48 protein-coding genes and 1 tRNA gene (1 of these 49 only partly in view) are annotated in these 57438 nt (G+C 73.9%); 29 read left to right on the top strand and 20 right to left on the bottom strand.

From position 1 onward, the window contains the following. From ACZ7C5_RS29110 to ACZ7C5_RS29100, 3 genes are all read left to right on the top strand, one after another. On the top strand, positions 1–1282 hold the 3' portion of the coding sequence (locus tag ACZ7C5_RS29110) for an MFS transporter (RefSeq protein ID WP_401089798.1). 74 nt of this gene lie to the left of the window's left edge; 1282 of the gene's 1356 nt are visible here — the last part of the coding sequence; its start codon lies beyond the left edge, outside the window; its stop codon occupies positions 1280–1282. Positions 1283–1504: 222 nt separating this feature from the next. Further along, positions 1505–2020, top strand: a complete 516-nt coding sequence (locus ACZ7C5_RS29105; RefSeq protein ID WP_401089796.1) for a hypothetical protein — start codon at positions 1505–1507, stop codon at positions 2018–2020. 204 nt (positions 2021–2224) lie between these two features. After that, on the top strand, positions 2225–3805 hold the full coding sequence (locus tag ACZ7C5_RS29100) for an AMP-binding protein (RefSeq protein WP_470323768.1): 1581 nt from the start codon (positions 2225–2227) through the stop codon (positions 3803–3805). A gap of 115 nt (positions 3806–3920) precedes the next feature. Here ACZ7C5_RS29100 and ACZ7C5_RS29095 read toward each other — a convergent pair whose 3' ends face one another. Continuing rightward, on the bottom strand, positions 3921–4358 hold the full coding sequence (locus ACZ7C5_RS29095) for a hypothetical protein (protein ID WP_401089793.1): 438 nt from the start codon (positions 4356–4358) through the stop codon (positions 3921–3923). 88 nt (positions 4359–4446) lie between these two features. Here ACZ7C5_RS29095 and ACZ7C5_RS29090 point away from each other — a divergent pair, with 88 nt between their 5' ends. Further along, positions 4447–5865 (top strand): alpha/beta hydrolase, encoded by a 1419-nt coding sequence (locus tag ACZ7C5_RS29090; protein WP_470323767.1) that lies wholly within the window; start codon positions 4447–4449, stop codon positions 5863–5865. 49 nt (positions 5866–5914) lie between these two features. Here the strand turns inward: ACZ7C5_RS29090 and ACZ7C5_RS29085 are convergent, their stop codons facing one another. Next, positions 5915–6877 (bottom strand): GlxA family transcriptional regulator, encoded by a 963-nt coding sequence (locus tag ACZ7C5_RS29085; protein WP_401089790.1) that lies wholly within the window; start codon positions 6875–6877, stop codon positions 5915–5917. Between the two features lie 72 nt (positions 6878–6949). On the opposite strand from ACZ7C5_RS29085, the gene ACZ7C5_RS29080 reads away from it, so the two are divergent. Next, complete coding sequence (locus tag ACZ7C5_RS29080; RefSeq protein WP_401089788.1) at positions 6950–7546, top strand: cysteine hydrolase family protein; 597 nt, start codon at positions 6950–6952, stop codon at positions 7544–7546. Here the strand turns inward: ACZ7C5_RS29080 and ACZ7C5_RS29075 are convergent. Further along, positions 7536–8057 carry a hypothetical protein gene (locus ACZ7C5_RS29075; protein ID WP_470323766.1) on the bottom strand — a complete coding sequence of 174 codons (522 nt, stop codon included), beginning with the start codon at positions 8055–8057 and terminating at the stop codon, positions 7536–7538. The genes ACZ7C5_RS29080 and ACZ7C5_RS29075 overlap by 11 nt on opposite strands. An 86-nt stretch (positions 8058–8143) precedes the next feature. Then, positions 8144–8926 (bottom strand): SDR family oxidoreductase, encoded by a 783-nt coding sequence (locus ACZ7C5_RS29070; protein ID WP_401089784.1) that lies wholly within the window; start codon positions 8924–8926, stop codon positions 8144–8146. 120 nt (positions 8927–9046) lie between these two features. Between ACZ7C5_RS29070 and ACZ7C5_RS29065 the strand changes: the two genes are divergently transcribed. Next, positions 9047–9967 (top strand): sigma-70 family RNA polymerase sigma factor, encoded by a 921-nt coding sequence (locus ACZ7C5_RS29065; protein WP_401089782.1) that lies wholly within the window; start codon positions 9047–9049, stop codon positions 9965–9967. A gap of 115 nt (positions 9968–10082) precedes the next feature. Here the strand turns inward: ACZ7C5_RS29065 and ACZ7C5_RS29060 are convergent, their stop codons facing one another. Both ACZ7C5_RS29060 and ACZ7C5_RS29055 read right to left on the bottom strand, forming a co-directional pair. Further along, positions 10083–10604: a DinB family protein gene (locus ACZ7C5_RS29060; RefSeq protein ID WP_470323765.1), complete on the bottom strand. Its 522-nt coding sequence runs from the start codon at positions 10602–10604 to the stop codon at positions 10083–10085. 81 nt (positions 10605–10685) lie between these two features. Further along, positions 10686–11261, bottom strand: coding sequence for a nucleosidase (locus ACZ7C5_RS29055; protein ID WP_401089779.1), 576 nt, complete (start codon positions 11259–11261; stop codon positions 10686–10688). 326 nt (positions 11262–11587) lie between these two features. On the opposite strand from ACZ7C5_RS29055, the gene ACZ7C5_RS29050 reads away from it, so the two are divergent. The 10 genes from ACZ7C5_RS29050 (at position 11588) to ACZ7C5_RS29005 (ending at position 25284) form a co-directional block, all read left to right on the top strand. Next, on the top strand, positions 11588–13057 hold the full coding sequence (locus ACZ7C5_RS29050) for a hypothetical protein (RefSeq protein WP_470323764.1): 1470 nt from the start codon (positions 11588–11590) through the stop codon (positions 13055–13057). 22 nt (positions 13058–13079) lie between these two features. Next, the gene (locus ACZ7C5_RS29045) at positions 13080–14039 is read left to right on the top strand and encodes a glutamate ABC transporter substrate-binding protein (RefSeq protein ID WP_401089776.1); all 960 of its coding nucleotides are present in this window, start codon (positions 13080–13082) and stop codon (positions 14037–14039) included. A gap of 262 nt (positions 14040–14301) precedes the next feature. Continuing rightward, on the top strand, positions 14302–15669 hold the full coding sequence (locus ACZ7C5_RS29040) for a hypothetical protein (protein ID WP_401089774.1): 1368 nt from the start codon (positions 14302–14304) through the stop codon (positions 15667–15669). A 5-nt stretch (positions 15670–15674) separates the two neighbouring features. Then, complete coding sequence (locus tag ACZ7C5_RS29035; RefSeq protein ID WP_470323763.1) at positions 15675–18251, top strand: serine/threonine-protein kinase; 2577 nt, start codon at positions 15675–15677, stop codon at positions 18249–18251. Between the two features lie 3 nt (positions 18252–18254). Beyond that, positions 18255–19598 carry a PP2C family protein-serine/threonine phosphatase gene (locus ACZ7C5_RS29030; RefSeq protein ID WP_470323762.1) on the top strand — a complete coding sequence of 448 codons (1344 nt, stop codon included), beginning with the start codon at positions 18255–18257 and terminating at the stop codon, positions 19596–19598. Between the two features lie 108 nt (positions 19599–19706). Then, complete coding sequence (locus tag ACZ7C5_RS29025; RefSeq protein WP_401089770.1) at positions 19707–21107, top strand: vWA domain-containing protein; 1401 nt, start codon at positions 19707–19709, stop codon at positions 21105–21107. Between the two features lie 328 nt (positions 21108–21435). Beyond that, on the top strand, positions 21436–22527 hold the full coding sequence (locus ACZ7C5_RS29020; RefSeq protein ID WP_470323761.1) for an FHA domain-containing protein: 1092 nt from the start codon (positions 21436–21438) through the stop codon (positions 22525–22527). A 198-nt stretch (positions 22528–22725) separates the two neighbouring features. Continuing rightward, complete coding sequence (locus ACZ7C5_RS29015) at positions 22726–23643, top strand: ABC transporter ATP-binding protein (RefSeq protein WP_401089767.1); 918 nt, start codon at positions 22726–22728, stop codon at positions 23641–23643. Beyond that, positions 23640–24776 carry an ABC transporter permease gene (locus ACZ7C5_RS29010; RefSeq protein ID WP_401089766.1) on the top strand — a complete coding sequence of 379 codons (1137 nt, stop codon included), beginning with the start codon at positions 23640–23642 and terminating at the stop codon, positions 24774–24776. Before ACZ7C5_RS29015 ends, ACZ7C5_RS29010 begins: the two co-directional genes overlap by 4 nt. A gap of 103 nt (positions 24777–24879) precedes the next feature. Further along, positions 24880–25284 carry a globin gene (locus ACZ7C5_RS29005; RefSeq protein WP_401089764.1) on the top strand — a complete coding sequence of 135 codons (405 nt, stop codon included), beginning with the start codon at positions 24880–24882 and terminating at the stop codon, positions 25282–25284. 48 nt (positions 25285–25332) lie between these two features. Here the strand turns inward: ACZ7C5_RS29005 and ACZ7C5_RS29000 are convergent, their stop codons facing one another. The 5 genes from ACZ7C5_RS29000 to ACZ7C5_RS28980 all read right to left on the bottom strand — a co-directional run bounded on the left by ACZ7C5_RS29000 (position 25333) and on the right by ACZ7C5_RS28980 (position 31068). After that, the gene (locus tag ACZ7C5_RS29000) at positions 25333–26028 is read right to left on the bottom strand and encodes a DUF8010 domain-containing protein (protein WP_401089762.1); all 696 of its coding nucleotides are present in this window, start codon (positions 26026–26028) and stop codon (positions 25333–25335) included. A 29-nt stretch (positions 26029–26057) separates the two neighbouring features. After that, positions 26058–26540: an acyl-CoA thioesterase gene (locus tag ACZ7C5_RS28995; protein WP_401089760.1), complete on the bottom strand. Its 483-nt coding sequence runs from the start codon at positions 26538–26540 to the stop codon at positions 26058–26060. 127 nt (positions 26541–26667) lie between these two features. Continuing rightward, positions 26668–28332 (bottom strand): energy-dependent translational throttle protein EttA, encoded by a 1665-nt coding sequence (ettA, locus tag ACZ7C5_RS28990; protein WP_188297656.1) that lies wholly within the window; start codon positions 28330–28332, stop codon positions 26668–26670. Between the two features lie 287 nt (positions 28333–28619). After that, positions 28620–30083: a Cys-Gln thioester bond-forming surface protein gene (locus ACZ7C5_RS28985; protein ID WP_401089758.1), complete on the bottom strand. Its 1464-nt coding sequence runs from the start codon at positions 30081–30083 to the stop codon at positions 28620–28622. Positions 30084–30438: 355 nt separating this feature from the next. Further along, entirely contained in the window at positions 30439–31068 is a 630-nt protein-coding gene (locus ACZ7C5_RS28980; RefSeq protein ID WP_470323760.1) for a single-stranded DNA-binding protein, read from the bottom strand. Positions 31069–31736: 668 nt separating this feature from the next. Between ACZ7C5_RS28980 and ACZ7C5_RS28975 the strand changes: the two genes are divergently transcribed. Then, positions 31737–31812: transfer RNA gene (locus ACZ7C5_RS28975), tRNA-Arg, on the top strand. 344 nt (positions 31813–32156) lie between these two features. Here ACZ7C5_RS28975 and ACZ7C5_RS28970 read toward each other — a convergent pair. Continuing rightward, on the bottom strand, positions 32157–32765 hold the full coding sequence (locus tag ACZ7C5_RS28970) for a TetR/AcrR family transcriptional regulator (protein WP_401089755.1): 609 nt from the start codon (positions 32763–32765) through the stop codon (positions 32157–32159). A gap of 75 nt (positions 32766–32840) precedes the next feature. Here ACZ7C5_RS28970 and ACZ7C5_RS28965 point away from each other — a divergent pair, with 75 nt between their 5' ends. Then, on the top strand, positions 32841–33389 hold the full coding sequence (locus ACZ7C5_RS28965) for a GNAT family N-acetyltransferase (protein ID WP_470323759.1): 549 nt from the start codon (positions 32841–32843) through the stop codon (positions 33387–33389). 100 nt (positions 33390–33489) lie between these two features. Here the strand turns inward: ACZ7C5_RS28965 and ACZ7C5_RS28960 are convergent, their stop codons facing one another. Continuing rightward, complete coding sequence (locus ACZ7C5_RS28960; protein WP_470323810.1) at positions 33490–34950, bottom strand: MFS transporter; 1461 nt, start codon at positions 34948–34950, stop codon at positions 33490–33492. A 208-nt stretch (positions 34951–35158) separates the two neighbouring features. Here ACZ7C5_RS28960 and ACZ7C5_RS28955 point away from each other — a divergent pair, with 208 nt between their 5' ends. Further along, on the top strand, positions 35159–35842 hold the full coding sequence (locus ACZ7C5_RS28955) for a TetR family transcriptional regulator (RefSeq protein ID WP_470323758.1): 684 nt from the start codon (positions 35159–35161) through the stop codon (positions 35840–35842). Positions 35843–35877: 35 nt separating this feature from the next. Next, positions 35878–36687: an enoyl-CoA hydratase/isomerase family protein gene (locus tag ACZ7C5_RS28950; protein WP_470323757.1), complete on the top strand. Its 810-nt coding sequence runs from the start codon at positions 35878–35880 to the stop codon at positions 36685–36687. Positions 36688–36784: 97 nt separating this feature from the next. On the opposite strand, the gene ACZ7C5_RS28945 is transcribed toward ACZ7C5_RS28950, so the two are convergent. Beyond that, entirely contained in the window at positions 36785–38011 is a 1227-nt protein-coding gene (locus ACZ7C5_RS28945) for an acyl-CoA dehydrogenase family protein (RefSeq protein ID WP_470323756.1), read from the bottom strand. A gap of 134 nt (positions 38012–38145) precedes the next feature. Here ACZ7C5_RS28945 and ACZ7C5_RS28940 point away from each other — a divergent pair, with 134 nt between their 5' ends. Both ACZ7C5_RS28940 and ACZ7C5_RS28935 read left to right on the top strand, forming a co-directional pair. Then, complete coding sequence (locus tag ACZ7C5_RS28940; protein WP_401089745.1) at positions 38146–38769, top strand: TetR family transcriptional regulator; 624 nt, start codon at positions 38146–38148, stop codon at positions 38767–38769. A gap of 154 nt (positions 38770–38923) precedes the next feature. Then, entirely contained in the window at positions 38924–40399 is a 1476-nt protein-coding gene (locus ACZ7C5_RS28935; protein WP_401089743.1) for a cellulase family glycosylhydrolase, read from the top strand. Between the two features lie 6 nt (positions 40400–40405). On the opposite strand, the gene ACZ7C5_RS28930 is transcribed toward ACZ7C5_RS28935, so the two are convergent. Further along, positions 40406–42430 (bottom strand): M3 family metallopeptidase, encoded by a 2025-nt coding sequence (locus tag ACZ7C5_RS28930; RefSeq protein WP_470323755.1) that lies wholly within the window; start codon positions 42428–42430, stop codon positions 40406–40408. 208 nt (positions 42431–42638) lie between these two features. Here ACZ7C5_RS28930 and ACZ7C5_RS28925 point away from each other — a divergent pair, with 208 nt between their 5' ends. Beyond that, a complete protein-coding gene (locus ACZ7C5_RS28925) occupies positions 42639–44351 on the top strand; it encodes a bifunctional 3'-5' exonuclease/DNA polymerase (protein ID WP_470323754.1) in 1713 nt (570 codons plus the stop codon). Positions 44352–44422: 71 nt separating this feature from the next. On the opposite strand, the gene dhaM is transcribed toward ACZ7C5_RS28925, so the two are convergent. After that, positions 44423–44815, bottom strand: coding sequence for a dihydroxyacetone kinase phosphoryl donor subunit DhaM (dhaM, locus tag ACZ7C5_RS28920; RefSeq protein WP_401089737.1), 393 nt, complete (start codon positions 44813–44815; stop codon positions 44423–44425). A gap of 137 nt (positions 44816–44952) precedes the next feature. Between dhaM and dhaK the strand changes: the two genes are divergently transcribed. Together dhaK and dhaL are read left to right on the top strand one after the other, a co-directional pair. Continuing rightward, positions 44953–45945 carry a dihydroxyacetone kinase subunit DhaK gene (dhaK, locus tag ACZ7C5_RS28915; RefSeq protein ID WP_470323753.1) on the top strand — a complete coding sequence of 331 codons (993 nt, stop codon included), beginning with the start codon at positions 44953–44955 and terminating at the stop codon, positions 45943–45945. Positions 45946–45960: 15 nt separating this feature from the next. Then, a complete protein-coding gene (gene dhaL / locus ACZ7C5_RS28910; RefSeq protein ID WP_470323752.1) occupies positions 45961–46611 on the top strand; it encodes a dihydroxyacetone kinase subunit DhaL in 651 nt (216 codons plus the stop codon). Positions 46612–46695: 84 nt separating this feature from the next. Here the strand turns inward: dhaL and ACZ7C5_RS28905 are convergent, their stop codons facing one another. Then, a complete protein-coding gene (locus ACZ7C5_RS28905) occupies positions 46696–47868 on the bottom strand; it encodes a PP2C family protein-serine/threonine phosphatase (RefSeq protein WP_470323751.1) in 1173 nt (390 codons plus the stop codon). Between the two features lie 178 nt (positions 47869–48046). Here ACZ7C5_RS28905 and ACZ7C5_RS28900 point away from each other — a divergent pair, with 178 nt between their 5' ends. Both ACZ7C5_RS28900 and ACZ7C5_RS28895 read left to right on the top strand, forming a co-directional pair. Beyond that, positions 48047–48265: a heavy-metal-associated domain-containing protein gene (locus ACZ7C5_RS28900; protein ID WP_188295516.1), complete on the top strand. Its 219-nt coding sequence runs from the start codon at positions 48047–48049 to the stop codon at positions 48263–48265. A 68-nt stretch (positions 48266–48333) separates the two neighbouring features. Next, positions 48334–50661, top strand: coding sequence for a heavy metal translocating P-type ATPase (locus ACZ7C5_RS28895; RefSeq protein WP_470323750.1), 2328 nt, complete (start codon positions 48334–48336; stop codon positions 50659–50661). Between the two features lie 68 nt (positions 50662–50729). On the opposite strand, the gene ACZ7C5_RS28890 is transcribed toward ACZ7C5_RS28895, so the two are convergent. The 3 genes from ACZ7C5_RS28890 to recD2 form a co-directional block, all read right to left on the bottom strand. Beyond that, positions 50730–51449, bottom strand: coding sequence for an SDR family NAD(P)-dependent oxidoreductase (locus ACZ7C5_RS28890; protein WP_188300406.1), 720 nt, complete (start codon positions 51447–51449; stop codon positions 50730–50732). Between the two features lie 558 nt (positions 51450–52007). Then, complete coding sequence (locus ACZ7C5_RS28885) at positions 52008–53297, bottom strand: citrate synthase (protein WP_401089727.1); 1290 nt, start codon at positions 53295–53297, stop codon at positions 52008–52010. Between the two features lie 225 nt (positions 53298–53522). Continuing rightward, on the bottom strand, positions 53523–55760 hold the full coding sequence (recD2, locus tag ACZ7C5_RS28880; protein ID WP_470323749.1) for an SF1B family DNA helicase RecD2: 2238 nt from the start codon (positions 55758–55760) through the stop codon (positions 53523–53525). A gap of 202 nt (positions 55761–55962) precedes the next feature. Here recD2 and ACZ7C5_RS28875 point away from each other — a divergent pair, with 202 nt between their 5' ends. Continuing rightward, on the top strand, positions 55963–56754 hold the full coding sequence (locus tag ACZ7C5_RS28875; protein ID WP_401089723.1) for a VOC family protein: 792 nt from the start codon (positions 55963–55965) through the stop codon (positions 56752–56754). Between the two features lie 101 nt (positions 56755–56855). Next, positions 56856–57317, top strand: coding sequence for a GNAT family N-acetyltransferase (locus tag ACZ7C5_RS28870; RefSeq protein WP_470323748.1), 462 nt, complete (start codon positions 56856–56858; stop codon positions 57315–57317). The last annotated feature ends 121 nt before the right edge of the window (positions 57318–57438 follow it).

The following is a 57438-nucleotide window of genomic DNA, read 5'->3' as shown; positions in this document are numbered from 1 at the left end:
GGTGCTGGCCGTCCTGGTCGTCTCCCAGCTGGTCAGCGGCGCCGGACTGACCGCCGGCATCGTGGTGGGAGCACTGCTGGCCGAGGACATGCTCGGCTCCAGGGGCCTCGCCGGCATCCCCACCGCCCTGTTCACCGGCGGATCGATGCTCGGCGCCCTGGCCATCGGCCGGCTGTGCCAGTCCAGGGGCCGCCGCCCCGGGCTCGGCCTCGGCTACGCCGCCGGCGCCCTGGGCAGCGTCGGGGTGGTCGCCGCGGTGGCCGCCGACCAGGTCGCGCTGCTCCTGCCCTCCCTCCTGGTCTACGGCGCCGGCACCGCCACCAACCTGCTCGCCCGCTACGCCGGCGCCGACCTCGCGTCCCCCCGGCGGCGGGCCCGCGCCCTGAGCCGGGTCCTGCTCGCCGCCACGCTCGGGGCGGTCGCCGGGCCCAACCTGGTGCCCCTCACCGGCCGGCTCGCCCAGGCCTGGGGCATCCCCCCGCTGGCCGGGCCGTTCCTGCTCGCCGCCCTCGGCTACACGGTGGCGGCCGTCGTCCTCACCACCGCCCTGCGTCCCGATCCCCTCCGCCTGGCACGCACCCGGGCTCCCGGGGCCGCGCCGGACGATGTCCCTGGCGACGTCCCTGGCCATGTCCCTGGCGATGTCCCGGACGACGTCCCTGGCGACGTCCCGATCGCGGACGCCCCGGCCGGGCAGCCGGGCCGCGGGCCCGGGGTGGCGACCGGTCTGTGGATCATGCTGCTCGCCCAGCTGCCCAAGGTCGCCATCATGACGATGACGCCCGTGCACCTGGCCGCCAACGGCCACGGCACGGGCACGATCGGCCTCGTCGTCTCCCTCCACATCGCCGCGATGTTCCTCCCGTCCCCGCTCAGCGGCCTGCTGGTCGACCGCTGGGGAGCTCTGCCGGTCGCCGCGGCCTGCGGCGCCCTCCTCTCCGCGGCCGCCCTCCTCGCCGCCCTCGCACCGGCGGACTCGGTCCCGGTCCTGGCCGTGGCCCTGACCCTGGCGGGCGCCGGCTGGAACCTCGGCCTGGTCAGCGGGACGGCCGTCGTCACCGCCGCGGCGCCGTCCGCCCGCGGGGCCTCCACCCAGGGCCTGGCCGACGTCGGCCTCGCCGTCGCCGGCAGCACCGGCGGCCTGCTCTCCGCCCCGCTCGCCGCGGCGGGCGGCTACGGCACCCTGGCCCTCGCCTGCGCCCTGACGGCCGCGCTCGTCACCCCCCTGGCCCTCCACGCCGCCCGCACCCACCGCCGGCCCGGCTGCCCCCGCGCCGGCTGACCCCGCACCGTCCGGCCCCGCGCCGCCGGGCCCCGCACCGGAAGTCGGACCCGCCGACTTCTCACGCGCTCCAGCCGACGAAGAACGCCCTCGGCCACACCATCCGGCCGGCCCCAACGGTCGATCCGCCGCCGATCCGTCCCCGAACCGCCCCCGAACCTCCGGGCGAAACCGCATACTCGTCCCAACGACCGTCTGTCAGCCGACCGTTGGGGGAAGCCCTTGTTCCGCGACACCCGCCCGCGCAGCATCCACATACCGACCCACCGCGAGACGGCCGACGAGTGGGGCGAGCAGATCGCCGTACTCCGCGCCGCCCCGCCCGGGTGGTTCTTCCTGCTGGGGCGGCTCTCCTCGGACGGCTACCTCTGCCACCTCGACCTCAACTACCACCTGGACGGCGAACTCGTCGCCGTCGTCCAGACCTCGCGCCCCGTTCCGCCCGGCCACCGGGTGGGCTCCCTCACCACCCCGCAGTCCCAACTCTCCACCTTCCTCGCCAATTCCAGCCGTCTCGACCCCCGCACCCAGCTCGCCCCGCTCGACGGGCCGCCCACCCCGGGCGAGGTGCTGCTCCACGGCGTCCCCGTCCCCGTCGAGGTCCACCGCAGCCACGGCTGCCTCAGCGCCACGGTCCCCCGGCTCCCCTCCCAGCAGGGCTACGTGATCGTGACCGCCACCGCCGACCACTGGGCCACCGCCACCGACCTCGCCCTCCGGTCTCCGACGGCGTTCTGAGCGGGGCCGCCGGGCCCCGCGACCCACCCGCACGTCGCCCACGTTTCACCCGTGCTTCACCCGCACGGTTCACCCGGACGGGGCTGCGCGGGCAGCAACCGTTTCCTGATGCACCGTCATGATTGCGCCGTCAGCGCAAGGTTCACGCCAATTACCCTCCGGGCGCCCCCGGTACGACACCGGGGTTGGGGTTAGCCTGTGGCCATGGTTGCAAACTACAAGCACGAAGTGGCCACGCGGGACTCCGAGTTCGTCAGCGGCCCCGCGCTGATCCTCCGAGCCCTCGCATCCGACCCCGGCCGTCAGGCCTTCGTCACCGCCGACGGCGCCGAGATCACCGCCGGCGACTTCGCCGCCACCACCTACCGCCTCGCCCACGAGCTGGTCGCCCGGGGAGTGACCGTCGGCAGCACCGTGACCCTGCTGACCGGCAACACCCCCGAGGCCCTGAGCGCCCGCTACGCCGCGGGCCTCGCGGGCGCCCGGGTGGTCAACCTGTACGACGGCATGAGCGCGCCGGTCCTGGCCGAGATCACCGCGAGCGTCGACACCACCCTCCTGCTCGTGGACGCCGAACGGTACGCCACCGCACCCGAGTTGCTCCCGCTGGTCGACGTCCCGGCCGTCCTCACCCTCGGCCCGGGACCGGTGGCCGCCGACGGGGCCGTCGGCGAGGACGTGATCGCCGCCTCCGCCCACCGCCCCGCCGAGCCGCCCGCCGTCCGGGTCGGGCCCGACGACGACCTCGGCATCCGCCACACCGGCGGCACCACCGGCATCCCGAAGGGCATCCTCAGCCTGCACGGGCCCTACCGCCGCGTCTTCGACACCCCGGTCGGCAGCGACCCCACCGCCGGCGCGCCCCGCCTCCTCGCCCCCACCCCGCTCGCCCACCTCTCCGGCATCCTCTCCGACCTGACCCTCCAGCGCGGCGGCACGGTGGTCCTCCAGCGCTCCTTCGAGCCCGGCGCGGTCCTCGCCGCCATCGAGCGCGAACGCATCACCGACCTCTGGCTGCTGCCTCCGCTGCTCCACCAGCTGCTCGACCACCCGACGGTCGGCCGCACCGACCTGTCCAGCCTGCGGACCATCCCGTACGGGGGCAGCGCCGCCTCGCCGACCCGGATCCGCGAGGCGTTCAAGGTGTTCGGGCCGGTCCTGTTCGGCGTCTACGGGATGTCGGAGGCGCAGCTGATCTCCATGCTCACCCCGCAGGAGCACGACCGGATCGGCCACGGCGGCCAGGTCTCGGTCGGCCGGCCCGTCCCGGGCGTCGAGGTGGCGATCCGCGCGCTCGACGGCACCGACCTGCCGACCGGCGAGCAGGGGGAGGTCCACCTGCGCTCCGACACCGTCATGGCCGGGTACTGGAAGCGGCCCGACCTCACCGCCGCCGTGCTGCGGGACGGCTGGCTGAACACCGGCGACGTCGGCTACTTCGACGAGGACGGCTACCTCTACCTCGCCGACCGGGCCAAGGACCTGATCATCGTGGTCGGCGGGCACGTCTACCCGTCCGAGGTGGAGGACCTCCTCGTCACCCACCCGGCGGTCGCCCGCTGCGCGGTCTTCGGCGTGCGCGACGACCAGGAGACGGAACACGTCCACGTCGCCGTCGTCCCCGCCCCCGGGCAGCGGCCGACGCTGGCGGAACTCCGCGCGTTCGTCACCGAGCGCAAGGGACGGATCTTCGCCCCCGAGGTGCTGCACCTCGTGGACGAGATCCCGCTGACGCCCGTCGGCAAGCCGGACAAGAAGCTCCTGCGCGACTCCCACACCGGCTGACGGCTGACGGACCGTCCGGCTCGACGGACCACGGCCGCGTGCCGGGAGGCCGGCGGCGGGCGGGGTGGCGACACCGAGAACCGCCACCCCGCACGCCGCCGGCCCTCAGGCGTCCTCAGTAGTCCTCCGGCCGCTCGCGCAACTCCTCGCCGAACCGCGACCGGTGGACGCCGTGGACGATGGCATCCGGCGACTGGTAGCCCCGGTGCGCCGGATCCGCGACGTCCCCGTCCCAGGCCGCCTCCCCTCCGAGGTACACCCGCGCGGCCTCCTCCAGCGCCCGCTCCCCCTCCACCACCGCCCGCCACAGCCCGTACCCCTGCCCGACCACCCACAGGCAGAGGTCCTCGGTGCTGTCCTCCGACCACACCTCCCCGTCGACACTCACCCCCTCCGCGAAGTCCGCCAGCTCCTCCGCCGCCGTCGCGTACGCCCACGCGAACTCCTCCAGCACCTCCCGCGGTCGACCCCCCAGCCACGCCTCCAGCGCGGCCACCCGCGGCCGCGCCGCCTCCAGGACCTCCCAGAACCACCCCGGCACCCGCTCCGCCACCACTCCGCCTCCCGACTGCGCCCTCCCGGGTTGGCCGCACCCGCGCGAGCTCGCGCGGGTGCGGCCACCAGATTCCCGAGGCCTGACCGTGTCCGCCGAAGGCACCCTCAGTCTCCCGGCACAGGGGAAGGGCGAAGCGAACGACCCGGAGGCCCAGAAGGCCCGCCAGCAACTCGGCTCGGAGACGAAGGGCTTCCAGGACCATATCAACGCCGCGCTGAAGGCGGCTCAGGAGGCGAGCGACCAAGGCCACAACGCCCTCGTGCGGCTCAGCGCCAACACACTGGACCCGTCCCGCGCGAACGGATCGCTCCTCACGGCGAAGTACGCCGTCGATGGCATCATGCGGGACCTCCATCTGGTCGATCCCTACATCCCGGACGGCAAGGACCCCGCGAAGAACGCCGCCTGGTGGAACAGCCTCACCCTCGACCAGCAGGAAACCTACCTCACGCTGAACGCCGCACAGGTGGGCGATCTCGACGGCATCCCGGCCGAGGCCCGCGACAGGGCCAACCGGCTCGTACTGGACCAGAAGATCGACGCGCTGGAGGCTGGTTCGGCCTCCGTGTTCGGCCTGGACCAGAAGGACTACGACAAGCGCAAGAACGCGCTGATGGAGATCAGGAAGAAACTGGAGGAGGGAGCGAACGAGAAGGAGGAATCGAAGCGAATGTTCCTCCTCGCCATCGGCCCGGAGAGGTTCGACGGCGACGGACGCGCCATCGTCGCCACCGGGAACCCGGACAAGGCCGCCCACACCGCTGTGTTCGCCCCGGGTACAGGCACCGAACTCCCTGGCGTCCCGAACCAGATCGACCGCATCCGCCAGTTCCAGCGAGCTGCCGAATATCAAGCCGGCGCCGGCAAGCCCGTGTCGGTGATCTCCTACCTCGGCTACGACACCCCGGAGAGTCTGCCGGGAGCGGCAAATCCCATGCGGGGCATCGACGGTGCCGAGGACATGCGGAGATTCTCGAACGGACTCCGCGTGGCCCACGGCGAACCGAAGACCCATCTCACATGGATGGCGCACAGCTACGGGACCTACGCCGTCGGCGAGGCCGCCCAGGAAGGTTCGACGGGAAGGACGACCCACTGCCTGTCAAGTCCAAGCAGGATTCGCTGGACTGGGCGCGCCAGATCATCGCGCACGTGGCTCAGGAGACCGGAGCCCGCGTCAACCCGGAGCCCGAGAACTTCGGGTTCACTCCCTGTATCGGCCGGAACGGCGAGTCCGCACCGGACGGCCGCTACACGCTCGACTACGGAGTGCACGCCGACGTCCCCGACGACCAGCACAACGAAGTCCTCAGGAAGGCCCGGGACCTGCTCACCCGCGAAGGCCTCAAGGTCACCGAGTACCGGGAGGTTCCCACCGGGGATCCTTCGGCCCTGCCCATCGCCGCCTTCTCCGCCCGTCACCCCGAGAGCCGGTACGTCATCGACGTCGACAGCACGGCGGGCCACAACCGCCTGTCCCTCGTCGTCCGGACCCCCTGCCTGATGCCACCGTCCGAATCGGCCGCGCCCTCGGAGGCCCCTACACCCACTCCCTAACCCTCCGCCCGGCCCCGGAAGGCCCGACGGTACTCCCGGGGAGCGACGCCGACCCGGTCCGTGAAGACCGGGCGCAGCGAGACCGCGGAGGTGAAGCCGCAGCGGGTGGCGACGGTGTCGACGGGCAGGTCGGTCTCCTCCAGCAGGCGCTGGGCGGTGAGGACTCGCTGGTCGAGGAGCCAGCGCATCGGGGTGGTGCCGGTGGAGGCGGTGAAGCGGCGGGCCAGGGTGCGTTCGGACATCAGCGCGGCGGCGGCCATCCGGCGCACCGTCCAGGGGGTGCCGAGGGTGGCCAGGATCTCGGCGCGGAGGCGGGCGAGCGGGTCGCCGTCGGCGGTGGCGTCCGGGACGGGGGTGGGGATGAACTGGGCCTGGCCGCCCGCCCGGAAGGGGGCGGTGACCATGCCGCGGGCGATGGTGGCGGCGGCCTGCTGGCCGTGGGCGGTGCGCACCAGGTGCAGGCAGAGGTCGATGCCCGCCGCGACCCCGGCCGAGGTCCACAGGCCCTCGCCGCCGGTGAAGAGCACCTCCGGCCGGACCGTCACCGCCGGGAAGCGACGGGCGAGTTCGGGGGCGAGCGACCAGTGGGTGGTGGCCTCGCGGCCGTCCAGCAGACCGGCCTCGGCGAGGACGAAGGCGCCCGCGCAGAGCGAGGCGATCGGGATTCCGGCGGCGGCGACGGCCCGCAGGGCTTCCAGGATCTCCGGGCTCCGCCGGGCGTCCGGGTCCTCGACGCCCGGCACCACGACCAGGTCGCAGTCGGCCAGTGCCGCCGGCCCGTGGTCGGGGACCCGCTCCAGCCCGCCGCCCAGCCGTACCCGGACGCCCTGCGGCCCGCAGACCCTCAGGTCGAAGGCGGGCAGGCCGGGCCGGGTGGTCCGGTTCGCCCAGACCTCGCCGATCACCGCGTAGTCGAAGGCCCGGACACCGTCGAAGATCAGGCAGCCCACGGTTCGCATGGCAGGAATCTATCGACGGGTGGCCCCTCCGCCCATCACACCTCCCCGGTGACGCCGACCACCATGGACGGCATGACGAACACCGACGCCCTCGACGCCCCGCTCACCCTCGACCCCGACGCCGTCCTGCTGCTCATCGACGTCCAGAAGGGCTTCGAGGACACCTCCTACTGGGGCCCCCGTGACAACCCGCAGGCCGAGCAGCGGATGGCCGAGCTGATCGCCGCCTGGCAGGCCACCGGCCGCCCGATCGTCACCGTGCAGCACACCTCCCCGGCCGGCCCGCTGGCCGTGGGCACCCCGGGGTACGAGCTGAAGGACTTCGTCGCCGGGCTCACTCCCGCGCTGCACGTCACCAAGACCGTCAACAGCGCCTTCTACGGCACCCCCGACCTGCACGCCTGGCTCGGGGAGCGCGGCGCCCGGCAGGTGGTGGTCACCGGGATCATCACCAACGTGTGTGCCGAGACCACCGCCCGGATGGCCGGCAACCTCGGGTACGACGCGGTCTTCCCCACCGACGCCGTGCACGCCTTCGACATGACCGGCCCCGACGGCACCACCGTCCCCGCCGCCGAACTCGCCCGCGCCACCGCGACGACCCTGCACGCGATGCGCTTCGCCAAGGTGGTGACCACGGAGGACGTGCTCCGGGCCGCTAAGGCCTGAACAGCGGCTCGTACGCGAGGCGTTCCTCCGCGTTGAGCAGCACGTACGAGGCCCCGGGGCCCAGCGTGAGCTCCCGCAGCCGCGCCAGGGCCTCGGCCGCCGAGGGGACGTCGAGCCCGAGTGCGGCCGCCGCCGCGTCCCGCTCGGCGTAGAGCCCGGGCTGGTCCTCCAGGTACTCCTCGGCCGCCTCGCCGCTCTCCTCGACCGTCAGCCGCGGGCAGTCCCGCCACCACGGCACCGCCAGCAGCAGCCGGACCAGCTCCGGCACCCCGACGGCCAGCAGCGCAGCGCCGCCCTCCGAGTCGGCGTACAGCACCGGGCGCTCCTCGCCGCCCCCGCCGCAGAGGAAGAAGGTGCCGCCCGCGCCGTCCTTGGCCACCGGCTCCAGGGCCTCGCCCGAGGCGAGCACCACCTCCTCCCCGTGCTCGTAGGCGTCGAGGGAGAAGTCGCCCGGCCAGGCCAGGAAGCCGGCGGCGGCGGAGTCGGCGCGGATCGCATCGAGGAGGGACATGGCGGCCACCCTACGACCGGCCTCCGACAGCACGGCCGCCTTCGGGACAGCCCTCAGGCCGGCCCCTCGGGACAGCCCAGCCGGGCTCAGGCCGCCAGCCGCTCCGCCAGGTACTCCTCCCAGGTCCGCCGCCCGTGCTCGGCCCCCGCCGCAGCCAGGTTCTCCCCCGCCCGGTACGCCCGCCCGACCTTGCCCGGCACCCGGACCGGCAGCTGCCGGCGGCTGCGGCCGCGCGCCGCGAGGTAGGCCGTGGTCAGCTCGCCCATCTCGTACACGGCCGGACCGGCCAGGTCGGGCACCGTCCCGGCCGGCTCGCCCAGCGCCAGCACCACCAGCCGGGCGGCGACCTCCCGCGCGTCCACCGGCTGCCAGCGGATGCCGCCGGGCGCGGGGACGAGCGGCAGCTTCGCCATCTTCTCGGCCACCGTGAACGCCAGGTCGTGGAACTGCGCGGCCCGCAGGATGGTGTACGGCAGGCCCGAGCCGGCCACCGCCCGCTCGGCGGCGTGCTTGGCCCTGAAGTAGCCGAGCGGCAGCCGGTCCGCGCCGATCACCGAGATGTACACCAGGTGCCGCACCCCGGCCCGCCGCGCGGCGTCGACCAGCAGCCGGGTCGCGACGTCGTCGCCCTTGGGGCCGCCCGCCAGGTGCAGCACGATGTCCACGCCCGTCAGCGCCGCGTCCAGTTGCCCGGCCACCGCCGCCGGATCGCCGAGCAGGTCGCCGCGCGCGTACGTCACGCCGTCGGCGGCCGGGCGCTCCCGCCGGCTGAGCACGCGCACCGGCAGCCCGGCCGCGCGCAGCAGCGGGACCACCTGCCGGCCGAGGGTGCCGGTGCCGCCGGTGACCAGCACGGTGTTCTTCGTCATGACCGTCTCCGATTCGTCCTCGGCCGGGAGGGGAGTTGATCTCCCCGCCGCGGCCGTTGTTGGGTGGCTCCTGCTGCCCTGACCCCCGGCGACGAAGGAATGTGACACGTGGACGAGACGGTGGATGAGAAATCTGCCCGGGCCGTGTTCTTCGAGGAGCACCGCCCGCACCTGCGCGCGGTCGCCTACCGGATGCTCGGCTCGGTCAGCGAGGCCGAGGACGCCGTCCAGGAGGCCTGGCTCCGCTACGACCGCACCGACACCGGCGACGTGGCCAGCCTCGGCGGCTGGCTGACCACGGTGGTCTCCCGGGTCTGCCTGAACCTGCTGCGCACCCGTGCCCAGCGCCGCGAGGAGCCGCTGGAGCCCGCCGGACCTGACGGCGAGCCGGGCCCGCCGCGCATCCCCGACCCGCTGCTGCGGCGCGAGGGGGTGGTGGACCCGGAGCAGGAGGTGATGCTCGCGGACTCGGTCGGGCTGGCGCTGATGGTGGTGATGGAGTCGCTGTCGCCGGCCGAGCGGGTCGCCTTCGTGCTGCACGACCTGTTCGCGGTGCCGTTCGAGGAGATCGCCCCGCTGATCGAGAGGACCGCCGCCGCCACCCGCCAGCTGGCCAGCCGGGCCCGCCGCAGGGTGCGGGGGCAGGCGCCCGCGCCCGACCCCGACCTCGGCCGGCAGCGGCTGGCGGTGGACGCGTTCTTCGCCGCCGCCCGCAACGGCGACCTGGGCGCGCTGCTCGCCGTGCTCGACCCGGACGTGGTGCTGCGCTCGGACGGCGGCGCGACGATGGCCCGGCACACGGTGGTGCTCTCCGGCGCCGGCACGGTGGCCGGCCAGGCCGTCCTGTGGGGCACGCTGTCGCCGTTCGCCCGCCGGGCGCTGGTCAACGGCACCGCGGGCGCGGTGGTCATCGGCGACAACGGACGGGCGCTGTCGGTCATGGCGTTCACCGTCGTGGACGGCGCGATCGTCGCGATCGACGTGCTCACCGATCCGGAGCGGCTGGCGGCGCTGGACCTCACGGCCTTCCGGGACCGGTAGAGCCGGCAGGACCGGTGGAGTCGTCGGGGCGACGGAACGGGGGTGGCAGGGCTCGGCCCTTCCCCCCGTTCCACGCCCGCCACCCCCGGCGGCCCGACGTGCCCCCTCAGCGCCCTCAGCGCCCGGTCGCGCCGTCCAGCTGCTCCCGGATGATGTCCGCGTGCCCGGCGTGCCGCCCGGTCTCCTCGATCATGTGGACCAGCACCCACCGCAGCGACGGCCCCTCGGCGTCGTCCGGCCGCAGCGAGCGCACGCCGGGACGGTCCAGGCCCGGGGCGGCCGCGGCCACCGCGTCGGACCGCTCGATCGCCGCCCGGTAGGCGGCCACCTCCGCGGCCACGGTCGCGCCGTCCAGCGGCACCTCGTCCGTCGAGCCCGGCTCCTCGCCCACGCCCTGGTAGGCCCAGGTGAACCAGTTGTCCTCGACCACCGCGAGGTGTCGCACCAGCCACAGCAGGCTGGTGCCGGAGGCGGTGCCGGGACGCCGGGCGTCCTCGTCGGAGACTCCGTCGAGCTTGGCGATCACCGCCGTGCGCAGGTAGCCCAGGAAGGCCAGCAGGGTGGTCGGCTCGTCCGCGTTCAGGCTCGGCGGACGGACGTCGGAGAACGTGGGCGCGTCGGTGTTCGTTTCGGTCACCGCGCCACCCTAGCCAGCCGCTGGTTCACCGTCACCGGCCTTTTCCGTCACCAACCCTGCGCCGTCACCAACCCTGCGCCGTCACCAGCCCTGCGCGGTCACCCAGTCCGCGAGGTGCCGGGCGCAGTCGTCCACCGACTCCTTCCAGGTGTGCCCCGCACCGTCCCCGGCCTCGTCGCTGACGTGCTTGACCAGCCGCACCGGCACCCCGGCCCGGTGCGCGACGGTGGCGACGGCGTAGCCCTCCATGTCCACCAGGTCGGCGTGCTCGGCGAGCCGGTCGCGGGCGTCCGTGTCGGAGACGAAGAGGTCGCCGGTGGCCAGCACCGGCCCCTCGCCCTTGCCGATCACCAGCGGGGCGCCGTACTCACGCCCGGTGAGCGCGTGCAGGGACGCGGTGTCGAGGTCGTGCTGGATCACCTGGACCACGTGGTGGGTGCCCTCCCAGCCGGGGCGCAGGGCACCGGCCGTGCCGAGGTTGATCACCTCGGAGGGCCGCTCGCCCTGCGCGAGGACGGTGGCCAGCGCGGCGGTGGCGTTGACCTTCCCGATCCCGGTGAGCAGCACGGGCAGGCGGTCGTCCAGGTGGGCGGCCTCCTCGCGCACGGCGACGACGAGCAGCGGACGGTCGGGCGAGATCGTTCCAAGCAGGCGCATGTCTCCATCGTACGGAGGGAGGGGGCGCCGCACCCGGGAACGCGCGCCCGTAACCGGACCCCCGCGCTCCGCCCGGTCGCGGGAACCGCGTAGGGTGCGGCGCGCGTCGGACGGTTCGCCACTTCTCGGGGCGGGCGGCACGTGCACGGGCGGGCGAGCACCGCCGGACACGCACGGGCACGAGCGGGCACGAGCCGTCCGGGAGAACGTGCACGACATGCTCAAGTCCGGCGCAAGTCGGGTGTGGCCGGAGGGACTCGCGGCCATACTGCTGCCATCGGTCGGGCCCCGGGGAGCGGGCCGGGCCCCAGGGGAGGATGAGGCGGGTGGCGACACCAGTAGGCAACGGCGCGCCGGTGACGACGGCTGCGCCCGGAACACCGGCCGTCCGCGGAGCGGCCCCGCTCGCGACGCCCGGCGGTGCTCCCCCGGCGCCCAGACCGGGCGGGGCGCCCGCGAAGCGCCCCCCGAAGGCCGTCGCCACCGGCGTGCGCGCCCGGCTCGCGCAGGCCACCCGCACGCCGCCCGGCCGCCTGCGGCTGGCCGGGGTGGTGCTCGCGGTGCTGACCGTGGCCTTCGGCGGCCTCACCGCCTGGCAGTTGGAGACCAGGGCGCAGGCCGCCGACCGGGTGGTCTCGTACAGTCAGCCGCTCAGCCGGGACGCCGCCGAGATCCACCGCAGCCTGGCCGACGCCGCCACCACCGCGGCGAGCGGCTTCCTGCTGGCCGGCGCCGAGCCCGACAGCGTCCGCAGCCGCTACGAGCAGGACATCGCCACCGCCGCCAAGCTGATCGCCCAGGCCGCCGCCCGCACCACGGCGACCTCCCCCGCGCAGGACTCGCTCGCCCGGCTGAACCAGCAACTCCCGGTGTACTCGGGCCTGGTGGAGACCGCGCGGGCCGACAACCGGCAGGGCATCCCGCTCGGCGGCGCCTACCTGCGGTACGCCTCCGAGCAGATGCAGACCGTGCTGCTGCCGGCCGCCGCCGAACTGGCCGCCGCCGAGAACCGGGAGCTGGCCGACGACTACGCCGCCGCCAAGGCGGTGCCGTGGGGGGCGTACGGGCTGGCGCTGGTCGCCCTGGCCGCGCTGGTCTGGGTGCAGCTGACGCTGTTCCGCCGCACCAACCGGGTGTTCAACATCGGACTGCTGGGCGCCACCGCCGCCGTCCTGTCCGGCGCCCTGTGGCTGACCGTCACCGGCCTGACCACCAGCGCGGCGCTCAAGCAGAGCGACCGCGAGGGCGCGACCCCGCTGCGGGCGCTCAACTCCGCCCGGGTGGACGTGCTGACCGCCCGGCTGGCGGAGAACCTGCACTTCGTCGCCCGCGGCTCGACCACCAGGTACGCCGACCAGTGGGCGAAGGCCACCGAGCACCTCGCCGGAGCCGGGAACCCGCCGCCGGAGCGGTCCGGCGGCTCGCTGCCGGAGGCCGTCCGGCTGGCGCCGGAGGCCGCGAAACCGGACGTCCAGGAGGCCGCGAAGCAGTTCGACCAGTGGCGCGTGCAGCACGACGCCGCCCGCAACCTGGAGGTCGAGCACGCCGACTACCAGGGCGCCCTGGAGGCCACCGTGACGGCCAAGGGCGACACGGCCACCGCCGATGTCATCTTCGACGCCACCGACAAGGCGCTCGCGCGGGCCGCCGACATCGAACAGAAGCGCTTCACGCAGGCCGCCGAGGGCACCCGCGGGGACCTGCGCACCGCCGCCGTCGCCACCGCGCTGCTCGGCCTGGTGGCCGCGGCCGCCGCGCTGCGCGGCCTGGGCCGGCGACTGGCCGAGTACCGGTAACGGGCAAGGGGGAGACGGACCGATGAGCGAGAGAAGCTTCAGGAGAAGGACCAGGCCCGCCGTCGCGCTGGCCCTGCTGGCGGCCGGCGCCACCGTGCTGGCCGGCGGCGGCCCGGTCGGCGCCGCACCGGCCGGCACCGCCGCGCCCCTGGCCGTACGGGACGGGCAGCAGGACCAGCAGGCCCAGGCCGACGGCTGCGACATCTACAAGAGCGTGCCGCCGAGCACCGAGGACGGCCCGGCCGTGAGGGCCATCAAGGCCAAGCGCAGCCTGGTGATCGGCGTGGACCAGAACAGCTACCGCTGGGGCGCCCGCAACCCGAACACCGGCCGGATCGAGGGCTTCGACATCGACCTCGCCCGGGCGATCGGCGCCGCCGTCATGGGCGACCCGGACAAGGTGGTGCTCAAGCCGGTGGCCACGGCCGACCGGGTCGAGGCCATCAAGAAGGGCCGGGTCGACCTGATCGTCCGCACCATGACGATCAACTGCAAGCGGATGGAGGACGTCGCGTTCTCCAAGCCGTACTTCAACATCAGCCAGCGCGTCCTGGTGCCGAAGTCGTCGCAGGCGAAGAACATCGACGAGGCGATCAGGGACAAGGCGGTCTGCGCCGCCGACGGGTCCACCGCGCTGAACGTGGTCAAGGAGAAGAACACCGCCCGGCAGGTCGTCACGGTGGAGAACCAGCTGGACTGCCTGGTCCTGATGCAGCTCGGCAAGGTCGACGCCGTCATGACCGACAACGGTCTGGCGGCCGGTCAGGCCGCACAGGACCAGACCGTGCGGATCGTGGACGGCGAGGCGCAGCCGGAGGTGACCGGCGTCGCCATGCTGAAGGACAGCACCGACCTGACCGCCCGGGTGAACCAGGTGCTGGCCGACTACTACGCGCGCGGCGACTGGGCCCGTTCGTACGACCGCTGGCTCAAGCCGTACATGCTCAACGAGGCCGACCGCTACTGGCCGGGCACCCACTGAGCCGGCCGGGGAGTGACGCGCGGGGCGGCGCGGAGGAGGTAGCGCACGGGCCGTCAGCGGGGCGTTGACGGCCTCCGGACGCCCCGCGCCCGCTCCGCCCGGACGGCCACCGGTTAGGGTTCGGGACGATCACCCCGGGGAGACCGGTGGTGGACATGGGGGGGGTTGTCGTGGGACCGCAGGCCGGGAACACCGGGATCGTCAGGCACGTCGGAACGGTCGGGAACGTCGGGAACGCACCCGAGGAAGGAAGGGCACCGCGGTGGCGGCATCGGCTGGCCCGGTACTGAACCGGGAGGAGGTGGACCGCGCGCTCGCCCGCCTCGGAGCGGAGCGGGACGCGGTCGAGTCCGCGCTGCTCGCCCTCCAGGACCACCCCGGCCTGCGGCTGCTGGACGGCGCCGAGCTGTCCGGGCGCACCCTGGAGCGCTGGTCCGTCGCCGGCAAGGGCCTGCCGCTGCTGTGGGCCCTGTTCGACCGCTACTCCGAGGCGCTGGCCTCGGCGCGCGCCGTCCGGGCCCGCAAGGCCAAGCCGGGCTCGCCCGAACTCGCCGAGCTGAGCGAACTGCTGACCGGCGACGCGGTGACCGTCCCCGGCGGGGTGGTGCCGGACGGCCCGCAGGTGCTCGGCGCGCCCGCCAGGCTGGTCGAGCGGATCAGCCTGGACGCGCTGATGACCCGGATGAACTCCTGGTACGCCACCGTGCTGGAGGTGGTCAGCGCCGCCGACGCGGTCTGGTCGGCGCTGCCGGCCCGGATCGACCTGCTGCTGGCCGAGCTCCAGCGGGTGCGCACCCTGGGTGCCTCGCTCGGCGTGCGCACCGGCAGCCACCCGCTGGGCGACGACCTGTCCGGGATCGAGAAGGACCTCACCGGGCTGCGCACCGAGGTGCACGGGGACCCGCTGGCGCTGTGGCGTCCGGCCCGGGTGCCCGCCCAGCGCGGCACCGTCCCCGAGGGCTCGGCCTTCGCCGGACCGGCCGGGATGGTGGACACCGAGCGGTTCGACCGGGCCGGGCGGGCGCTGGACGGCGTCCGGCTGGAGCTGGAGGACCTGCTGCGGCTGCGCGACGAGGCCGAGGAGCGCCTCCAGGGCGTCGGCGACCTGCTCCAGCGGGCCGACGCCACCCTGGCCGAGGCCCGCCGGGCGCGCGGCGAGGTGCTGGCGAAGATAGCCTCCAGCGACGTCCCCGCGGTGCCCGGCCCCGCCTCGGCGCTGCGCGAGCGGATCGTCGCGGCGCTGGACCTGCGCCAGGCCGGGCAGTGGGGCCGGCTGGCGCCGCTGCTGGACACCCTGGAGGACGCCGCCGCCAAGGAGCTGACCCGGGCCAGGCAGTCGCTCACCGAGGTGACCCAGCCGCTGGCCGTCCGGGCCGAGCTGCGCGGCCGGCTGGACGCCTACAAGGCGATGGCGGCCCGGCTGCGGGTCTCCGAGGACCCGGAAGTGATCGAACGGTACGAGAAGGCGCGCTGGCTGCTGTGGAGCGCGCCCTGCGACCTGCGGGCGGCGGCCGCCGCGGTGGCCCGGTTCCAGCAGTCGCTGCGGCCGGCCCACACCGAGGCCGAGGCCGGACAGGCTCAGGAGGCGGCCGGCCAGGCGCCGGCCGACGGACAGGTCCAGGGGGGCTGAGGGTGATGGGCGAGAGGTGCGAACGGCCGGAGTGCTCCGGCGACGGCAGGATCGACGCCGACGGCTACTGCGACGAGTGCGGGCTGGCCCCGGCGGGCGGGACCGGCGGGACCAGCGGGACCGCCTCGGCGCCCGCGGTGCCCGCGGCGAAGGCTCCCCCGGCGACGGCGGCCGGCCCCGGCTCGCCCTGCCCGCGCGACTGCTCGGGCACCGTCGATCCGGACAACTACTGCGACGAGTGCGGCCTGACCCCGCCCGCCGGCGACACCGGCGTCACCCAGCCCTACGTCCCCTCCGCCCGGGTCTCGCCGGGCTCCGGCCGCGGCGGTTCGGGCCACGGTGCCTCCGGCCACGACGGCTCCGGTCACATCGGCTCCGGCCGCACCGGCTCGGCCCGCTCGATGTCAGGCCGCTCCCGCTCACACCGCTCGACCCGCACCGGCAGCAGCCGCTCGCTCTCGGTGCGCTCCACCCGGGGCACCGCCACCGCGGGCACCCGCAACCGGCTGGGCGCCGGCCTGGTCACCGTGCCGACCGTCGAGGCGGCCGACCCGGCCGCGGCGGTCCTGGTCGATCCCGAGGTGCCCGAGCGCAAGCGGTTCTGCTCCAAGTGCGAGACCCCGGTGGGCCGGGAGAAGAACGGCCTGCCCGGCCGCCCCGAGGGCTTCTGCACCAAGTGCGGCACGCCGTACTCGTTCACGCCCAAGCTGCGCCGCGGCGACCTGGTCGGCGGGCAGTACGAGGTGGTCGGCTGCCTGGCGCACGGCGGGCTCGGCTGGATCTACCTGGCGATCGACCGACGGGTCAACGACAAGTGGGTGGTGCTCAAGGGCCTGCTGGACACCGGGGACGAGGACGCCCTCGCGGTGGCCGTCGCCGAGCGGCGCTTCCTGGCCGAGGTGGACCACCCGAACATCGTGCGGATCATCAACTTCGCCGAGCACCCCGACCTGCGCACCGGCGCCACCGACGGCTACATCGTGATGGAGTACGTCGGCGGCAAGTCGCTCAAGGACATCGCCAACGAGCGCCGCACCCCGGACGGCCGGCGCGAGCCGCTGCCGGTCGAGCAGGCGATCGCGTACGCGCTGGAGGCGCTGCCGGCCCTGGGCTACCTGCACGGCCGGGGCCTGGTGTACTGCGACTTCAAGATCGACAACGTGATACAGAGCGGCGACGCGCTCAAGCTCATAGACATGGGCGCGGTCCGCCGGTTCGACGACGAGGGACCGATCTACGGCACCGTCGGCTACCAGGCCCCGGAGATCGCCACCGAGGGCCCCTCCGTCGCCTCCGACCTGTACACCGTGGCCCGCACCCTCGCGGTCCTCTCCTTCGACTTCCAGGGCTACAGCGGCACCTACCGCGACTCGCTGCCGGGCCCCGAGCAGGTCGAGGCCTTCGCCAGGTACGAGTCGTACTACCGCTTCCTGGTCCGCGCCACCGACCCCGACCCGGCCCGCCGCTTCGCCTCCGCCGAGGAGATGGCCGACCAGCTCACCGGCGTGCTGCGGGAGGTCCTGGCCCTCCAGGACGACCGGCCCCGGCCCGCGCCGTCCACCCTGTTCGGCCCCGAACTGCGCGTCGTGGACACCGAGCTGGTGCTGCCCACCGAGCAGGCCGGCCTGCTCCGGGTGGCCCCGCTGGACCCGGCCGCCGCCGCCCTCGCGCTGCCCGTCCCGCGGGTCGACCCCGGCGACCCCAACGCGGGCTTCCTGGCCGTCCTGATCAACCCCGACCCCGAGGAGGCGCTCGCCGCGCTGGCCGCCGCGCCCGTCGCCTCGGTCGAGAGCCGGCTGCGCGAACTGCGCGCCCTGCTCGAACTCGGCCGCCACCAGGACACCGTGAGCCGCCTCGGCGAGCTGGAACGGGACCAGCCGGACGACTGGCGGGTGGTCTGGTACCGCGGCCTGACCGCCCTGGCAGGAAGCGCCGGTGCCGGACCGGACGCCCGGATCACCGGCCTGCGGGCCGCCGCCGAGGCCTTCGACGCGGTCTACGACGCCTTCCCCGGCGAGGCCGCCCCCAAGCTGGCCCTCGGCATCTGCGCCGAACTGCTCGGCAACGGAGGTGACGCGGCCGAGTTCTACCGGCTGGTGTGGGCCACCGACCACGCCTACCTGAGCGCCGCCTTCGGGCTGGCCAGGGTCCGGCTGGCCGAGGAGGACCGGGTCGGCGCGGTCCGCGTCCTGGAGTCCGTCCCGGCCGCCTCCAGCCACTACACCGCCGCCCGGATCGCCGCCGTCCGGGCCCGGCTGCGCGAACGCCGGGTCACCGACGACCTGGCCGGCGACCTCGGCGCGAGCTCCGCGCAGCTGACCGCGCTGCGGCTGGACGCCCGCCGCCGCGAGGAGCTGGCCGTCGAGGTGCTCGGCGCGGCCCTGGGCTGGGTCGGCGCCGAGACGGCCGCCGGACGGCGCTCCGCCGACCTGGTGGTACTGGGACGTCCCGCACAGGAGCGGGAACTGCGCTTCGCCCTGGAACAGTCCTACCGGGTACTCGCCCGGTTGGCCGACCGGGCGGAGACCAGGATCGAGATGGTGGAACGGGCCAACCGTGCCCGTCCCAGGACGTGGGTGTAGCAGATGCCGCAGCAGACCGAGTGCCCGAGCTGTTCGGAGCCGATGGACCCGGAGGACGCCTACTGCGGCTCCTGCGGGACGGGCCGGGACGGCCGGGCGGCCCCCGGCGCGATGCCGGCCGGCTGGGCCGCCGCCCGCGGCGAGGCCGTACCGTCGCAGCGCGGGCCGGTCTGCGTGCACTGTGCGCAGCCGCGGGTCACCCCGGACGGCTACTGCGAGGGCTGCGGCGGCGCCCAGCCGCGCCCGCGCGACCACATGGAGAAGGCGCTCGGGGGCGTCGCCGGGGTCAGCGACCGCGGCGTGCGCCACCACCGCAACGAGGACTCCTTCACCGTCGCCGCGACCTCCCTGCCCGGCGGCGAGCCGGTCGTGGTCGCCGTGGTGTGCGACGGGGTCTCCTCCTCCGACCGCCCGGACGAGGCCTCTGAGACCGCGGTGGACTCCGCCTCCGAGTCGCTGCTGACCTCCCTGGAGGCCGGCCGGGACCCTGACCAGGCGATGCGCCAAGCCGTCGCGGACGCCGCCAAGGCCGTCGCCGACCTCGCCACCGACGGCGCGGGCCCCACCCGGCCCGACCTCAACGCGCCCGCCTGCACCTTCGTCAGCGCGATAGCCGCGGGCGGACGGGTCACCATCGGGTGGGTCGGCGACACCCGGGCGTACTGGATCCCGGACGACCGCGCCGCCGCCGAGCCGTTCCGGCTCACCCAGGACGACTCCTGGGCGGCCAGGATGGTCGAGGCCGGGCTGATGGGCGAGGCCGAGGCCTACGCCGACCCGCGCGCGCACGCGATCACCGGCTGGCTGGGCGCCGACGCCGAGGAGGTCGTGCCGCACACCCTCGACTTCACCCCGCACGTCCCCGGGGTGGTGCTGATCTGCACCGACGGGCTGTGGAACTACGCCGAGGCGGCCACCGACCTGGCGTACTACGTGCGCCCGGACGCCCGCACCGAGCCGCTCGCCACCGCGCAGACCCTGGTGAAGTTCGCGGTCGCGGCCGGCGGCCACGACAACATCACCGTCGCCGTGCTGCCGATCGACCCGCCGGCCGCCGCCGAGGAGGCCGAGCAGACCCCCACCGCGCTGGACCTGCCGATCATCGCCCCGCGGTCGGGCGACCGCACGGCCGGTCAGCCGGCCGGTCAGCCGGTCGGTCAGCCGGTCGCCGAGGAGGACGAGGACTACGAGCCGACCCTGCCGGACCTCCCGGTGATCGGCTCCCCCGCCGCCCCGCTGCCCCCGGCCCCGCCCGCGCCCCCGGAGGTCCCCCCGGCGCCGGCCGCTCCCGCCGCGCCGCCCGTCCCGCCCGTCCCCCCGCAGCCGCCGCACCCGCCGACGGCCTGACCGACCCACCGCCGGAGGCCCCGGCGCCACGGCCCGCCGGCCCGTCCGGCGGGCCGCCCGACCGTCCTGAGCACGTCCACCCCTCACCCGACGGGAGCCGACCGCCCCATGGCAACACTGGCGAAGCCGAACCTGCCCAGGTTCAACGTGGAGATCTTCCAGAACGAGTACCTGGCCGACGGCGCCCGCGAGGTCAACGCCATCGTCACCGTCACCGCGACCGGCGGCGGGACCTCGGGCGGCCGTCCGCTCGGCTACGCCGACGCCGCCCCGGCGGGCTCCGGTGCCGTGGGCTCCGGCGCTGCGGGCTCCGTCACCGCGGGCTCCAACACGGCGGCGGCCGTGGTCATCCTGGTGGACTGCTCGGGCTCGATGGACTACCCCAAGTCCAAGATCAACGGAGCCCGCGAGGCCACCGCCGCCGCCATCGACGCGCTGCGCGACGGCACCGCCTTCGCCGTGGTCGCCGGCACCCACGAGGCCCGCGACATCTACCCCGGCGACGGCACCCTCGCCACCGCCTCCGCCGCCACCCGCGCGCAGGCCAAGGAGTCGCTGCGCCGGCTCACCGCGGCCGGCGGCACCGCGATGGGCACCTGGCTGGGCAAGGCCGACAAGCTCTTCCTCACCCGCCGCGACATCGCCATCCGGCACGCCGTCCTGCTCACCGACGGCAACAACGAGCACGAGTCGGCCGAGGACCTGGCCCGCACCGTCGAGCGGGTGACCGGCCACTTCACCGCCGACTGCCGCGGCGTCGGCACCGACTGGCGGATCGACGAGCTGCGCAAGATCTCCTCGGCCCTGCTCGGCACCACCGACATCGTCGCCGAACCCTCCGGCCTGGCCGAGGACTTCCGCTCGATGATGGCGGGCGCGATGGGCAAGCAGGTCGCCGACGTCGCGCTGCGGATCTGGACCCCGGCCAACGCCACGGTCAGGTTCGTCAAGCAGGTCGCCCCCGCGGTCGAGGACCTGACCGGCCGCCGCACCGAGACCGGCCCCCGGGCCGGCGACTACCCGACCGGCTCCTGGGGCGACGAGAGCCGCGACTACCACGTCTGCGTCGAGGTGCCGGCCGCCTCGGTCGGCAACGAGATGCTGGCCGCCCGGATCAGCCTGGTGCTGCCCGACCGGCTCGCCGGCGGCACCCCCGAGGTGCTCACCCAGGGCCTGGTCAAGGCGGTCTGGACCGACGACCTGGCCTCCTCCACCCGGATCAGCCCGCAGGTCGCCCACTACACCGGGCAGGCGGAGCTGGCCTCCTCCATCCAGGAGGGCCTGGAGGCCCACCGGGCCGGGGACGTCGACCGCGCGACCGCCAAGCTGGGCGCCGCCGTCCGGATCGCCCACGCGACCGGGAACGAGGGCACCTACAAGCTGCTCCAGAAGGTGGTGGACGTGGTGGACCCGAAGGAGGGTACGGTTCGGTTCCGTAAGAACGTGAGCGAGGCCGACTCGATGACCCTTGAGACCCGGTCGACCAAGACGGTACGTGTGAAGAAGTGACCGCTGAAGACGTGACCGGGCCGGCGCCCCGGCGCGACGCCGCACCGAGCCGGCCCGAAACGAGGGGGACCTGATGCCGATCTGCCCGAGGGGCCACGAGTCGCAGGCCGAGGACTGGTGCGACTTCTGCGGCTTCCCGATGACTCCGCCGGCCCCCACACCGGGGGCGCACGGAGGCTACCCGGGAGCGCCCGGGACCGAGCCCGCGCCCGGCGCACCCGTCGGGTACCCGGGGCACTCCGGCGCGTCCTTCGGCGCGCCCCCGCTGCCTCCGCCGATGCCCCCGGGGGCCGTCCCGCCGCCCGGGGCGCCCCTGCCGCCCCCCGGCATGTCGACCCCGCCCCCGCACGGGACCCTGCCGCCGTACGGGGCCGTCCCGCCGCAGGCCGGGCCGCACGGCCTCACCGAGGGCCTGACGGTCTGCCCGATCTGCCGCAGCCCGCAGACCGGACGGTTCTGCGAGGAGTGCGGCTACGACTACGAGCTCTCCACGCCCTCGCGCCGCCAGGTGCCAGGTGCCGGCGGGCCCGGTGCCCCCCAGCCGCCGCTGAACATCCCGGAGACCTACGGCGGCCCCCCGCAGCAGCCCCAGGGCCCGGCCGGTCACGCGCAGTTCGGACAGCCCCCGTTCGGCCGGCCGCCGTTCGAGCAGCCCCCGTTCGAGCGGCCCCCGTTCGAGCAGCCCCCGTTCGGGCAGCCGCCCGCGGCGCAGCAGGCCGTCGCCCCGCCCGTCCCGGCACAGCCGCAGGCCCCGGCGCAGCCCCACACCTACGGCTACCCGCCCGCCAACGGGCCGGAGGGGCAGTTCCCCGACCCCTCGGTGCGCGAGGACTCCGGCCCGGTGTACGCCCACCCGGCCGGCCCCGGACCGAACAGCCGCGGCGGCGACTTCGGCACCTCCTTCCACCTCGCCCCGCCGCAGCAACAAGGCCGGCAGCAAGCGCAGCAGCAGCCGCAGCAGCCGCACCCGCAGCAGCCCCAGGAACCCGCCCAGCCCGCCGAGCCGGTGCGGGCCAACTGGATCGCCGTGGTCTCGGCCGACCGGGACTACTTCACCGACATGATGGCCCGCAGCGGCCCCGAGGCGGCCGGCCTGTTCTTCCCGCCGTACTGCCCGGAGCGCCGGATCCCGCTGACCGGCCGCGGCCAGCTGCGGATCGGGCGGCGCAGCCAGCACCGCGGCACGGTGCCGGAGATCGACCTGTCCGTCCCGCCGGAGGACCCGGGCGCCTCGCACCAGCACGCGCTGCTCGCCGAACAGGCGGACGGCAGCTGGGTGCTGGTGGACCAGGACTCGACCAACGGCACCACCGTGAACGGCGGCGCGGAGCCGATCGCCCCGCACACCGCGGTGCCGCTGAACGACGGCGACCGGATCCACATCGGCGCCTGGACCACCATCACCGTGCACCGCGGCTGAAAGGCCGTCGACTGACGAATCGTCACGGAAAGGCGGGCCGGACGATTTCCCGGCGATTCGCCGTCGCCAACTCCGGCCGGGCCGGGCGGAATTCGACATCCGCCCGGCCCGGCCCCGTTTCCCCCCACCTCGAAGTGTCCGCGAATTCCCCGGCTCCGGCCTGCACAAGAGCCTTCACAAGCCCTAGGCTCAGGGCGCATGACTGCTGCTATATCCGCTGACGGCATCCGCCAGCGGTACGGGGATGTGCAGGCCGTCGACGGGGTGTCCCTCACCGTCGAGGCCGGCGAGTTCTACGGGATCCTGGGCCCCAACGGGGCCGGGAAGACCACCACGATGGAGATCCTGGAGGGCGTCCGGAAACCGGACGAGGGCCGGATCGAGTTGCTGGGGATGCGACCCTGGCCGCGCAATCCGAAACTGCTGCCGCGCATCGGCGTGCAGTTCCAGGCGACCGCCTTCTTCCGGAAACTGACCGCCCGGGAGACCATCCGCACCTTCGCGTCGTTCTACGGGACCGGCCCCAGGCGGGCCGACGCGATGCTGGAGCGGGTCGGCCTCGTCGACAAGGCCGAGACCCTGACCGACCAGATGTCCGGCGGCCAGGCCCAGCGCCTGTCGATCGCCTGCGCGCTGGCCCACGACCCGGAGCTCGTCTTCCTGGACGAGCCCACCACCGGCCTCGACCCGCAGTCCCGGCGCAACCTCTGGGACCTGCTGCGGGACATCAACGCCGAGGGCCGCACGGTCGTGCTGACCACCCACTACCTGGACGAGGCCGAGGTGCTCTGCGACCGGGTCTCGATCATGGACCACGGGAAGGTCCTGCACACCGGCGCCCCGACGGCGCTGATCCGCGAGATCGACGACACCGTCCGGATCAGCGTCGCCTCCGGCCAGCTCCCGCTCGACCGGGCCCGCGAACTGCTGACCGCCGCCGGTGCGGACATCGCCACCCTGGAGGACGACACCGTCTCGCTCTCCGTCTCCACCCGGCTCCCGGCGCCGGTGCTCACCGTCCTGGCCGAGCAGAACGCCCTGCGCGGCCTGGAAGTGCGCGGCGCCACCCTGGAGGACGTCTTCCTCCAGCTGACCGGACGGGAGTTCCGCGCATGACCGCCACCACCCCCACCGAGCCGCGGGACGGCGCCCGGCGCGGCGGCCCGGCCGCCGGCGAGCGGGAGCGGGTCAGCGCGTTCTGGAGCCTGTCCCGCGCGATGCTGCTCGGGCTGAAGCGCGACCGCACCGCGAGCTTCTTCATCCTGCTGTTCCCGCTGGTGTTCCTGGTGTTCTTCGGCGCCGTGACGCAGAGCGCCGGCAGCCCGCACGCCAAGGTCGCGCAGGTCGGCGCGGTGAAGCTGTTCGACTCGATCCAGGGCGAGGACCGGGCCGCGCTGGAGCAGGTCCTCACCATCACGAGGACCGACGACGAGGCCGCCACGCTGGAGAAGGTCCGCAAGGGCGACTACCACGCGCTGATCACGCAGGGCCCGGACGGCAGGGTCGAGCTGCGCTACACCGCCGCCGACCAGGTCCGCGCGGGCACCGTCCAGGGCATCCTCAACTCGGTGGTCCAGAACGCCAACCAGGCGGCCACCGGCCAGAAGCCGGCCTTCGTGCTGGACTCCCAGCAGGTCGAGGACAAGTCGCTCAAGCCGATCCAGTTCCTCACCCCCGGCCTGCTCGGCTGGGCCATCGCCACCGGCGCGGTGTTCGGGGCGGCGCTGACCCTGGTCAACTGGCGCAAGTCCAAGGTGCTGCGCCGGCTGCGGCTGGCGCCGATCAGCGCCGGCACCGTGGTCAGCTCCCGGATCCTGGTCTCGCTACTGACCTCGTTCCTCCAGACCGCCGTCTTCCTGGCGGTCGCGGTGGGCTTCTTCGGACTGAAGCTCACCGGCAACTGGTGGCTGGTCATCCCGCTGGTGGCCTGCGCGACGCTCGCCTTCATGTCGATCGGCCTGCTGGCCGGCTCGGTCGCCAAGACCGAGGAGGCGGCCAACGGCATCTCGCAGCTCATCGTGCTGCCGATGTCCTTCCTGTCCGGCGCGTTCATCCCGATGGACAACGCCCCGGGCTGGCTGAGGGGCGTCTCCCAGGTCATGCCGCTGCACTACCTGGTCGACTCCGCCCAGTCGGTGCTCACCCGCGGCGGCGGCGTCATGGACGCCCTGCCCACCATGGGCGGGCTGCTGCTGTTCGCGGCCGTGCTGACCGGCATCTCCTGGAAGCTGTTCCGCTGGGAGGACTGACCGTCCCCTGACATCCGCCGACGTCCGCCCGATCCGGTCCCGACGGGGTCGTACGCCTTTGGTCCCGGTGTACGACCCCGTCGGCGTCTGCGACCATGGTCGGGTGAGAGAGATCCGGCGAGGCACGTTGAGCGAGGAGACCTTCTACGACCAGGTCGGCGGTGAGCCGACCTTCCGGCGGCTGGCCCACCGGTTCTACGAAGGCATCGCCGAGGACGAGTTGCTGCGGCCGATGTACCCCGAGGACGACCTCGGGCCGGCCGAGGAGCGGATGGCGCTCTTCCTGATGCAGTACTGGGGCGGCCCGCGCACCTACAGCGACCGGCGCGGCCACCCGCGGCTGCGGATGCGGCACGCGCCGTTCAAGGTCGACAAGGCCGCGCACGACGCCTGGCTCACCCACATGCGGGCGGCGGTGGCGAGCCTGGAGCTGCCGGCCGAGCACGAGCGGCAGCTGCTCGACTACCTGACCTACGCCGCCGCCTCGATGATCAACACCCCGGGCTGAGCCGCCCCGAGCCGTCCCCGAGCAGCTCCACGGGGCTGCCGGGCGGGCCTACCGGACCGGGCTGAGCCCCAGCCCCGCGCCCGGCGCGGCCGCGGTGCGCACCGCCACCGAGCCCGCCGGGGCGCTCAACCGCAGCCAGCCGCCCGCCCGGTGCACGGTGAGCGGGACACCCGGCTTCAGGAAGCCGATCACGTACGCGGCGTGCGGTGCGCGCAGCGGCAGCTCGGGCAGCACGCCGACCGGGCGGGACCAGATCTCGTCGGCCAGCGCGTCCAGCACCGCGCGGGTGCGGTGGTGCGCCGGGACGGCCTCGCTGCGCTCACGGAACTCCCGCACCCCGGCCATGAGTTCGGGGTACACCTCGGCCACCGACGGGGTGCCGGCCGGCCGCCAGCCGGTGCGCGGCGGCAGCAGCCCGGCCCAGGCCGGTCCGGTCACCGGCGCGGGCAGCGCGAGGCGGCCCGCCTCGGTGTCCACGCCGTCCAGCAGCTGACCGGCCGAGACGGTCAGGTCCACCGGCTCGTCCAGGCCGCTCAGCCGGACGGTGCGGATCGCCAGCGCACCGGAACCGCCCAGCGGCAGCCGTCCGAAGACCGCCAGCACGCCGTCCCCGCCGCCGCTCCGGTCCACCGCCTGGAGCCGGACGGCCGCCGCCCGGTCGAAGCGCAGCAGGCGCAGCAGGAAGGCGGAGAGGTCGGCGGCCTCCCCGGCGTCGGTCAGGGCGAGACGGGCGGTGATGGTCACGGCGTTTCAGCTCGAATCGTCAGGTGCGGTCAGACGGTGGCGACTGCCACGGCGCCCTTCTCGTCGGCGGTGGCCCGGCCCGTGGCGGCGGCCTCGTCCGTGAAGCGGCTGAGGAACTCCCGCTCCACCGGCGAGATCCGGCGCGGCCGGCCCTCGGCCAGGTCGTACGGGACGACCACGGTGGACGCCCGGACGTACACGACGTCGCTGCCGTCCTCGGCGACGTCCTTGATCTCGTAGGAGACGGTCAGCGAGGCGACGCCGATCTTCGTCACCCAGGTCTCGATGGTGACCGGCGTCGGCCGGTGCACCAGCGGACGCTTGTAGTCGATCTCGTGGCGCGCCACCACCGAGCCGCCCGCGAACTCCCCGGCGCCGGCCTCGGCGGCCTGGGTGAACATGAAGTCGATCCGGGCCTCCTCCAGGTAGCGCAGGAAGACCACGTTGTTGACGTGCCCGAAGGCGTCCATGTCGGACCAGCGCAGCGGGCAGGCGTAGATGTGGCGAGCCACGGCAGTTCTCCTCGGTGTCCGGTCTCCCGCCGCCGTCCACCGCCGGTGCGGCGGCGGTCGGCGACGGGCCGCGGCCCGGCAGGCCGCCCCGGAGGGCAGTCTGCCGGGCCGTTGTGACGGCTGGATGTCAGCCTCGGGTCAGCTTCTTGTACGTGGCCCGGTGCGGACGGGCGGCGTCGGCGCCGAGCCGCTCGATCTTGTTCTTCTCGTAGGACTCGAAGTTGCCCTCGAACCAGAACCACTTGCTCTCGCCCTCGTAGGCGAGGATGTGGGTGGCCACTCGGTCCAGGAACCAGCGGTCGTGGGAGATGACCACGGCGCAGCCGGGGAACTCCAGCAGCGCGTTCTCCAGCGAGGAGAGCGTCTCGACGTCCAGGTCGTTGGTGGGCTCGTCGAGGAGCAGCAGGTTGCCGCCCTGCTTGAGGGTGAGCGCCAGGTTCAGGCGGTTGCGCTCACCGCCGGAGAGCACGCCGGCCGGCTTCTGCTGGTCCGGGCCCTTGAAGCCGAACGCCGACACGTAGGCGCGGGACGGCATCTCGACCTGGCCGACGTTGATCCAGTCCAGACCGTCGGAGACGACCTCCCAGAGGGTCTTCTTCGGGTCGATGTTGGCGCGGGACTGGTCGACGTAGCTGATCTTGACGGTGTCGCCGACCTTGACCGTGCCACTGTCCGGGGTCTCCAGGTCCTGGAGCATCTTGAACAGGGTGGTCTTGCCGGCGCCGTTCGGGCCGATGATGCCGACGATGCCGTTGCGCGGCAGGGTGAAGCTCAGGTCGTCGATCAGGATCTTCTCGCCGAAGGCCTTGTTGAGGTTCTCGACCTCGATGACGACGCTGCCCAGACGCGGGCCCGGCGGGATCTGGATCTCCTCGAAGTCCAGCTTCCGCATCTTGTCGGCCTCGGCCGCCATCTCCTCGTAGCGGGCCAGACGCGCCTTCGACTTGGCCTGGCGGCCCTTGGCGTTGGAGCGGACCCACTCCAGCTCTTCCCGGAGCCGCTTGGCGCGCTTGGCGTCCTTCTGGCCCTCGACCTTGAGCCGGGACTGCTTGCTCTCCAGGTACGTGGAGTAGTTGCCCTCGTAGCCGATGGCGCGGCCGCGGTCGAGCTCCAGGATCCAGCCGGCCACGTTGTCCAGGAAGTACCGGTCGTGGGTGACGGCCACGACGGTGCCCTTGTACTTGGCCAGGTGCTGCTCCAGCCAGTTCACCGACTCGGCGTCCAGGTGGTTGGTGGGCTCGTCGAGCAGCAGCAGGTCGGGGGCCTCCAGCAGCAGCTTGCAGAGCGCGACGCGGCGCTTCTCGCCACCGGAGAGCTTGGTGACCGCCCAGTCCCCGGGCGGGCAGCCCAGGGCGTCCATGGCCTGCTCCAGCTGGGCGTCCAGGTCCCAGGCCTCGGCGTGGTCCAGCTCCTCCTGGAGCTTGCCCATCTCGTCGAGCAGCGCGTCCGAGTAGTCGGTCGCCATCAGCTCGGCGATCTCGTTGAAGCGGTCGAGCTTGCCCTTGATCTCCTTGACGCCGTCCTGGACGTTCTCCAGGACCGTCTTGGTCTCGTCCAGCGGCGGCTCCTGGAGCAGCATGCCGACGGTGAAACCGGGCGAGAGGAAGGCGTCGCCGTTGGAGGGGTGCTCCAGGCCGGCCATCATCTTCAGCACGGTCGACTTACCGGCGCCGTTGGGGCCCACGACGCCGATCTTCGCTCCGGGGAGGAAGCTGAGCGTCACGTCGTCAAGGATGACCTTGTCTCCGTGAGCCTTGCGCACCTTGCGCATCGTGTAGATGTATTCCGCCACGTGAGATCGCTCCGGCGTCGTCGGGAGTATTCGGCTTGCAGCCTTCCATTGTGCCGCACCCGGCCCGGAGGCCCGAATCGCCCAGGTGACCCCCACCGGGGTATCCGGAGCCGCTCGCGCCGTCCCGGGAACGCGGCGGCTCGGACCGCGGCCTCCCCCGGCTCCCGCCCACCCGGCCGACGCGACGGCCCGGCCCCCCGCAACGGGTGCGGGGAGCCGGGCCGGTTGCCGCTCTCAGGGCCTCGGAAGGTCAGCGCCTCCCGGCCCACCGGGGCGGTTCAGTCGGTTCAGGCGGCGCTGCGACCGTGGCGGCCGCGGCGGCGCAGGACGAAGACGGCGGCGCCACCGGCCACCACCAGGCCACCGGCGACGGCGGCGAGGATCGGGGTGGAGTCATTGGCACCGGTCTGGGCCAGGCCACCGGTGCCCGGGGCGGCGCTGGTGGTCGCCGGGGTCGGCTGGCCGGCGCCGCTGCTCGGGGTGGCCGAGGGCGTCCCGGTCGCGGCCGGGGTGGTCGGGGCGCCGGACGGCGTCCCGGGCGCGGCCGGGGTGGTCGGAGCCGAGGTCGGAGTGGTGCCGGTGCCGGTCTTGCAGTCCAGGACGCCCTGGAAGTCGCGGCTGTAGCCGTTCGGGCCGGTGACGGTGATCTTGTAACCGGTCTTCTCGGCGACCGGGACGAGCACGCTCTCGGTCTTGCCGGGCTGGACGGTCAGCTGCTGCTTGCCGACCGTGACGGTGCCGGCCTCGTCGCCGCCGTTGGTGACGGAGACCCGCACGCCGTTGTTCGCGCACTCGACCTTGGCGGTGCTGTCGATCAGCGCGCCCTTGGCCTGCTTCCAGGTGCCCTTGGCCGCCGCGGCGACGCTGAGCTTGCTGGAGCCGGCCAGGATCATGGTCTGGCTGTGCTCCTCGCGGGTGTAGCCCTTGCTGAGGAAGACGCGGCCGCTGGGCACCACGGTGGAGGCGGTGGCGTTCAGCGTGACCGAGCCGTCGGAGGTGCCGGCCGGCACCTCCAGGAACAGCTGGGTGTCCTTGGCGATCGGGCCGGTCAGGCCGCCGGCGACCGGCTTGTCGTCCTTGAGCAGCTTGACCTTGTCGGCCCCGTCACCGGAGACGGCCAGCTTCACCTCGGCCGCGCTGGAGTTGAGGGTGAACGGGCCGAGCTTGCCGCCGGACTTGCCGGAGACCGAGTCCGGGTTGAGCGCCAGCGAGGGCTTGGGCTCGGCCGCGATGCCCTTGTTGGCGTCGCCGACCAGGTAGTCGCGCAGCTTCTTGGCGCCGGCGTCGCGCGGGACGGCGTTCTTCTTGTCCGAGTACTTCCAGATCGCGGCCTGGGTGCCGGCGGCGGCGGCCTCCGGGGTCAGGCTGTCCGCGCCGGCCGCCTTGGCCAGCGCCGTCAGGTCCTTGACCTGCGGGTAGGAGTTCTCCAGGATCCAGCGGATCTTGGCCGCGGCCTCGACCTTGTTCTTGTCACCGAGGGAGCTCGAAGCCCAGTCGGACTCCTGGTACTGGATCTTCTTCCTGATGTCCACCGGGAAGCCGAAGTCGATGCAGTACGTCTGGAGCTCGCCGTCGGCGGTCTTCAGCGTGAACAGACCGCCGTCGACGGTGCCCTCGCCCTCGACGTCGAGCTTCCCGCCGAGCATGGTGGGCTGCACCACAGCGGTCACACCCGCGCCCGGGGTGTCCGCCGCGACCGCCGCACCGGCCGCGAACAGGCCTCCGCCCAGCGCCAAGCTGGTCGTGAGCATGACAGTGGTTATCCGGGACAGACTCCGCCCCTGCCTCTGGAACATCTTGGGATCCCTCCGGGCGAGGCCGCACCGAGTGGGAGGCCTGCCGACTTGCCGTGCCGCGCGTGCCCCCTGTGGCTCCGCTGCGGATATGAACCAGACGAATCCTATTGAGCCCCGGAGGTCCCGAAACCCCCATGCGAAATCAGGACGATTCCGTATCTGTATCGTTATCAATCCCCTCAGGTCCCACACAAACTGACGGGGGACCAGAAAATCGCCGACGCCTTTCCGTTATCCGTTCGGATTGCGCGCACGGGTACAACGACCTTCTCGACCAACATATTTGTCGACAGGGAAGGTCATCGCCCCGTCAGGCCAGCGCTCCCGCGGTGTCACCTCCCCGCTCCCTCCCGGCCGCCTCGTCCGGCTCCCCGTCGGCCGGCCTCCCACCCGGCGGCAGCGCCCGCACGACGGACGCCGCGACGGCCACCGGGGCGGCCGGGGCCGCCACACCCGGGGCCCCGACCGCCGCCGCGGAGGCCCTGCGCGCCTCCAGTGCGCCGGCGATCCACGGCGGCACCACCCCGCCCCCGGGCTCCGCCCCGGCCGGCCCGGCGCCACCCGGCGACTGCCCGCGCACCCCCGTCGCCCACCGGAATGCCGTGGTGCCGCGAGTGAGGTCGTGCCCGACCGATCTGGCGTCGATCTCGACCCGGCTCCGCTTCGCCTCCCCCTCCGTCCACTCCCGTACCCGCAACCGGCCGCTGACCAGCACCGGATCGCCCTTGGCCAGCGAACCGATCAGGTTGACCGCCAGCGCCCGCCAGGCCGTCACCGTCACCCACTGCGTCTCGCCGTCCACCCAGCACTCGCGCTGCCGGTCGTACCGCCGCTCGGTGCAGCCGAGCCGGAAGTTGGCCATCGGCACCCCGCCGGTGGTTTCCCCGTAGCTCACCTCCGTCGCGACATTGCCGGTCACCGTCACGTGCGTCTCGCTCACGGCACACCCTCCGTTCCCGCCGATGCACCGTACGGAATCGACCGGTGCGCCCCGAGCGTGCACTCCGAAAGAAATCCCGGCCACCGACTTCCGAAATCCTGTGGATAACTCGGGCCTCAGGAACTGTTTGTCACTCGCAGGGGTGAATTTCGGCCTTCCGGCACCACCACAGCCTCCGCCTCTTCGCGGTCATGACAACAAAACCGCTGCTCGCCGCCCCGCCGGCACACCGTGGAACCCGCCGCGAACGGACCGCGGAACGGGTCTCGGAACGCGCCCCGTCGTCCGTCCGCGCACGTCATCCGACCGGCGCAACCGCGAATAAGGCCCCCACCCCGCGCCGGCGGCGGCACATTCTCCGTGCCGAATCCATAACGGGTGAGGAGGCAGCCCCGTAACGACTGCACAACGTCCGGCTCGGAACACTCCCAGACCGCTGCACTCACGGCCTTCACCTGCGATTATCGGACCGCTCCACCGAACCGACACACCAACGACGGTGTCGTCACACCCGGCCTGGGAACTGGACACCCTTATCCTGTCCCCGACAGGGCGAGGGCCCACCACCCCCACCCCTGCACTCAGGAACGGGGCCGGACGGCGCGCGCCCCGGCGCTCGCCGCCCCGATCCCGGCCACGGTCGCGCCCGCCCGGGCGCCGCCCGTCCCGCCCCCATAGCTCAGCGGATAGAGCACCCGCCTTCTAAGCGGTAGGTCGCAGGTTCGAATCCTGCTGGGGGCACCACCTGCCATTCCGCGGGCCACGCACGGTCGCGACCATGCGTGGCCGCGCCGGGCCTCCCGGCAATCCCCGACAGCCCGCGCACACCCACCGCGCATAACCCGTGACAATGCGTGTCGCGTCCGCCGTGAAAACACCCGGTGGCCAATGCCTGTGCCCCTGGCATTCCCGCCGCGTCTTCGTGCGGCGCAAATCCCGGGCGAATCCCCACCCGGTATCACCCGGAACGCCCGGGAGCCCCCGGAAACGCCCGGAACGGGCCGGCCTCGGCCGCCCGGCCCCGGGGCCCCGTACGGACCCGCTCCGGCCTGAAGCCGGTCCCGCGCCAACCCCGGGGCCCGGCCCGGCTACTCCGCGAGCCCGGCCAGATAGGCGTCCAGCAACGCCTCCTGCCGCTCCGCCGGAAACTCCCCGGGGGCGAACAGCGCCTGCACCACCAGACCCAGCGCGAAGGCCTGCGCCCCCGCCGCGAGCGCGGCCGGGTCGGCCCGCGCCGGGAGCTCCCCGAGCCGCTGGGCGTCCGCGACGTGCGCCGTGAGCGCCGTCCGCGAGCGCGCGTAGCGGCCCGCGTGCGCGGCCGCCAGGTCGGGATCGGCCAGCGCGTGGTCCCAGGAGCCGACCCAGATCCGGTTGTCGGCCGCGGACTCGCCGTCCAGCGGCAGCACGTCCAGCAGCGACGCCCGCACCCTGGCCAGCCCGGCCGGCGGCGGGCTGCCGTCGGCGGGGGCGGTGCGCCGGGGCCGGGCCAGCGAGCGCCGGTCCAGTTCCTCCAGCGCATGGCTCAGCAGCGCCCGCTTGTTCGGGAAGTAGTGCGTCAACAGTCCGGTGGTGGCGCCCAGTTCGGCGGCCACCGCGCGCAGGGTCAGCCCTTCGAAGCCCCGGCTGGAGAGCACCCGCCACACCCCCTCGGAGACTTCCGAGCGGCGGGCGTCATGGTCTCCACGGGCGGGCGTCATGGGGGCTATCGTACATACCAAACGTTTGTTATGAATGGTCTCAGCCAACCTCAGCACCCCCGTGAAAGGCCGCCCGTGTTTGCCGTACCGCTCGCCGAGAACGCCGAACTGCGCCCGCTGGAGCCCTGGCAGGCCCCTGAGTTCCTGACCCACATCGACCGCGCCCGCGCCCACACCGACCCGTGGATCCCCTGGGCGACCTTCTCGGTCGACCTGGACTCCGCCCGCGCCACCCTCCAGCGCTACGCCGACGGCCAGGCCGCCGACCAGAAGCGGATCTACGGCATCTGGCTGGACGGCACGCTGGTCGGCGGCGTGATGTTCGTGAGCTTCGACGCCCGGTCCGGCGTCTGCGAGATCGGCGCCTGGACCGAGCCGGCCGGCGAGGGCCACGGGCTGATCACCGCCGCCGCCAAGCAGTTGCTCGACTACGCCTTCGTCACCCGCGGCCTGCACCGCGCCGAGTGGTGGTGCTCCTCCGTCAACGACCGCAGCCGGGCCGTCGCCGAGCGGCTCGGGATGACCCGCGACGGCGTGCTGCGCGAGTGGTACCCGTACAACGGGGTCCGGTACGACAAGGAGATCTGGGCCGTCCTCGCCTCGGAGTGGACCGGCCGGGCCTGAACCCGGACGACGCGGGGCCCGGTGGACTCCCCGTCCACCGGGCCCCGCGCCCTCCCCCGTACCCGCCGGCCCGTCAGGCCCGTCAGGCCCGTCAGGCCCGTCAGGCCTCCCGAGCCGCCGGAGCAGTCCCGGCCGGTCCCAGCCGCAGCACGCACACCAGCGCCAGCGCCAGCGCCCCGCCCGCCGACAGGAACACCACGTCCACCGCGTCCGTGAAGCTGCGCACCGCGTGCTCGTGCGCCGCCCCGGTCAGCGCCCGGACCGCGCCGAGCGGCCGCCCCGGCTCGCCCGCCTCGAAGACCCGGGCCAGCACGCTGCCGAACAGCGCCGCGCCGAGCGCGTTGCCGAGGGTCTGGAAGAACCGGATGCCGGCGGTCGCCACCCCCAGCTGGTGCCGGGGCGCGGCCTCCTGCACCACCGTGATCAGCTGGCCGATCAGCTGCCCCAGCCCGCCGCCCAGCAGGGCGAGTTCGGCCATCACCAGCCACAGTCCGGTGTCCGGCCCGCTGAGGCCGAGCAGCACGAGGGCGAGCGTCGCACACCCGGCGCCGAGCGCCAGGAAGGTCCGGCCCGGGTGGCCGCGCCCGATCAGCCGGCCGGCCAGCAGACCGGCCCCGGTCATCCCGGCCGCCATCGGGATCAGGTAGAGGCTGGCCGAGGTCGGGGCGACGCCCCGGGCGATCTGTAGGTAGAGCATCACGTACATGATCGAGCCGATCATGCCCATCCCGACCAGGCCCTGGATCGCGAAGCCCAGCCGCACCGCGCGGATCCGGAACAGCGACAGCGGCAGCACCGGCTCGGCTGCGGTGGCCTGCCGCCACAGGAAGAGGCCGAACGCGCCCAGGGTGGCGGCGGACAGGCCGAGGATCACCGGGGACGTCCAGGCGTACTCCTGGCCGCCCCACTCGGTGACCAGCAGCAGCCCGGTCGCGAAGGCCGCCGCGAGGGCCGCGCCGACGAAGTCCAGGCCCCGGCGGTCGATCGTCGGGGGCAGCTTGACCACCAGGGCGACGCCGACCAGGACCAGCAGCCCGAGCGGCAGGTTGAGGTAGAAGATCCAGCGCCAGCCGAGGTGGTCGGTGAACAGCGCGCCGACCAGCGGCCCGACCGCCATGCCGAGGCCCGCGACGATCCCGCCCATCGCGCCGCCCCTGCCTCCGCCGCCCTCCTCCGGCTCCTTGAACTGGGCGATGACCACCATGGTGACGCTCATCAGTCCGCCGCCGCCGACGCCCTGCACCGCCCGGAAGGCGATCAGCTGGTCCATCGACTGCGCCGCCCCGCAGAGCGCCGAGCCGAGCAGGAAGGTGCCGACCGCCCCCAGCAGTACGCGCTTGGCGCCGTAGACGTCGCAGAGCCTGCCGTACAGCGGCAGCAGCGCGGTGGCGGCCAGGGCGAACGCGCTGACCAGCCAGGGCAGTCGGTCGACGCCGTGGACGGGGTCGAGGTCCCGGACGATCGGCACGGTGGCCGCCGACACGATGTTCATGTCCAGCACCGCCAGCACGATCGTGACCAGGCAGAGCAGCATGCCCAGCCCGCGCTGGGCCGGCGTCATCAGCGCCGCCGGTCCGGCCGGCTTCGTGCCGGACGGTGGCCGGTCCGCTGTCCTCGGTTCGGCGATCGCCATGGTCAAGTCCCCCCTGGGTCCGTGGAGTTCGGGCCGGACCGGTGGGATCCGGCGGGCCCGGCACCACCATGGCAGGATTTTTATACCTGGTCAATCCTTGAGCTCGGTCAATCATTGTTCCTGATACAGTCCCACCATGGCGACCCACCCTGGATTCGACGCCGGCCACGACCTCGACGCGCTCCCGCTGCGGGAGCGCAAGAAGATCCAGACCGGCCTCCGGCTCTGGCGCACCGCCATCGGGCTGTTCGCCGAACGCGGCTTCGACCAGGTCTCGGTGGCCGAGATCGCGGCCGCCGCCGAGGTGTCCAAGATGACCGTCTTCAACTACTTCCCCAGCAAGGAAGACCTGGTCATGGGCCCGATGGAGCAGCACCTCGACGAGCCGGCCCGGGTGGTGCGCGAGCGCGCCCCCGGCACCTCGGCGGTCGCGGCCCTGCGCACCCACTACCTGGCCGCACTGCGGAGGTTCGACCCCTCCACCGGGCTCAGCGACGACCCGATCGTCCTCGACGTGGTCCGGGTGATCCACCAGACCCCGGCCCTGCTCATGCGCGCCACCGCCGGCTTCGGCCAGCAGACCCAGACCCTGCTGGCCACCGAACTGCTCGCCCAGGATCCGGCCCACGACGAGCTCACCGCCAGGGTCGCCGCCGCCCAACTGCTCGCCGCCCAGCTGACCCTGACCGCCGACAACCAGCGCCGGATGCTGGCCGGCGGGCGCGCCGCGGACGCCCTGCCCGTCGCCCTCGACCAGGCCCACCGCGCCTTCGCCCTGGTCGAACAGGGCCTCGGTGACTACTGCACCCGCACCGCCTGAGAGAGTTGGCGCACCACGACCGACCGGAGGTGCGCATGGACCAGCCGCTGCTCACGCGGGACCGCTCCGCCCTGCCCGCACAGGCCGAGGGCCTCAACGCGTACGTCGGCGACGACGGCGTCGCGGTGCTGGAGTTCGCCCGCCCGCACCGCCGCAACGCGGTGACCCTGGCCATCTGGCAGGCACTGCCCAAGGTGCTGCGGCAGCTGGCCGAGCACGAGGGGGTGCGCGTCCTGCTGCTCACCGGCGCGGACAACACCTTCAGCGCGGGCGCGGACATCGCCGAACTCGCCGAGGCCTACGGCGATCCGGACAGCGCGCAGGCCTACCACGCGGTCAACGTCGCCGCCGAGGAGGCACTGGCGGCCTTCCCCCACCCGACCCTCGCCGTGGTGCACGGCGCCTGCGTCGGCGGCGGCTGCCAGCTGGCCGTCGCCTGCGACCTGCGGTTCGTCGCCGAGGACGCCCGGATCGGGATCACCCCGGCCAAGCTCGGGGTGGTCTACTGGGAGGTGCCGACCGTACGGCTGGGCCGCCTGGTCGGCCCGGCCAGGGCCAAGTACCTGCTGTTCTCCGGCGAGTTGGTGAGCGGCCGGGACGCGCTGCCGCTGGGTCTGGCCGAGCGCGTCCTGCCGGACGCCGAACTGGACGCCGCCGCGCTGGACTTCGCCCGGCTGCTGACCCGCCGTTCGACCCACACCATCGGCGGGGCCAAGGCCGTCCTGAACGCCCCGCCCGAGCACGCGGCCGAGGCCCTGGCACCCTGGCTGCTCCGCTCCCGGGAGGGCTCGGACGTCCGCGAGGGCCTGGCCGCCTTCATGGAGGGCCGCCCCGCCCGGTTCTGAGCCGGGCCCGGCTCCGGGCGGCACGGCGGGGGCCCGGGCTCGGCGGACCGGCCCGAACCGGCGCCCGTACGACCGCCCGACCGCCCGACCGCCCCGGCTAGCGGATCGGCATCCCCGAGATCGCCCGGGCGATCACCAGCCGCTGGATCTCGCTGGTCCCCTCGAAGATCGAGTAGATCGCGCTGTCCCGGTGCATCCGCTCCACCGGGTACTCCCGGGTGAAGCCGTTGCCGCCGAGGATCTGCATCGCCTGCGCCGTCACGTACTTCGCGGTCTCGCCCGCGTAGAGCTTGGACATCGAGCCCTCGGCCGCGGTGAACGGCCGGTTGCCGACCGCCATCCAGGAGGCCCGCCACACCAGCAGCCTGGCCGCGTCGATCCTGGTCCTCATGTCGGCGAGCTGGAAGGCCACGCCCTGGTTGTCGATGATCGGCCGGCCGAACTGCTCGCGGGTCTTCGCGTAGTCCAGCGCCACCTCGTACGCGGCCCTGGCGATGCCGATCGCCTGCGCGCCGACGGCCGGACGCGAGGCCTCGAAGGTGGCCATCGCCGCGTTGCCCCTGCCGCCCCGCCGGCTGACCCCCTCGCGGGCCCGGGCCAGCCGCTCGTCCAGCTTCTCCTTGCCGCCGAGCAGGCAGCCGCCGGGCACCCGGACGCCGTCCAGCACCACCTCGGCGGTGTGCGAGGCGCGGATGCCGTGCTTCTTGAACTTCTGGCCCTGGCTCAGCCCCGGGGTGCCCGGCGGGACGACGAAGGAGGCCTGGCCCTTCGCGCCGAGCTCCGGGTCGACGGTGGCGACCACCACGTGGACGGCGGCGATCCCGCCGTTGGTGGCCCAGGTCTTGGCGCCGTCGAGCACCCACTCGTCCCTCGCCTCGTCGTACACCGCCCGGGTGCGCAGCGCGGAGACGTCGGAGCCGGCGTCCGGCTCGGAGGAGCAGAAGGCGGCGACCCTGACGTCCTCCGGGGTGCCGAACATCTGCGGGGTCCAGGTGCCGATCTGCTCGTCGGTGCCGTTGGCCAGCACCGCGACGGCGGCCAGGGTGGTGCCGACGATGGACAGCCCGATGCCCGCGTCGCCCCAGAACAGCTCCTCCATCGCGATCGGGATGCCGACACCGGAGGGGTCGAAGTACTGCTGGGCGTAGAAGTCCAGCGAGTAGATGCCCAGTTTGGCGGCCTCCTGGATGACCGGCCAGGGGGTCTCCTCGCGCTCGTCCCACTCGGCCGCGGCCGGTCGCATCACGTCGGCGGCGAAGCCGTGCAGCCAGTCGCGTACGGCCAGCTGGTCCGCGCCCGGGTCCATCGAGAACGTGCTGCTCATGGTGCTTGCCTCCGAAGACGTGTGCGGCCGACCGTGGTGTTACCGCCGGTAACATCGTCGGAGTCTGCTACTGATTGGTAACCGGTGTCAACGCCCTGGCAGACCCCGCAGAACCCGATCCCGAGGAGCACCGCATGTCCCGAGAGCCCCGCCGCGAGCAGCTGCTCAACGCCGCCGACCGGGTCATCCAGCGGGAGGGTCCAGGCGCGAGCATGAACGCCATCGCCGCCGAGGCCGGCATCACCAAGCCGATCCTCTACCGCCACTTCGGCGACCGGAACGGCCTGATCAGAGCCCTGACCGAACGTCACACCGGCGGTCTGCTGGCCGCCGTCAGGGCCGCCCTCGCCGAGCCGCTGGAGCGCCGCGACCGGGTCGAGCACGTGCTGGACACCTATCTCGCCGGGATCGAGGCCCGCCCCCAGGTCTACCGGCTGCTCACCCACCCCGAGCCGGGCGACCCGAGCGGCGCCGGCAACGCGCTCGCCCCCGCGCTCAGGCAGATCGCCGAGGAGATCACCCGGGCCGTGCAGAGCCAGGTCGACCTCGGCGCCGACCGCGACCTGCTCGCCGAGGCCTGGGGCCGGGGCATCACCGGCATGGTGCTGGCCGCCGGGGACTGGTGGCTGGAGGCCAGGCCCTGCTCGCGCACCCGGATGGTGCAGGCGCTGGCCGACCTGCTCTGGGGCCGGCTGGCCGCCGCCGCCGAACTGCCGACCGCCGTCCTGCCGCCCGCGCCCGAACCGTCCGCCGACTGAACCGGCCGCCAGGCCGAACCGGCCCCCGACCGAACCGGCCACCAGGCCGACCCGCGCCGACCCGCGCCGACCCGCGCCGACCGAACTCTTGTGCCGTGCGCGGCAGTCCGGGCATCATCGGGCCCACCCCACCCCCCGCCGTGCGAGGTCCCCGATGCGCCTGCGCCGCACCGCCGTCGCCCTGCTGCTCGCCGCCACCGCCGTCTTCACCGCCGTCCCCGCCTCCGCCGAGGCCTCGGCCCAGGCCTCCGCCCACGGCGGGCCGGCGGACCGCTTCCCCACCGGCACGGTCACCGCCGCCGAAGGCCGCACCGCGCTCACCGACGCCCAGGGCCGCCGCCTCGGCCTGCGCGGCTTCAACCTCGACAAGTACGCCGAGGCCACCCCCGCCGACCTCGACTCCGTCGCCGCCCAGGGCTTCACCCTGGTCCGGCTGCCGGTCTCCTGGACCAGGCTGGAGCCCGGGCGCGGCCGCCTCGACCCCGCCGAACTGCGCCGGATCCAGCGGCTCCTCGACCGGGCCGACCGCCTGGGCCTGCTGGTCCTGATCGACTTCCACCAGGACGTCTACGGGCCGAAGTTCCTCGGCGGCAGCAACGGCATCCCCGCCTGGGCCACCCGGGACGACGGGCTGCCCTTCACCCCGGACCCGGACGACTGGTTCGCCGGCTACTTCCAGCCCGCCGTTCAGGCCGCCTTCCGCCACCTCTACGACGACCCCGACCTGCGCGCCTGGCAGGCCGACTTCTACACCCGGCTGGCCCGCGAACTGCGCGGCCACCGCTCACTGCTGGGCTACGACCTATTCAACGAGCCGTTCGGACCGGTGGACGGCGACCCGGGCGACCCGGCCGTGCTGGCCGCCGCCTCCGCCGCCCTGGAGGAGGGCAGGCTCGCCGGCATGTACCGCCGGCTGATCGACGCCGTGCGCCGCTCCGACTCCCGCGCCTGGCTGTTCGTGGAGCCGACCGTCCTGGTCGGCCAGGGCGTGCCCACCCACCTGCCCGGCTTCACCGACCCGCGCCCCGGCGCCGCCAGGCTCGGCTACGCGCCGCACTTCTACGACACGGCGGTCGAGAACGGCGCCGACTGGGACCCGGCCGGCGGCTTCGTGGAGCGGTACACCGCCGCGGTCACCGGCTACCCCGCCGCCCACCGGCTGCCCGTCCTGGTCGGCGAGTGGGGCCCGCCGGACTCCCGCAGGCCCGGCAACACCGAGCTGGTCCGCCGTCAGGTCGCCGCGATGGACGGCTTCGCCGAGGGCTGGACGATGTGGTACTGGTGCCGGGGCGACGGCGGCTACTGCGCGCTCGACCCGGCCGGACACCCCGCGCCCGGCGACGGGCCCGTCTTCGGCCCGTACCCGGTGGCCGTCGCGGGAACGGACGTCCGCACCGAGGTCCGCGCCGACGGCGCCACCGTGCGCTGGCGCTCCGACGGCACCGGACGCGCCGGCGAACTCCTGCTCCCCCCGGCCGCGTTCCCGCACGGCGCCGACGTCGCCGTCTCCCCCGCCGGCGCCCGGGCCGAGGTCGAGCAGCCGGCGGACGGGCGCGCGGGAACCGTACGCGTCCGGCTCCCGCGCACCCGCCCGGGCACGGCCGTGACGGTCACCCTCACGACGCGGTGACGCCGCCTACGCCAGCCCCCGGCGGACCAGCAGCGGCCCGGTCTCCGGAGCCCGGCCGACCACCGCGCGGAAGGACTCCAGCGGGTCCCGGCTGAACCCGCGCGCCAGCAGCTCGCGCCGGAACAGCTCGCCGCTCTCCCGCACCGGCCGCCCGTTGCCCTCGAACCACTGCACGGTGTCGGCGTCCAGCACCTCCGACCAGATGTACGCGTAGTACGCGGCGCTGTAGCCGCTGGCGAAGACGTGCTGGAAGTACGCCGTCCGGTAGCGCGGCGGGATCGCGTCCACCGCGATCCCGGCCGCCGCGAGCGCCCGCGCCTCGAACGCCTCGGCGTCCGTGCCCAGCTCGTCCGCCGGCACGGTGTGCCAGGCCCAGTCCAGCAGCGTGGCCGCCAGGTACTCCACCGTCCGGAAGCCCTGCCCGAAGCCCTCGGCCGCCGTCATCCGCTCGACCAGCTCGGCCGGCAGCGGCTCCCCGGTCTCGTGGTGGCGGGCGTAGTTCGCCAGCACCTCGGGCCTGACCATCCACATCTCGTTGACCTGCGAGGGGAACTCGACGAAGTCCCGGGGCACCGAGGTGCCCGAGAACAGCGGGTAGCGGACGTCCGAGAACAGCCCGTGCAGCGCGTGCCCGAACTCGTGGAACAGCGTGCGCACCTCGTCCCAGTCCATCAGCGCCGGCTCGCCGGGCGCCGGGTGCGGGATGTTGAGGTTGTTCAGTACCACCGACCGCTGCCCGGTCAGCCCGGACTGGGCCACCAGCGCGTCCATCCAGGCGCCGCCGCGCTTGGACGCCCTGGCGTGGAAGTCGCCGATGAACAGGCCCAGCGCGGTGCCGTCCTCCTCGGACACCTCGAAGACCCGGGCGTCCGGGTGGTGGGCCGTCAGGTCCGGCCGCTCGGTGAAGCTCAGCCCGTACGCCAGGTTCGCGGCGAAGAACACGCCGTCCCGCAGCACCCGCTCCAGTTCGAAGTACGGGCGCAGCCCCGCCGCGTCCACCTGGTAGGAGCTCTGCCGCACCTTCTCCGAGTAGTACGCCCAGTCGTGCGCGGCGATCTCGTCGATCCCGTCCGCGGCCGCCGCCGCGGCCAGCTCCCCGGCCTCCCTGCGGGCCATCGCCACCGCCGGGCCGACCAGCCTGGACAGCAGGGCGGAGACCGCCTCGACGGTGCCGGCCGTCTCGTCCGCCACCACGTACGCGGCGTGGCTCGGGTACCCGAGCAGCGCGGCCCGCTCGGCGCGCAGCGCGGCGGTGCGGATCGCCAGCGGGCCGTTCGCCTCGACGCCCCGGCCGAGCGAGGCGGCCAGCAGCCGCTCACGCACCGAGCGGTCGGTGAGCTGCGCCAGCTCGGACTGGCCTGAGGTGTTCCGCAGGCTCAGCACGTACCTGCCCGGGCGGCCGAGCACCCGGGCGTTCTCCGCCGCCCCGGCGATCGCGCCCTCGGACAGCCCGGCCAGCTCCTCGGCGGAGTCCAGGACCAGCGCGGCGGCCCGGGTGGCGGCGTTCACGTTCTGCTGGAAGGTGGTGCCGAGCGCGGCGAGTTCGGCGTTCAGCTCGCGCAGCCTGGCCTGCTCGGCCGCGCCCAGCCGGGCGCCGGAGCGCACGAACGCGGTGTACCAGCGCTCCAGCAGCCGCAGCGACTCCGGGTCCAGGCCGAGCCCGGCGCGGTCCCCGTGCAGCGCCTCGATCCGGGCGAACAGCGCGCGGTCCAGGTGGATCGCGTCGTGGTGGGCGGCGAGCAGCGGGCTCACCTTCGCCTCCACCTCGTCCAGCACGTCGGTGGTGTCCGAGGACGACTGGTTGCGGAACACCGCGTCGACCCGGCGCAGCAGCTCCCCGGAGCGCTCCAGGGCCACCAGGGTGTTCTCGAAGGTCGGCAGGCTCCGGTCCGCGGTGATCGCCGCGATCTCGGCCAGCTGGTCGGCCATCCCCCGCTCGTACGCGGGCAGGTAGTGCTCCTCGCGGATCTCGGCGAACGGCGGGAGCTCGTAGACCAGCGAGCTGGCCTGGAAGAACGGGTTCTCGGTCATTTCGCGAACCATACGCCGTGTCCCCGGCCCTGCCCACGGGCTTTACCCACCGTTGCCGGAGCCTCCCGGCACCCCGTTGTCGTACCCACCGGCTAACGTCGACGCCGCGGACCCGTCGGTCACGGGGCCGCGGCCGGCCCGCCCGCGGGCCCGCACCCCCGTCCCCGTCCCCGCACGCCCGACCGCGCGCCGGAGAGGAGCAGCCCCCGTGGCACCCAGGACCGCCCTCGCGCCCGATCCGCACGGCCCCGGCGGCCGGCTCCAGCCGCTGGACGACGCGGGCGGCCCGCTCGGCCCGCCGGAGGCCGTCCGGGACCTCGCCGCCGCCGTCGGCGCCAGGGAGGCCGCCGACCGCCCCCGCTGGGTCTGGGCCGCCGCCGACTCCGGGTACGCCCCGCTGCTGCCGCGCCTGCCCGAGCGGCTCGCCCGCTGCCACGACCTGCGGCTGGTCGAGGCGCTGCTGCTGGGCCACGAGGGCCGGTTCGGCGCACCGCGCTCGCTCGGCGCCGCCTGGTGCAGGCTGCGCGGGCTTCCCGTCCCCGAGGACCTGCCCGAGCCCGGGCTCGCCGACGCGGACGACGGGCAGGACACCCTCTTCGCCCCCGACCGGCTGCAACTGCCGCCCGGCGCCGACCCGCTGGCCGCCGTGGTGGCCGTGCACGCCGAGCAGCAGCGCCGGATCGCCGCCATCGCCGACCCCGCGGCCCGGCAGCGGTTCCGGCTGCTGGCCGCCGCCGAGTCGGCCGGCGCCCTGGTGGCCGCCGAGATCGCCCACGACGGCCTGCCCTGGCGCGCCGACGTCCACGACGGGCTGCTGACCGAGCTGCTCGGCCCCCGCCCTGCCGTCGCCGGGACCCAGCCCAGGGTCCTCGCCGAACTCGCCGTCGAACTCCACCGGGCCCTCGGCGCCAAGCCGTTCAACCCCGACTCGCACACCCAGGTGCTGCGGGCCTTCGCCGAGGCGGGCATCCAGCTCGGCTCCACCCGCTCCTGGGAGCTCAAGGGCATCGACCACCCGGCGGCGCGGCTGCTGGTCCGCTACAAGGAGCTGTCCAGGATCCACGTCGCGCACGGCTGGGCCTGGCAGGACGCCTGGGCGCGCGGCGGCCGGTTCCGGCCCGAGTACGTGGTCGGCGGCGTGGTCTCCGGCCGCTGGGCCAGCCGCGGCGGCGGCGCCCTCCAGATCCCGCGCATCCTGCGCCGGGCCGTGGTCGCCGACCCCGGCTGGCTGCTGGTGGTCGCCGACGCCGCCCAGCTGGAGCCCCGGGTGCTCGCCGCGCTCTCCCAGGACGCCGGACTGGCCCGCACCGCCGCCGGCGGCGACCTGTACGAGGCGCTCGCCGCCAGCGCCTTCCAGGGGGACAGGGACAAGGCCAAGCTGGGCCTGCTCGGCGCCATGTACGGGCAGACCAGCGGCGACATCGGCCCGCTGCTGAACACCCTGCGCCGCAACTACCCGGCCGCGATGGGCTACGTCGAGGCCGCCGCCCGCACCGGCGAGGACGGCGGCGTGGTCGCCTCCAGGCTCGGCCGGGTCTGCCCGCCGGCCTCCGACGACTTCCTCGACCTCACCGAGGCCGACACCGCGGGCGAGGCCGGCGGCCGCACCGCCCGCGCCCGCGGCCGGTTCACCCGCAACTTCGTCATCCAGGCCAGCGCCGCCGACTGGGCCCTGGCCCTGCTCGCGGCACTGCGCCGGCGGCTGAACGAACTTCCGGCGGCCGGCCCGGCGGACCGCCCGCACCTGGTGTTCTTCCAGCACGACGAGGTGATGGTGCACACGCCGGCCAACCTCGCCGACGAGGTGGCCGCCGCCGTCGCCGGGGCGGCCGACGAGGCCAGCCGGCTGGTGTTCGGCGACACCCCGGTGCGCTTCCCGCTCAGCACCGCGGTGGTGGACTGCTACGCGGACGCCAAATAGCCGCAGCCGCCAGGTAACCGCAGCCGCCGAGCAGCCGCGGACGCCACGCAGCCACGGCTGCCGGGCGGCGGCTACAGCTTCCGGAAGGAGCGGGCGTCCTCGGCCGCCGCGACCACCTCGGCCAGCGCCGCCCCGGTCGAGGCGGTGACGGCGGCGGCCACCGCGCCCTCCACGAACGGCGCGTCCACCAGCCGCACGCCCGGGCGCGGCTCGTCCTCCAGCACCGTGACGGCGGTCAGCACCGAGCTGCCGAGGTCCGGCAGCACGACCACGCCCGCCCCGGCGTCGGCCTGCCCGACCGCCGCGGCGATCAGGTCGTAGCTGGTGCCGAGCCCGCCGTCCTCGGTGCCGCCCGCGACGACCACCCGTACGCCGTCCGAGGCGAGTTCGCCGAGCAGCTCGCGCAGCCCCTCGGCGAGCCGGGCGCTGTGCGAGACCAGAACAATGCCCACGTTGTCACTCATGCGGCCGACCCTAAGGCCGGAACCGGGTACTCCGGGAGGGTGATCGGAATCCCGCGTGTCGCACCCCGTGCCCGGCACCCCCGTCTGGCGTAGCGTCGGGGCAGCAGCGTCCGCCGCGGTAGAGGGAGCGAAGAACGTTGAAGAAGCTGATCAACACCCCGGAGAGCGTCCTGGAGGACGCGCTGGCCGGCATCGCCGCCGCCCACCCGAAGCTGGCGGTGGACGTCCCCAACCGGGTGATCACCAGGGCCGTCCGCCCGGCCGGGCCCAAGGTCGCGGTGATCTCCGGCGGCGGCTCCGGCCACGAGCCGCTGCACGGCGGCTTCGTCGGCCCCGGCATGCTCGACGCCGCCTGCCCGGGCGAGGTGTTCACCTCCCCCGTCCCCGACCAGATGCTGGCCGCCGCCAAGGCCGTGGAGACCGGCGCCGGCGTGGTGTTCGTGGTGAAGAACTACACCGGCGACGTGATGAACTTCGAGCTCGCCGCCGAACTCGCCGCCGAGGAGGGCCTGGAGGTCCGCACCGTCCTGGTCAACGACGACGTCGCGGTCGAGGACTCCACCTGGACGGCCGGGCGCCGGGGCACCGGCGCGACCGTCCTGGTCGAGAAGACCGCCGGCGCGCTGGCCGAGCGCGGCGCCCCGCTGGACGAGGTGGCCGCCCTGGGCGAGCGGGTCAACGCCGCCTCCCGCAGCTTCGCCGTCGCGCTCACCGCGGCCACCGTCCCGGCCGCCGGCAAGCCCGGCTTCGACCTGCCCGAGGACGAGATCGAGGTCGGCGTCGGCATCCACGGCGAGCCCGGGCGCCGCCGCGAGAAGCTCCGCCCGGCCCGCGAACTGGCCGCCGAGGTGGTCGAGACCATCCTGACCGACCACCACCTGACCCCGGGCGACGAGGTGATCGCCCTGCTCAACGGCCTCGGCGCGACCCCGCTGCTGGAGCTGTACGTGGTCTACGGCGAGGTCGCCGCCAAGCTCGCCGAACACGGCATCACGGTGGCCCGCAGCCTGGTCGGCAACTACGTCACCAGCCTCGACATGGCGGGTTTCTCGCTCACCCTCACCAAGGCCGACACCCAGCTGCTGGAACTCTGGGACGCGCCCGTCGACACCCCCGCCCTCAAGCGCTGAGCCGAAGGAGACCCGATGGACCCCGACATCCGGCAGTTCGACGAGTTCGACGCCCCGGCGGCCGAGGCGTGGATCCGCACGATCGCCGCGGCCGTCGAGAAGGAGCAGTCCCGGCTCACCGAGCTGGACTCCGCGATCGGCGACGGCGACCACGGCAGCAACCTCCAGCGCGGCTTCACCGCCGCGCTGGCCGCCCTGGACGGCCTCCGGCCGGCCAGCCCCGGCGCCGTCCTCACCAAGACCGGCACCACCCTCATCTCCAAGGTCGGCGGCGCCTCGGGGCCGCTCTACGGCAAGGCCTTCCGGGCCATCGGCGCCGCCCTGCCGGAACCGGCGGACCCGGCCACGCTCGCCGAGGCCCTGTCGGCCGGGCTGGACGCCGTCCGCCTCCTCGGCAAGGCCGAAACCGGCGACAAGACGATCGTGGACGCCTGGACCCCGGCCGTCGCCGCCTTCCGTGCCGCGGCGGCGGCCGGGGCGGGCCTCCCGGGAGCCGCCGCGGCGGCCGCCGACGCCGCCGAACAGGGCGCCCGTGACACCGTCCCCCTCCAGGCCCGCAAGGGCCGCGCCTCCTACCTCGGCGAACGCAGCGTCGGCCACCAGGACCCGGGCGCCACCTCCACCGCCCTCGTCTTCCGCGCCCTCGCGGACGTCACCGCGGGCTGAGCCCTCCCCCTCCTCACGCGGTTCGCCGGGCCCCGCCGCAGCCCGGCGAACCGTTCGGGGCGCGCCCGCCCGGAAGCGTCTCCCTCACCCGTCCGTCCGCGCGATCAGCAACAGCAGCGCGTCGTCCCGCAGCTCCCCACCCGTGTGCGCCAGCAGGTCCGCGTACACCCGCCCCACGGCAGCCTCCAGCTCCCCCGCCGAGCGCGAGGCTCCCCGCACCAGCGGTCCGACCCGCTCCGCCAGCGGATAGAACTCCCCACTCACCCGGTGCCGCGCCTCGATCACCCCGTCCGTGCAGAGCACCAGCACGTCCTCCGCCCCGAACGGCAGCCCCCAGGTGCTCGGCTCCCCCGCCGCCAGCCGGCCGAGCCCGAGCGGCACCCACGGGTCCGGCGCGTGCAGCACGTGTGCCCGCCCCTCGCCGTCCACCCGGATCGGCGGCACGTGCCCGTACTGGAGCAGCTCCATCGCCCCCGGGGTGCGGAACTCCGCGAACAGCGCCGTGGTGAACTCCCCGTCCGGCACGTGCCGTTCGACACTGGCCTCGATCCGCGCGGCGACGCCCCGCAGCCCGGCCTCGTCGTACGCCGCCTCGCGGAACGCGCCCAGCACCACGGCCGCGGTCTGCACCGCCGCCAGCCCCTTGCCCCGGACGTCCCCGACCGCGACCCGGGTGCCGTGCGGCGTCTCCAGCACCGAGTACAGGTCCCCGCCGATCCGCGAGGCGTCCGCCGCCGACACGTACCGCACCGCGAGCCGCAGCGGCCCGACCGCGGGCCCGGGCAGCCGCAGCAGCGCCCGCTGGGCGGCCTCGGCGACGGAGCTGACGGCCGCGAAGGCCGCCGCGCGCCGCATCCGGACCTTGGCGACCCAGGCCGAGAACAGCGTCAGCACGACGTAGCTGATCATCGCCCCGTACAGGAAGCGGGCGTCGTTGATGTTGTCGACCTGGTCGTGGTGGCTGAGCCCGAACACCGCGAGCAGCCCGAGCGAGCAGACCAGGAGCAGTTCGCGGGGCTTCAGGGTGAGCGCCGCGACCGTCGGCACCACGGTCATCAGCGGGGCCAGGTAGCGGTCCTGGCCGGACAGGAAGTCCGCCAGCGAGACCAGCAGGACGGCGACCAGCGCGGGCGTGGCCCGCCGCCAGAACGGGACGTCCTGGAGGTCGGCGGCGAGCAGGGCGCCGCGCTGCCGGTCCGGCGGCAGTCCGGCTGCCTTGGGAGCCGAGGGTGACTGGGCGCGGTGGGGCGGAAACACATACCGAACATAAGGGACGATCACGGACGAGGCCCGACCGGCCCCGGGTCCCTACGATGTGAAGCACCCCCCACCACTCCCGGGAATACCCCCGATGGGTATGGTGTCGAACAGAGGGACAGCGCCGACACCGCACCCCGGGCGACCGCCCGGACGCCCAGACCTCCCGGAGGCCCCGATGTCCAGCACCATCACCTACACCGTGTCCGGCATGAGCTGCGGCCACTGCGAGAAGGCGATCAGCGAGGAGGTCTCCGCCCTGGCCGGGGTCACCGAGGTCGCCGCCGACTCCGGCGCCGGTACCGTGACGATCTCCTCCGCCGCCCCGTTGGACGACGAGCAGGTGCGCGCCGCGATCGACGAGGCCGGCTACGAGCTGGTCGGCCGCAGCGCCTGAACCACCCGGTGCGGCGGGGGCCGCCGGAGCGTCCCCCGCCGTCCACCCGCAGCAAGGAGCTGATCCGCATGAGCACGTCCGCCCCGGACGTCGGAGCCCGGGACCGGGTCGAGCTGTCGATCGGCGGGATGACCTGCGCCTCCTGCGCGGCCCGGATCGAGAAGAAGCTCAACCGGATGGACGGCGTCGAGGCGACCGTCAACTTCGCCACCGAGAAGGCCAGGGTCGACTTCGGCCACGGGACCACGGTGGAGGACCTGATCGCCACGGTCGAGCGCACCGGCTACACCGCCGAGCTCCCCCCGCCGCCGGCCGCCCCCGAACCGGCCGCCGCCACGGCCCCGCCCGAATCCGGCCCGGGGCACCCCCACCGCGACCGGCTGCTGATCAGCACCGTCCTCGCCGTCCCCGTGGTCCTGCTGTCGATGGTCCCCGCCCTCCAGTTCACCGACTGGCAGTGGCTGGCCTTCGCGCTCACCGGCCCGGTCGTGGTCTACGGCGGCCTGCCCTTCCACCGCGCGGCCTGGACCAACCTCCGGCACGGCGCCGCCACCATGGACACCCTGGTCTCGCTCGGCACCCTGGCCGCCTTCGGCTGGTCCTGCTGGGCGCTCTTCGGGGGCCGCGCCGGCCTGCCGGGAACGCACCACGACTTCTCGCTGTCCGTCGGCGACACCGACCCCTCCTCGACGCTCTACCTGGAGACCGCCGCCGCCGTCACCGTGCTGATCCTGCTCGGCCGCTACCTGGAGGCCCGCTCCAAGCGCCGGGCCGGCGCCGCGCTGCACGCCCTGCTCGACCTCGGCGCCAAGGACGTCGCGGTCCTCCAGTACGAGGGGGGTGAGCGCGAAGCGCCCTCGGACAAGGGTGGCGGTGGGCGACCGGCCTGGCGGGAGGTACGGCTGCCGGTGGACCGGCTGACGGTCGGCACCCGCTTCGTGGTCCGCCCCGGCGAGACGATCGCCACCGACGGCGTGGTGGTCGAGGGCGGCTCCGCCGTGGACGCCTCGATGCTCACCGGCGAGTCCGTCCCGGTCGAGGTCACCGTCGGCGACGCCGTCACCGGCGCCACCGTCAACGCGGGCGGGCGCCTGGTGGTCGAGGCCACCAGGGTCGGCGCGGACACCCGGCTGGCCCGGATGGCCCGGCTGGTCGAGGAGGCCCAGAACGGCAAGGCCGCCGCCCAGCGGCTGGCCGACCGGATCTCCGCCGTCTTCGTCCCGGTCGTCATCCTGATCGCCCTGGCCACCCTGGTGGTCTGGCTGCTGGCCACCGACAGCCCCACCGAGGCCTTCACCGCCTCCGTCGCCGTGCTGATCATCGCCTGCCCGTGCGCCCTCGGCCTGGCCACCCCGACCGCGCTGATGGTCGGCACCGGCCGCGGCGCCCAGCTCGGCATCCTGATCAAGGGCCCCGAGGTGCTGGAGACGACCCGCACGGTGGACACCGTCGTGCTGGACAAGACCGGCACCGTCACCACCGGCCGGATGGCCCTGCTCGCGGTGCACACCGCCGAGGGCGTGGACGAGGCCGAGGCGCTGCGCCTGGCCGGTGCCGTCGAACACGCCTCCGAGCACCCGATCGCCCGGGCGATCGCCGAGGCCGCCACCGAGGCCGCCGCCGGGGCGGGCGGGCTGCCCGCCGTCGAGGACTTCCGCAACGTCCCCGGGCGGGGCGTGCAGGGGGTCGTGGCGGGCCGCACGGTGGTCGCCGGGCGCGAGGCCCTGCTCGCCGACCGCGCGCAGCACCTGCCGCCCTCCCTGGCCCGCGCCAAGGCCACCGCCGAGGCGGCCGGCCGCACCACCGTCGCGGTCGGCTGGGACGGCGAGGCGCGGGCGCTGCTGGAGGTCGCCGACGCGGTCAGGCCGACCAGCGCCGAGGCCGTCGGCCGGCTGCGCGCCCTGGGCCTGACCCCGGTGCTGCTCACCGGCGACAACCGGGCGGTGGCCGAGGCGGTCGCCGCCGAGGTCGGCATCGCCGCACCGGACGTGATCGCCGAGGTGCTCCCCGAGGAGAAGGTCGCCACCGTCAGGCGGCTCCAGGCCGAGGGCAGGGTGGTGGCGATGGTCGGCGACGGCGTCAACGACGCGGCCGCCCTGGCCCAGGCCGACCTGGGCCTGGCGATGGGCACCGGCACCGACGCCGCGATCGAGGCCGGCGACCTCACCCTGGTCCGCGGCGACCTGCTGGCCGCCGCGGACGCCATCCGGCTCTCCCGCCGCACCCTCGGCACCATCAGGGGCAACCTCTTCTGGGCCTTCGGCTACAACGTGGCGGCGATCCCGCTGGCCGCCGCCGGCCTGCTCAACCCGATGATCGCCGGGGCCGCGATGGCCTTCTCCTCGGTCTTCGTGGTGACCAACAGCCTGCGGCTGCGCCGCTTCCGGCCCGCCTGAGCCGGCGCGCACGACGGCCCCGGACCGGGGCCGGTCCGGGGCCGTCCGTACGTACCGGCTCGGGCGTCTCAACGCCCCAGCAGCTCGCCGCCGTTGCAGTGCAGGATCTCGCCGGTGACGAACCCGGCCTCGGGCGAGGCCAGGAAGTACACCGCCGCCGCCACCTCGCCGGCCTCGCCGATCCGCCCGAGCAGCGTGCGGGCGGCCCGGCGGGCGACCTCGGCCTCGTCCAGCCTGGGCCCGAAGAACTCGGTGCCCGCGACCGTGCCCGGCGCGACGATGTTGGCGGTGATGCCCGAGGTGCCCAACTGGGCGGCCAGGAAGTGGTTCCAGGCATGCAGCGAGGCCTTCGCCGCGCCGTACGAGCCGGCCCCGCGCAGGGCGGCGATGGAGCTGACGGTGACCACCCGGCCGGAGCCCGGGGTGAGCCGGTCGCGGACCGACTCGGTGAGCAGCACCACGGTCAGCACGTTCCGCTCGAAGTCGCCGCGCCAGCGCGCCAGCAGGGCGTGCGGCCCGCCGCCGACCACGGTCTCCCGGCTGCCGGCGTTGTTGACCAGGACGTCGATCCGCTCGGGCAGTCCGGCGAGCGCGGCCTCGACGGCGTCCGGGTCGGCGAGGTCGCACACCAGCGGGGTGACGCTCGGCCCGAGGTCGGCCGCGGCCTTCTCCAGGACCTCCCGGCGGCGGCCCACGATCACCACGTGGTCACCGGCCTCGACGAACCGCCGCGCGACTTCGTACCCGATTCCCGTGCCACCACCGGTGACGACGACGTTCCTGGCCATCAGCCCACTCCCTCCCCAGTTCCGCCGTCGCGAGGCGAATGTGCGCGACGGTCCGTACCGGAATGCCACGATTCCTATCACGCTCGGTTGCCGTGACTGCGGGGAGGGTGACGTCCCGCGCGTGTGAACGTGTGATATGGGCCTGGTACGACGCGCACACGGAGCGTGGCGAGAGGCAGCTCACACCCCCCGGGCGTAACTTCTCACACCCCGATACGTCTTAGGTTGGTAGTGCGGCAGTTTTCCGGTGGGCGGGGACACGCTGAACGGCAACGTGTCCCCGCCCTTCCACCGACTGTCGCCGACGGGGCTCCGGCGGGCCCCGGGAACGGTCGTCGAGTTCGACGGCCTTCGCGCACGACGCCGGGGTTCCGGCGGGCCAGGGACGCTTTGAGCGGCCGTCCCGGGCTGCGGCCGACCCCGGAGTCGTGCGCCGTACGGTTCCGTTCCCGCGCGGCCCCCTCGGGGGCCGCGCACCGGGACGCGAAGGGGCCCGGCCGCTCAGGCGGCCGGGCCCCTCTCAGCTTCCGTGCGGGCCGGTGGACGGCTCCGCTACGGTCAGCGGGCGTCCAGCGGGACGTAGTCGCGGATCGCGGTGCCGGTGTAGATCTGGCGCGGACGGCCGATCCGGCTGGTCGGGTCGTTGATCATCTCGTGCCAGTGGGCGATCCAGCCGGGCAGCCTGCCGAGGGCGAACAGCACGGTGAACATGCTGGTCGGGAAGCCCATGGCGCGGTAGATCAGGCCGGTGTAGAAGTCCACGTTCGGATACAGCTTGCGCGAGATGAAGAAGTCGTCCTTGAGGGCGTGCTCCTCCAGCTTGAGCGCGATGTCCAGCAGCTCGTCGCTCTTGCCGAGCTGGCCGAGGACCTCGTGCGCGAGGATCTTGACCTGGGCGGCGCGCGGGTCGAAGGCCTTGTAGACCCGGTGGCCGAAGCCCATCAGCTTGACGCCGGCCTCCTTGTTCTTCACCTTCGTGATGAACGAGTCGACGTCGCCGCCGTCCTTGCGGATACCCTCCAGCATCTCCAGCACGGCCTGGTTGGCGCCACCGTGCAGCGGGCCCCACAGGGCCGAGATGCCGGCCGAGATCGACGCGAACAGGTTGGCGTGGCTGGAGCCGACCAGGCGCACCGTGGAGGTCGAGCAGTTCTGCTCGTGGTCCGCGTGCAGGATGAGCAGCTTGTCGAGCGCGTTGACGACGACCGGGTTGAGCTCGTAGTCCTCGGCGGGGACGGCGAAGGTCATCCGCAGGAAGTTCTCGACGTAGCTCAGGTCGTTGCGCGGGTAGACGAAGGGCTGGCCCATCGCCTTCTTGTACGCGTACGCGGCGATCGTCGGCAGCTTGGCGAGCAGGCGGACGGTCGACAGGTGGCGCTGGGCCGCGTCGAACGGGTTGTGGCTCTCCGGGTAGAACGTGGACAGCGCGCCGACCACCGAGGACAGCATGGCCATCGGGTGGGCGTCCCGCGGGAAGCCCTGGAAGAAGCGCTTGACGTCCTCGTGCAGCAGGGTGTGCTGGGTGATCTCGCGGTTGAACTCCGCCAGCTGGTCGGCGTTGGGCAGCTCACCGTTGATCAGGAGGTACGCGGTCTCGATGAAGCCGCCATCGGAGGCGAGCTGCTCGATCGGGTAGCCGCGGTACCGCAGGATGCCGTTGTCACCGTCCACGAAGGTGATCGCGGACTTGTACGCGGCGGTGTTACCGAAGCCGTTGTCCAGGGTGACCAGGCCGGTCTGCGGGAGCAGCTTCGAGATGTCGAAGCCGGCGTTGCCCGCAGTGCTCTCGACGACGGGGTACTCGTACTCGCCGTCCTGGTACCGCAGTACTACCGAGTTGTCGCTCACGTCTTCCTCACCGACGAAATGAATCCTCTTCCAAGGTGCCCTGACTGTCTCTACCATCCCCCATCCGGAGGACAGTCGCGCACCCGGGGTGGCCCGAAAGGGCCCGCCCCTACAAAACCTGCCGCCGCAGCCGGTACGAACCGGACAAGATCGGCACCACCCTAGGCTCTGCCGTAAATCTCTTCACGTCAAGAGAACATTAGAGGCAACCATCCCGTTGGATAATCATCCAGTTGTCAGCCGATGATCGAGCGCGGTGTGCCTCCGACCTGCGCTGACGGCCCGGACGGCCTGCCCGATCGCCTTGCGTGACCCCACCAGCACCACCAGTTTCCTGGCCCTGGTCACGGCGGTGTAGAGCAGGTTCCGCTGGAGCATCGTCCAAGCGGACATGGTGACCGGAATCACCACCACCGGGTACTCGCTGCCCTGCGAGCGGTGGATCGTCACCGCGTACGCGTGGGCCAGCTCGTCCAGTTCGTCGAAGTCGTACTCCACCTCCTCGTCCTCGTCGGTGAGCACGGTCAGCCGCTGGTCGTCCACGGCGAGGGCGGTCACCACTCCCACTGTGCCGTTGAAGACGCCGTTGCGCCCCTTGTCGTAGTTGTTGCGGATCTGCGTGACCTTGTCCCCGACCCGGAACGTCCGCCCGCCGAAACGGCGTTCGGCCAGCCCCTCCCTGGCCGGCGTCACGGCCGCCTGGAGCAGGGTGTTCAGGTTCCCCGCGCCCGCCGGGCCGCGGTGCATCGGCGCCAGCACCTGCACGTCCCGGCGCGGGTCGAAGCCGAACTTCTGCGGGATCCGGCGCGCCACCACGTCCACCGTCAGCCCGGCCGCCCGCTCCGCGTCGTCCTCGGCGAACAGGAAGAAGTCCGCCAGGCCGTCCGTCAGCGGCGGCCGGCCCTCGTTGATCCGGTGCGCGTTGGTCACCACGCCCGACTGCTGCGCCTGCCGGAAGATCCTGGTCAGCCGCACCGACGGGACCGGCCCGCCCTCGGCCAGCAGGTCCCGCAGCACCTCCCCCGCACCCACCGAGGGAAGCTGGTCCACGTCCCCCACGAACAGCAGGTGAGCACCCATCGGCACGGCCTTGACCAGCTTGTTCGCCAGGATCAGGTCCAGCATCGAGGCCTCGTCGACCACCACCAGGTCCGCGTCCAGCGGCCGGTCCCGGTCGTACGCGGCGTCCCCGCCCGGCTTCAGCTCCAGCAGCCGGTGCACCGTCGAGGCCTCCACCCCGGTCAGCTCCGCCAGCCGCTTCGCCGCCCGGCCGGTCGGCGCCGCCAGCACCACCTTCGCCCGCTTCGCCAGCGCCAGCGCCACGATCGACTTCACCGTGAACGACTTGCCGCAGCCCGGGCCGCCCGTCAGCACCGCGACCTTCTCGGTCAGCGCCAGCCGCACCGACTGCTCCTGCTCCGGCGCCAGCTCGGCCCCCGTCCGCCCGGCCAGCCACTCCAGCGCCACCGGCCAGTCCACGTTCCCGAACCACGGCATCCGGTCCTCGTCCGCACGCAGCAGCCGCGCCAACTGGTTGGCCAGCGAGATCTCCGCCCGGTGGAACGGCACCAGGTACACCGCCGTGACCGGCTGGCCGCCCTCCCCGGGCACCGCCTCGCGCACCACCCCCTCGGCCGCCACCAGCTCCGCCAGGCAGTCGATCACCAGCCCGACGTCCACCTGGAGCAGCTTCACGCCGTCCGCGATCAGCCGTTCCTCCGGCAGGAAGCAGTGCCCCTGGTCGGTGCTCTGCGACAGCGCGTACTGGAGGCCGGCCTTCACCCGCTCCGGGCTGTCGTGCGGGATGCCCACCGCCTGGGCGATCCGGTCCGCCGTCAGGAAGCCGATGCCCCACACGTCCGACGCCAGCCGGTAGGGCTCGTTCCGCACCACGCCGATCGAGGCGTCGCCGTACTGCTTGTAGATTCGCACAGCCAGCGAGGTGGACACCCCGACCCCCTGCAGGAAGACCATCACCTCCTTGATGGCCTTCTGCTCCTCCCAGGCCGCCGCGATCTTCTTCGTCCGCTTCGGCCCCAGCCCCGGCACCTCGATCAGCCGGCCGGGCTCGTTCTCGATCACCTCCAGGGTGTCCGCCCCGAAGCGCTCCACGATCCGCTCGGCGAACCGCGGCCCGATCCCCTTGATCAGCCCCGACCCCAGGTAGCGCTGGATCCCCTGGACCGTCGCGGGCAGCACCGTCGTGTAGTTCTCCACCGTGAACTGCCGCCCGTACTGCGGGTGCGAGCCCCACCGGCCGTGCAGCCGCAGCGACTCGCCGACCTGCGCCCCCAGCAGCGCGCCCACCACCGTCAGCAGGTCGTTCGCGCCCCGGCCGGTGTCCACCCGGGCGACCGTGTAGCCGGTCTCCTCGTTGGCGTACGTGATCCGCTCCAGCACGCCCTCGACCTGTGCGAGCTGGAGCGGCACCTGCTGCCCGGACTGCGCCGCCTGCTTGCTCACCGGACCCCCTTCGACCGGTACGGGTGGAACATTCCGCTACGCACCGTACCGCCCCGCGCCGACAGACCCGCAGGCCCGCCTCCTTCCCCGCCCCCGGCCCCTGCCGTGCACCGCCCCGGCCGAGGTGCCAGGCTGGGAGGGACCGAGGGGGACCCGCCGTCGACCGCGCCCGCCCGGGCCCCGTCCGAGGAGCAGTGCCGCCATGCTCAACACCGACTTCCGCCCCGGTTCCCCGGTCTGGCTCGACCTGAGCAGCCCCGACACCCGGGCGTCCGTCGACTTCTACACCGCGCTGTTCGGCTGGACCTTCGACTCGGCCGGTCCCGAGGCCGGCGGGTACGGCTTCTTCAAGCTCGACGGCCGGACCGTCGCCGCCCTCGGCCCGCTCATCGAGGAGGACCCCCCTCCCGGCTGGGCGCTCTACTTCGCCACCGACGACGCCGACCGCACCACCGCACTGGTCGAACAGTCCGGCGGACGCGTCCGGTTCGCCCCCTTCGACGTCTTCACCGCGGGCCGGATGGCCGGCTACACCGACCCGACCGGCGCCGACTTCGCGGTCTGGCAGCCGCACGCCAACCGCGGCCTGGACCTCGTCACCGAGGAGGGCAGCCTCTGCTGGACCGAGTGCTACAGCGTCGACGCCGAACGCGCCAAGTCCTTCTACCGCGCCGTCTTCGACTGGCAGGAGCAGGACGTCCCGCTCGGCGAGGCGATGTACACCGTCCTCACCCCGTCCGGCGGCGGCACCGACGACGCCCACGGCGGCATCATGCAGCTCGGCCCCGAGCACACCGCGCGCGGCACCACCTCGCACTGGCTCCCCTACTTCGAGGTCCCCAACGTCGACGCCGGCCTCGCCATCGCCGGCACCCTCGGCGCGACCGTGCGGATCCCGCCCATGGACGTGCACGGCGTCGGCCGCCTGGCCCAGCTGGCCGACCCGCACGGGGCCGTCCTCGCCGTCATCACCAGTGCCAAGGCAGGGGAGTGACGCCGGGTGGGGTCTCACGGCCCTTCAGAAGGGCCGTGAAGGGGTGCTACGGGCGCAGGCAGGGCTTGGCACGGCAGACAGCACACTCCTAGTCTCCGATCATGACCGAAACGGCTGTTCTGACGATCCGACGAGCCACCGCCGACGACCTGCCGGCAATCGTGGCCATGCTCGCCGACGACCCGCTGGGCGCCACCCGCGAGAGCCCCGACGACCTCACCCCCTACCGCGCCGCGTTCGCCCGCATCGACGGCGACCCGCACCAGCACCTGGCCGTCGCCGACCGGGCCGGCCGCACCGTCGGCACTCTGCAACTCACCGTCGTCCCAGGCCTCTCCCGGGCCGGTGCCACCCGCACGATCATCGAGGGCGTCCGCGTCCACGCCGACGAACGCGGCAGCGGACTGGGCACCGAGCTGATCCGGTGGGCCGTCGACCGCTCCCGCGACATCGGCGCCGTCCTCGTCCAGCTGACCTCCGACGCGACGCGAGCAGACGCGCACCGCTTCTACGAGCGCCTCGGGTTCGTCGCCTCGCACGTCGGGTTCAAGCTCCAGCTCTGACCGCCCGAAAACGCCCCGGAAACGCGAAGAACCCCCATCCGGGATTCCCGGATGGGGGTTCTTCAGAAGAATTGTTCGGCGGCGTCCTACTCTCCCACAGGGTCCCCCCTGCAGTACCATC

Source organism: Kitasatospora sp. NPDC036993 (genome assembly GCF_055607525.1).
The sequence above is the reverse complement of the archived record's forward strand: the minus strand, read 5'-3'. Positions and strand labels throughout refer to the sequence as shown.

Coding starts and splice junctions, on each gene's coding strand:
- ACZ7C5_RS29100 (WP_470323768.1), top strand. CDS start 2,225: ATGGTTGCAAACTACAAGCACGAAGTGGCCACGCGGGACTCCGAGTTC.
- ACZ7C5_RS29085 (WP_401089790.1), bottom strand. CDS start 6,877: ATGCGAACCGTGGGCTGCCTGATCTTCGACGGTGTCCGGGCCTTCGAC.
- ACZ7C5_RS29080 (WP_401089788.1), top strand. CDS start 6,950: ATGACGAACACCGACGCCCTCGACGCCCCGCTCACCCTCGACCCCGAC.
- ACZ7C5_RS29075 (WP_470323766.1), bottom strand. CDS start 8,057: ATGTCCCTCCTCGATGCGATCCGCGCCGACTCCGCCGCCGCCGGCTTC.
- ACZ7C5_RS29070 (WP_401089784.1), bottom strand. CDS start 8,926: ATGACGAAGAACACCGTGCTGGTCACCGGCGGCACCGGCACCCTCGGC.
- ACZ7C5_RS29055 (WP_401089779.1), bottom strand. CDS start 11,261: ATGCGCCTGCTTGGAACGATCTCGCCCGACCGTCCGCTGCTCGTCGTC.
- ACZ7C5_RS29045 (WP_401089776.1), top strand. CDS start 13,080: ATGAGCGAGAGAAGCTTCAGGAGAAGGACCAGGCCCGCCGTCGCGCTG.
- ACZ7C5_RS29035 (WP_470323763.1), top strand. CDS start 15,675: ATGGGCGAGAGGTGCGAACGGCCGGAGTGCTCCGGCGACGGCAGGATC.
- ACZ7C5_RS29030 (WP_470323762.1), top strand. CDS start 18,255: ATGCCGCAGCAGACCGAGTGCCCGAGCTGTTCGGAGCCGATGGACCCG.
- ACZ7C5_RS29025 (WP_401089770.1), top strand. CDS start 19,707: ATGGCAACACTGGCGAAGCCGAACCTGCCCAGGTTCAACGTGGAGATC.
- ACZ7C5_RS29020 (WP_470323761.1), top strand. CDS start 21,436: ATGTCGACCCCGCCCCCGCACGGGACCCTGCCGCCGTACGGGGCCGTC.
- ACZ7C5_RS29015 (WP_401089767.1), top strand. CDS start 22,726: ATGACTGCTGCTATATCCGCTGACGGCATCCGCCAGCGGTACGGGGAT.
- ACZ7C5_RS29010 (WP_401089766.1), top strand. CDS start 23,640: ATGACCGCCACCACCCCCACCGAGCCGCGGGACGGCGCCCGGCGCGGC.
- ACZ7C5_RS28985 (WP_401089758.1), bottom strand. CDS start 30,083: ATGCTCACGACCAGCTTGGCGCTGGGCGGAGGCCTGTTCGCGGCCGGT.
- ACZ7C5_RS28970 (WP_401089755.1), bottom strand. CDS start 32,765: ATGACGCCCGCCCGTGGAGACCATGACGCCCGCCGCTCGGAAGTCTCC.
- ACZ7C5_RS28960 (WP_470323810.1), bottom strand. CDS start 34,950: ATGACGCCGGCCCAGCGCGGGCTGGGCATGCTGCTCTGCCTGGTCACG.
- ACZ7C5_RS28955 (WP_470323758.1), top strand. CDS start 35,159: ATGGCGACCCACCCTGGATTCGACGCCGGCCACGACCTCGACGCGCTC.
- ACZ7C5_RS28950 (WP_470323757.1), top strand. CDS start 35,878: ATGGACCAGCCGCTGCTCACGCGGGACCGCTCCGCCCTGCCCGCACAG.
- ACZ7C5_RS28945 (WP_470323756.1), bottom strand. CDS start 38,011: ATGAGCAGCACGTTCTCGATGGACCCGGGCGCGGACCAGCTGGCCGTA.
- ACZ7C5_RS28940 (WP_401089745.1), top strand. CDS start 38,146: ATGTCCCGAGAGCCCCGCCGCGAGCAGCTGCTCAACGCCGCCGACCGG.
- ACZ7C5_RS28935 (WP_401089743.1), top strand. CDS start 38,924: ATGCGCCTGCGCCGCACCGCCGTCGCCCTGCTGCTCGCCGCCACCGCC.
- ACZ7C5_RS28930 (WP_470323755.1), bottom strand. CDS start 42,430: ATGACCGAGAACCCGTTCTTCCAGGCCAGCTCGCTGGTCTACGAGCTC.
- dhaM (WP_401089737.1), bottom strand. CDS start 44,815: ATGAGTGACAACGTGGGCATTGTTCTGGTCTCGCACAGCGCCCGGCTC.
- dhaL (WP_470323752.1), top strand. CDS start 45,961: ATGGACCCCGACATCCGGCAGTTCGACGAGTTCGACGCCCCGGCGGCC.
- ACZ7C5_RS28900 (WP_188295516.1), top strand. CDS start 48,047: ATGTCCAGCACCATCACCTACACCGTGTCCGGCATGAGCTGCGGCCAC.
- ACZ7C5_RS28895 (WP_470323750.1), top strand. CDS start 48,334: ATGAGCACGTCCGCCCCGGACGTCGGAGCCCGGGACCGGGTCGAGCTG.
- ACZ7C5_RS28890 (WP_188300406.1), bottom strand. CDS start 51,449: ATGGCCAGGAACGTCGTCGTCACCGGTGGTGGCACGGGAATCGGGTAC.
- ACZ7C5_RS28875 (WP_401089723.1), top strand. CDS start 55,963: ATGCTCAACACCGACTTCCGCCCCGGTTCCCCGGTCTGGCTCGACCTG.
- ACZ7C5_RS28870 (WP_470323748.1), top strand. CDS start 56,856: ATGACCGAAACGGCTGTTCTGACGATCCGACGAGCCACCGCCGACGAC.